Source organism: Actinoplanes sp. ATCC 53533, from assembly GCF_003947245.1.
Window position 1 is genome coordinate 1 of record NZ_QHHV01000061.1, and the last position, 55,579, is coordinate 55,579.

Here is a 55,579-nt window from a genome sequence, read left to right on the forward strand (position 1 = left end):
CGGGTGATTGACGTCGCCCGCGATTACGCCCGAGGCCGTCGTGTCGGTATGCCCTGGTCCCGATGATCTGCGCCTCGATCGCGGCGGCTGCCGCGGAGCTCGGGTTCAGGTGGGCGCTGATGGCCACGAACTGGCACGGCAGGTCGATTCCGGTCAGGTCGAAGCTGGCGAGGCAGTAGCCGTGCCAGGTCTTGTGTTGGGTGTCGGTGTGGCTGTCGCGCAGGGTCAGCCGGTCGGAATCCCAGGCGATCGCGGTCGGCATGTGGCGCGACTTGGCGACGAGCAGCCGCATGCCCAGATCCCATTCGGCCGCACGGATCGCGGAGGGGTTGGTGAGCCAGTCGACCTCCTGCAACATCACCAACTGTGGCTGCAGGTCGTTGATCGCGGCGGCCAGCGCCGCCCATCGGTTCTGGGCGGCTGCGCCCGCCTCGACGTTCTGGGTGACGATCCTGAGCTTCATTCCAAACTCCCTGGTCGTGACGGTCAGCGAGCGGCCGTAATGACCGTCGGCAGTGGTGGTGAGGGGCGAGAGGGCCCCGACGGGTGAACCCGTTCGGGGCGGCCTGCTCGGTGCGCGGGGCTGGCAGGGTGGGCAGGCGTGGCGGCGGAGCCGCGCTGGCGGGCGCGGCGCCGCCGCGACGGTCTACCCGGCGGGTGTCGTCACCCAGCCGTCGCGGGTGGTTCCGGGTTTGGCGGTGCGGGCCTGCGGGGTCATGACGATGCGGGACATCGAGTACGGCACCTGCACGGCGAGGTTGCGGCCGATGACCGGATCGGTGAGCACATACTCCGCGGCGTGGACCTGGCCGGTGGCTTCGTCGAGCAGCAGCACGTACCGGGTGGTGTGCTGCCGGGCGGCGACGCTGACCGCGATGCCGGCCTGCCCGGCCAGGTTGATCCGGCCGTGGTAGGTCAGGCCGGGCACGTCGGCCAGGACCTGCAGGATGGCCCGTCGAGCCGGGCGGGGCGTCTGGTGCCAGGCGGCCAGCGCGCCGATGGCGTCGACCCGGCTGGCGGTGCCGTCCGCCGCCTGCTGGTACCCGGTGCGGGCGAGGACGGCGCGGACCCGGGCGGCGAGTTCGTCGCCGTCGGGCGGGTACGCCTGGTCCAGGGCGGCGGCCAGCCGGGTGGGATCTGCCGGGACCCGGCCGGGTAGCACCCCGGGCAGTTCACCGGGCCCGTACCAGGCGGTCGATGGTGCGGGTGCCGGTTCGGGGTCGCTGTACCAGCCGACGCCGGTGATGGTGCCGCTGTCGGCGAGTTCGTCGCGCCACCGCGTTTCGGTGGCATGCCTGGTGACGGTGGTGACGCAGTCGCCGATGCTGCTGTCGGCCGCTGTCATGGTCACCCCGATGCGGGTGTACCGGCCGCGCTGGGTGTCGGCGGCTTCGGCGGTGAGGTGCGTGGCGAGGCGGCGCAGGGTCGGTGCGGCCGGGGTGGTGCTGGCGGGCAGCGGGATCGGCTGGTGGATGGCCAGCGGTCCACAAGGCGGCGGCACGTCCGCCGTATGGGTTGCGGCGCCGGCTGGGTGGGCGTCGATGCCGCTGACCGCGGCGATCGTCAGGACGATGATGGCCGCGCGGGTGTTGGTGACGGCGCGACGTGCCGTGCCTGCGATCCGGTGCGGTCGGATGGTGGTCGTGGTCAAGGGTGTGCCTTTCCGGTGATGAGGGCCCGCGCGGGCCGGGGGGTTTGCGGCGTTGGTCGTGGAAGGCTCGGGTGGAGGGGCGGCGGCTGGTCAGGTCCAGATCGCGACGAGGGCTCCGTCGATCTGCTCGGGCGGGTTCGGGTGGCAGACAGCGACGCTGGTCGCGATGCGGCGTCCGGTGTAGGCGACGGTGGCGGCGTCGAGCACGCGCATCGCGGTCGCCTGCTCGACGCCGGCGAGGTGCTCCGGCACGGTGATGCCGTGGCTGGCGAGCAGGTGCCGGCGGGCGCTCTGGCCGCCCCGGCAAGCGGGGCTGCATGCCGGCGGGGCGCCGGTCAGGTACGCGTACGTCAGGTCGGCGTGCCTCGCTGAGCAGGCGGTTGTGCCGGCGCCAGACCGCGTTGGCCTCCAGGATTTTGGCGCGGGTACTCCATGCCTTCGCGGTCAGGCTGACCCCGGTCAGCTGCCGGCAGCGTTTCGTCGCTGCGGCTTGGGTGGCCTCGGCCAGGGCAGCGGCGGGTGGGGCGGGCAGTGTCGTGTGTGAGCGGAGACCGAGGAGGTCGGCGGTGGCGGTGTCGGCGGCCCGGCGCTGGTCGACGGGAAGGCCGAGCGGCGCCGCGACGGCGATAGCCGCGACGCCAGAGAGCCGGCTGATGACGTCGAGCAGGGTCCCTGCGTGGACCGCCCGGTGGAAGCGTTGGTCGCGCAGTTCGACGGCGATCCAACCGTGGTGGTCCATGGCGATCCCGGCGACGTGGATCGGTGACCCGCTCCCGCCAGCGCCGTGGCGGCGTTCGGTCACCGCCGGCCACCCGCCACGGGGCGCGGAAACGACTCGGTCATGGGTTCTCCTGGGACTTCGGCGAGGTGTCGGCGCCAACGTGGTGCCGAGGGACGGCGGAGTGCGCCGGCCCGGACCCGCAACGCGAGGCCGTGGGCCGGGCCGGCACACCGGCTAGTTCACGTGGCTCAGGAACGTGGCCGCCGCGCCCGGGGCGACATGGCGGTGCGTGCGCGGCACGTCTTCGGTGAGCGCCTTGGTGATCCAGTCGCTCCAGTAGTCGATGTCGGTGTAGACGGTCGGCCCGTCGCAGTTCGCGCTGGTCTCACGGCTGGCGCTGCCGAGCAGCACCCACGTGCCCCGCAGGTTCTTGCCGAGGGCGGGGCCGCCGGAGTCGCCGAAGCACGGGGCGGCGCCGTTGCGGTCGTCGACGCAGATCTCGCCGGCGGTGATGCCGGCCGTCGCGCAGTGGCGCCGGGCGGTGAGCCGGGTGTCGAGTTGCTGGAGAACGGCGGGTGGTTGCGTGGCGTCAATGCTGGTCTTGCCCCAGCCGAGGACCCGGACTTTGCGGTGGTCGCCGCTCTGGTGGCCGATCCGGATACCGGTCAGCGCCAGACCGGCGGGGTCGACACGCATCACGGCGATGTCCGCGATCCGGTCGGTGCCGGTGGCCCAGTCCCACTCTGGGTTCACGACCGCCTTGGTGACCTCGAGGGTGGTGAGCTGGTCGAGGCGGGTGGAGCCGACCTGCACGTCGATGTCCGCGGCGGGCATCGCCTGGCCCGTTTCGAGGTCGCTGATGCAGTGCGCGTTGATGACCACACCGATCACGCCTCGGACGGTGACCAGGCTGGCGGTGCACCGGGCGGTCAGGCCGAGGTCGGTGTAGTGGGTGAGGGTGCGGGCGGCGAACGGGTAGGACTCGGTGGCGTCGCTGCCACCGATGATGTTCACGCCCACGTCGCCGGCCGCCGAGGCGGGCGCGGGCGTGACGACGGTGAGGGCGGTGGCCAGGGCCAGACTGCTTGAGGCCAAGGCGGCCAGCCAGGTACGTGTTGTCAACGCGATCCTTCGGATTTGAGAGGTGTCCCGACGCGCATCCCCGCGCCGGGTGGCCCGCCGTCGTCGTTGGCGTCGGGAGATCAAAAAGGGGTCAGCGGCAGTGCCGGGCGCTGGACGCCTGCACGACGAGGCCGTTCCCGTCAGCCGGTCGACCGGGGGTGGTGATGCCGGCTGGTGGTGCGGTTGCTGCCGATCAGCCGCCTGCGGGATCCGGTGGCAAGCGGAAGGGGCCGAGGATGACGTCGATGCGCGCGAGGAGCGCCTGACCCGGGCCCGATAGCACCTGCAGCAGCTGCCACATGCTGTAGCCGAGCACCGCCACGAACAGGGCGGACAGGGCCAGGCCGATCAGGGCGGAGAGCACCAGGACCGGTGCCCACCAGCGGGGCGGGGTGTAGTCGAAGGACATCAGTCGTGCTCCGGTCCGCTGGTGGGGTCGTGTCGGCCATGGGGTGGGCCGGGTGGTCCTGTGCTGCGGTGGCCCGGCCCGAGGGTGTCGGGGAACCCGTGTGCCACGGCCGCCAGGTCTCCCGGTCCGCGGTCGGCGTGGGTCAGCCGGTGTCGCAGCATCGCCGTTGCCAGCCGCAGGCCGGTCGGGGTCAGGGCTCCGGTCAGTGCCACCGAGGCGAGCAGACCGGTCGTGAACGCCTCGTCCAGGCCGAAGGTCTCTACGATCTGGTCATCGGCGACGCTCGTGGGGTAGGAGGTCTCCCCGGTGCCGGCCGGGTCGGGCTGCCAGGTCAGCACCTGGTGCACCTGGCGCAGCACCAGGGTCGCGGCGTCGCCCATCCGGCGGCGGGTCGACGCGGACATGATCTGCCGGGTGGTGCCGGCCGGCATCCCGCTCAGCCGAGCCAGCCGGTGGTAGTCGCACAGCACCACGTCGGCCAGCCGCAGCAGCTCGCTTGCCCCGGTCCGGTCCTGCACCCCGCTCAGCCCGGGGTCCAGCACCACGACGCTGTGCGGATTGCGTTGCTTCACCGAGGCGAGCAGTCCGGCCAGGCGGTCGGGGGTGTGCCGGCCGGGTAGCTCCGCGAGGTACACGACGTGTGCGCCGGCGAGGTAGACCACGAGGTCGTCGTGGGCGGCAAGGAGATGATCTCCCACGGTCATGTTGGCCCCGGGGTAGGCCAACACGGCGTACCCGCCCGGGGAGGCCACGTACAGGGTGAAGCCCACCGGGTGACGCGGATGACGCAGGACAAAGTGGTGATCGATGCCTGCTGCCCGCATCCGGGCCACCGTGGCCGCCGCGACGGGACCAACGCCCAGGACGCCGACGAACCCGACGCTCAGGCCGAGCCGCAGCACGGTCAGCGCCTCGGCGATGCGGTACCCGGCACCGCCCGCCAGGATGCGGCTGTGACCGCCGCGCGCGAGCTCCATGAGGCTGGTCGCGGTGCTTCGCGCGAGCAGCCGGTGCGTGCCGGGCCGCATGACCCAGCCCTTCGCGTTGTCGCCGCGCCGCAGCAGGCCCTCCAACACTCGGTCCGCGACACAGTCGGTGCTGATCGTCCCTACGACGATGACCTGCGGCCCTCCGTCGCTGGGTGCCCTGACGTCGGCGGGTGGCCGGCGCGTTCCGGGAGCGCCCGGCGCGTTCATGCGACGCCTGCCGGTTGCGCCCGACCGGCGTCACCGTCCGCGCCCCGTGATGCGCCCGCCATGCTCAAAGCGACGGCGCGCACCATGGCCGGCTCGGCGCCCGCGTCGGGGGCTGCGGGTCGCCGACGGTGCTCGGCGTGGCCGACGCCGAAATGGCATCGGGATTGGCCATCGAAGTACTCCATCACCTGGGCGTAACCGCAGCGGGCACCGTCGAGCAGCAGGCCCACTTCCCGGGTCAGACGGCCGACCCGGTGCGGGCGGGGCGTCACCCGCAGCACCCGGGTGCCCCGGTGGACGGCGTCGGTGTAGGCGCCGAGATGGGCCGCGTCCACCGCCCACTGCTGGCGGGCCGCGAGGAACCGGTCGCCGAGCCCGGCCGCCCAGTGGTTGAGTACGGGCCGCGCCAGCCGCTCACCGACGGACGGGCCTTCGGTGGCGTCCGCGCGTGAACAGACCGACAGCAGGTGCGTGGCCTGGAACAGCTCCCCGGCGGTGGCCAGGTTGGGGCACAGGACCCCGCCGTCGAGCCAGCGTCGCCCGTCGATGCGCAGCGGCCGGCCGGCGAGGACGGGCAGCCACGAACTGGCCTTCAGCCACGCGTGGACATCGACATCGCCGCTCAACGCGACTGCGGCCGTGCACTGCTGGTCGACGTCGGTGACGGTGGCGAAGACCGGCACCGGATGCTGGCCGAGCTGTTCGGGTAGCAGCGGGAGGTGCCGGGTGAACAGCTCGTCGAGGAAGTCCATCCGCAGCAGCGGCCCGCGAAGCGCCTCGTGGGCGGGCCGCACCAGGTGCGCGGGAAGCAGGTCGTAGTAGGCGGACAGCGCATCCCACGTGCGGCCGGCGGCGAGGTAAGCGACGTTGATCGCGCCGGCGCTGGTCCCGACGATCGCGTCCGCGACCCGGGTGATGCCGAGGTCGTCGAGCGCGATGAGCATCGCCCCGGAGACCACTCCCCGCAGGCCGCCCCCCTCCACCGCGATGACCAGGAAGGCGTCATCGTCGCGGTTGCCGGCGAGCCGCCGCTCGATGACCGCCCGGGTGGACAACCCGTGCGGCACACCCGGACTGCGTCGCGCATCGGGGCCACCCACGATCTGATCCACTTCGGACATGAAGGGCGGTCGGATGGTGCCGGACGGCTGTCGTCGCGCGAGGCCGGCAGGCAGCGCAGAGGGGTGGTGCCGGGGTCGGCCAGCGTCGGTCATTCGTGGGGCTCCTGCTTTCCTTGCCGTGCAACGGATCAACCAGAACGGGCGCATGGGACCGGACGAGCGAAGGGCGTGGCGCCGCCGTCGCTGGGCGCGACGGCGAAGCGCCGGCCGTTGTGCGGTCCCGTGTTCGTGGCGTGCCCGTCGGGGCGCACCGGCCTGTTCCGGCGATCAGCCAACCGTCATCAGGTCGATGTCGGCCACACCTTGTCGATCGTGTTGACAATTGATTGACATCAGTCGGCGTTGACCACGGCGAACTCGGCCTGGCGCACTGGGCGATGTCGGTCCCCGTTTGTGGGAACCACGGGCAACGGTGGGCCGCAGGACCCACCGACTGCCGAAACTCGGTCGCCGCAACACGCGGCCAGCTCGCCGGGCACCCCGGTCCCGCATGCAGCGAGCGGTCTGCTCTGGCTGCGGTCCGATGACGCCGCGCCACGACCGACGCCGCCGCGGCGTCTGGTGCGGTGCGTCCACGAAGCTTGGTTGCGGAACCTGCCCCGCGAAACTGGGGCGCGGCCCGATCGGTGGCGGGTTCGTCGCACATTCGATTCATCACCGGCAGTCGCTCGGGTGGCAGGATCACGCCATGAGCGATTCCGACTCCGAGCAGGAACCCAGAGGGCTCTTTCCACACCGCGTCGCCCGCACCGATCAGTACCTTGCCACCGCCGCCGAGCGCCTCGACCGGCTCTTGGCTGACTACGCGAAGGCGGTCGCCGAGGACGGCCCTACCACCGCGGCGACGCACCTGAGCCTGGCCATGCGTCTCGGCTTCGACCACGTGGACCTTGCATGGATCGCCCTGGCCGCGATGCAGCGGCTGCACGCCCAGAAGGAGAAGGCCGACGATGAGGAGTCCCGGTAGCGGCATCGACCGGCGCAGCGATGACGCCGACACCACGCCGACAGGTGCGAGCGTCGGGGAGCACGGCGAACGCCGGGGATTGCGGGTCGGTGCCTGTCAGACCCCGGAGATCCTGGGCGACATCGGCTCGGCACTGGGGTGCATCGAGGGTTTCGCCCGGCAGGCCGATGAGTACGGTGTCGACCTGTTGGTGTTCCCCGAGTGCTTCGTACAGGGCTACCTCGTCGACCCGGCGCACATCCGTGACCATGCGTTCGACCTGCGCTCGGCGGCGTTCGCCTCGGTGCTGCGGCGGCTGCAACCCATCGCGCAGGCCCTCGTGATCGGCGTCATCGAGCAGCAGGCCGGCAGGTACTTCAACACCGCGGCCGTCGTCACCCAAGGCCGGCTGGTGGGCGTCTACCGCAAGACGCACCTGGTGCCCGGCGAATCGCTGTTCGCCCCCGGTGACACCTATCCCACGTTTACGGCTCGGGGCGTGAGGTTCGGCGTCAACATCTGCTATGACACCCAGTTCGCCGACGCTGCCGCGTCGGTGGCGGCCCAGGGCGCGCACCTACTGCTCGTCCCGGCGCAGAACATGATGCGCCGTGACACCGCGCACCGGTGGAAGGACGAGCACCACCGGATGCGGGCTGAACGGGCCCGCGAGACCGGCATGTGGCTGGTCTCGGCGGACGTCACCGGCGAACGCGACGATCGCATCGGCTACGGTCCCACCAGTGTCATCAACCCGCGGGGCGAGGTGGTGGCGCAGGTGCCCTTGATGACAACGGGCATCGTGGTCGCCGATATCCCCTGACCGGCACGGCCGGGCGGCGCCCCGTTTGCCGGGTAACCGCCGGCGCGGACGGTAACGAGGTCGGGTGTTGGCCAGCCCCGTGCGGGTCGTCGGGTCATGAACCCGGCTCGCTGGCCAGCGCGTTCTTCACCGGGTGCGGTGGCATGGTCAGGGCGTAGACGCCCCAGTGGTCGGCGTCGCCGGGTTCCAGTGGTGCGAGCAGGCCCTCGGCGACGAACGCCTGCAGCATCCGGCGCAGTGTGGCGGCGGTCCGGCCGAGCGTGAGGCGCATGTCGCGGACGGTGTGACGGTCGAGGTCCACGATCACGGTGCCGGGCCGGCGCGCAGCGGTAGCCAGGTAGTCGGTGAGCCGCCGGTAATGGCCCGAGGGCCACCGCAGGTACGTGCAGCCCTGCCACACCGCCGCGTAGGCGTCATCGCCGACGGGGTAGCCGAGCGGGACGGCGACCGCGCCCGCGATCTCCGTGTCCGCGACGACCACCTGCTCGGCCAGTGACTGCGCCGCACCGTGGGTGACGCGCACACATCGCCAGGTGCGGGCCTGGGCGTCGTGCTCGTACGGCATCACGAGCTGGGCGCGCAGCGGCAGGTAGAGCACCTGACCGGCACAATGGCCCGGACTCGGATCCGATGCCCTGCCGGGCCCGCAGGTGACATCGATGGGCGGTGCAGGCACGGCCGGCTACCTCCCCACCACGTGAACAGCCAGCGGGACGAACCGTGTCGCGCGGTCCGGGCCCGGCCGGGTGCGGGGCGGGTGTGGCGGATCGCGTGGATCGGCGACGGCAGACCGGGACGCGGGGGTGCAGGCCGCGGGAGCCGGGCGTCGCGTAGGTGCGCGCGGGCAGTCGTCGACGCGGCGGCTCGAGGTGGGTTCAGACCGGGGCCGAACTCGTCTCGGAGGACCAGGTCGAGCGGGGAGAGCGGTGTCGACAAGGGCGCCTCGGCCGTGTGTGCGTCGGTATCGGATAGCGGTGACGAGGGCTGAGCTGGTGAGCACGAGGCCGGGGCACCAGGAGCCGACGCGATAGATCCACACCGGGGCTTTCGGGGTGTTCTCGACCGGGTTCGCGATGGTGGCGGGGTCACGGCCTGAGGGGTCGCTGGTCGGGGCCGTCACGATCGCGGTCGCCATGTGAGCTCTATGTTCCCCGGTGACCATCCGGTTGTCGGCGTGATTCCTGTGTCGTGGGGCGGCCTGCCCACTGACGCTCACCTTCGGGCGCTTCGCGGTCACGCGCGGGCGTCGTCTCGCGCGTCGCGCGGTCGAGGTGTCGGCATGTCCGCATCAGTGCTGCACGCCTGTTCGCTGATTCGCTGTGCTTCGGCGCGGCCCTTCTCGCTGAGCTGCCATCGTCGTACCGACCAGCCGTCCCTGCCCACTTCCGCCGAACAGACCAGACCCGCCGCACGTAACGCGAACAGGTCGGGAAGGCGATGTTTGCCGTTGCCCGCCCATGCGAACCCTCGCCTGATTTGGGCGTTGACCGTCACGGTCATCGCGATCAACAGCCGGATCTGCGACTCGGTGAGCGTCAACACGGGCAGCTCGCGTGAGCCGAGCGGGGGCGGCGCCGGCCGGCGCCGAGCGCGAGTTCGCACCGCTCGGGGAATCGGGGGAACGTCCACCGTGACGCGTTCGCGGCCTTGCGGGCGAGCTGGTCCAGGTCGTCGACGGTGTAGCCGTGGCCCACCAACGCGCCGATGCTGTTCATCTGCGCCGTACGGCGGCAGGCGCTTCGCTCGTGGCCTGCGGCGTCGGGTGCGGTGATCGCAGCCCGATGCTGGGCGTCGCCCTGTTCGCTCATCTCGCCGTTCACGGTGTCTCTGACGCCTCTCGTCGGGTCGCGGGCCGTGGCTGGGTGTCGGCGCCCGGTCCGGCAACGCCGAGCAGGGTGTGCAGGCGGTGCCGGTGGCCGGGTTGGGACAACTCCTGAGTGGGGCAGCCCATGGCGACGCGGCCGTGGTGCAGCACGACGATGCGATCGCTGACGGCGGCGGCCAGGGCGAGGTTCTGCTCGGCGACGAGCACGGCGAGGCCGCCGTCGGTCAGGTCGGCGAGGATGGCGCAGAGTTGGTCGATCACCGCGGGTGCGAGTCCTTCGGACGGTTCGTCGAGGACGAGAAGCCGCGGGTTGGTGAGCAGGGCACGGGCCAGGGCGAGCATCTGCTGTTCGCCACCGGACAGCCGGCGGGCCTGGTGACTGGTGCGGGCGGCCAGGGCGGGCAACAGCGCAAGAACCCGCTCGATGGTCCACACGCCGCCCGGCGTGGCACGCGACGCGCTGCGGTCGGGGGCGGGGGCGCAGGTGAGGTGTTCGGCGACGGTGAGCGTGGGAAACAGTCGGCGGCCCTGAGGGACGATCGCAAGGCCGGCGCGGGCGAGGTGGTGGGGTTGCCGGCGGATCTGCGGATGGCCTGCCAGTTCGACCCGGCCACCGCGGGCGGGCAGTAGTCCTGCGATGGTGTTGAGCAGGGTGGTCTTGCCCGCGCCGTTGCGGCCGAGGACGGCGACCGCCTCACCTTGATGGACCTCGAGGTCGACGCCGTCGAGCACCGGTGCGCCGTGGTAGCCGGCGCGCAGCTCGCGTGCCTGGAGCAGGACCGGCCCGATCGCCGTGCCGCGTCGTGCGGCGGCGGGGCGGTCGGTGGTGGAGAGGTAGGCGGCGCGGACCCGGGAGTCGGCGCGGATCTGGTCCGGAGTGCCGGTGGCCAGGTGTTGGCCGTGGTGCAGCACGGTGACGGTGTGCGAGAGGTTCCAGATCAGGTCGAGGTTGTGGTCGACGAGCAGCACGGTCACGTCGTCGGGCAGGGCGGTGATGAGGCTGGTGAGGCGGGTGATCTCGTCGGGGTCCAGGCCGGCGGAGGGTTCGTCGAGCAGCAGCAGCCGGGGCCGGGTGGCTAGGGCCATGGCGAGTTCCAGGTGTCGCTGTAGCCCGTAGGGCAGCTGTCCGGCCGGGGTGGTGGCGCGGTTGGCCAGTCCGGCGTTGTCGACCAGCTCGGCGACCCGGGTGTGCAGGGTGCGGCGGCTGAACAGCATGGCCCGGGCGGCGCGGTCGGTGCGGTGGGTCAGGGCGAGGGCGAGATTGGCGGCTACGGTGAGCCGGCCGCAGATGGCCGGGTGCTGCCAGGTCCGGCCGATCCCGTGCCGCGCCCGTGCCGGGGCGGAAAGTCGGGTGATGTCACGGCCGGCGAGGCAGATGCGGCCCTCGGTGGGCCGCAGCGTCCCGGCGACGAGGTTGAGCAGGGTCGTCTTGCCGGCGCCGTTGGGGCCGATGACGGCGTGCCGGGTGCCGGCGGTGACATCGATGCTGACGGGGTGCAGGGCGGTGAGCCCACCGAATCGGCGGCTGACCCCGTCCAGGTGCAGCAGGGTGGTCATGCGCGCCTCCGGGCGGTCCAGGTGCGCAGCCGGGCCGTGATGGGCCGACGGTAGGCAGTCAGCAAGAATGCGAGTCCGACCAGGGCGAGTGCGTGGCCGCCGGTTTCGGCGCCGATCAGGTCGCGGACGACGACGATGAGGACCGCTCCGGCCACGGCCCCGCGCATGGTGCCGACGCCGATCGCCGCGGCGAGCAGGGCCAGCGCGGACATGTCGAGGTGCATGTCCGCCGGCGAGACGTGGCGGTTGGCCGCGATGAGCAGCGCCCCGGCGCCGCCCGCCACGGCCCCGGCGGCGGTCCACCCGGCGAACAACGATCGGGTGACGTGGTGGCCGAGCGCACCGAGCCGGGGCTCGTGGTCGGCAGCGCCGCGCAGCACCAGGGCCAACCGGGTGCGAAGCAGCACCGCCACGGCGGCGGCGAGGATCAGGAAGCAGCCCAGCAGATACAGGTAGATGTAGCCCTCGGCGCGCAGCGGTGCGGTGCCGGGCCAGATGGTGACCGGTGGGGCGTGCAGGCCGTCGTCCCCGCCGGTCACGGTGGCCCATTTGCTGGCCACGGTGCGGGCAAGCTCACCGACGGCGAAGGTAACCATGAGGAACGCGGTGCCCCGGCTGCGCAGCACGAAGGGGGCGGTCACCGCGGCAGCGGCGGCTCCCACGGCGGCAGCGACGACGAGCTGAGCCGGCCCGCTACTGAGGCCGGCGTTGGCCAGCAGCGCGGCGGTGTAGGCGCCGACGCCAAGATAGGCGGCCTGACCCATGGTCGGCAGACCCGCGAGGCCGGTCACGATCTGCGCGCTCATGGCGAGCGTGGCCAGTACCAGCGCGGTGGAGGCGATGGAGACGGTGTAGGAGTCGACGACGGCCGGCAAGGCGACGGCGGCGACCAGGGCGGCGGCGAGCAGGGCGGCGCCGCGAGCCGTGGACGTGGCCGAGACGCGCTGCGCCGGGGTATCGGTGATCGGCGGATCGGCCACCGTGGTGGGCGTCATGCGTGTGCCGCCGGCTGGGCGCGGTTGCGGATGGTCAGGACGATGAGCAGGACACCGAGCAGCGCGAACGGCGCCGCGGTGGGGGCGGCGATCACCCCGACGGTCTGTACCTGGCCGACGAGCAGGGCGGCGATGAGGGCCCCGGGGATCGAGCCGGCACCGCCGATGATGACGATGATCAGGGACAGCACGAGCACCGTGGTGTCCACACCCGGTGCGGGTCCGAGCAGCGGCGCCCCGAGAACCCCGGCGGTAACGGCGAGGGCTCCGCCCGCGGCCATGGCGAGGGTCTGGACCCTGCGCGTGTTGATGCCGGTGGCGGCGGCCATGGCCGGGTCCGCGACGGTGGCGCGCAGCAGGACCCCGTGGCGACTGCGGGTGATGCTCAGGTGCAGGACGACGGCGAGCAGCGCCGCGACGATGATGAATCCCAGCCGATAGGTCGGGTAGCCGTGCCGGCCGAGGGTCACGGTGCCGGCGAGTAGATCGGGTGGGTTGACATGCAGCGGCGCGCCGCCGAAGCCGCTGGTGTAGGCATCGGCGGCCACGAAGGAGACTCCGAGGGTGGCCAGTGCCTGCTCGAGGTGTCCGTGCCCCACGAGGGGCCGCATGGCCAGGCCAAGGGCTACGCCGCCGCCGGCGCCGAGGATGGCGCCGGCGGCGGTCGCCGCGGCCAGATCGAGCAGTCCGCTGCCGCCGAGCAGGTACCCCACGTAGGCACCGCCGAGGAAGAGGCTGCCGTGGGCGAGGTTGAGGACGTCCATCACGCCGAAGATCAGCATGAGGCCGGCGCCGACGACGAACATCAGCAGGCCGAACGCCACCCCGTCCAACGCAGTCACCGCATAGGTCACACCCATCGGGCACCCCGCCTGCCGCCCGTCGGGTGCGGGATGGGGGTGATGCCGGCGGCATCGGCCCAGGCCGGCGGGGAAGTGATGCCGCCGGCATCACGGCACGGCGCATCCATCGGTGTCGTGGGTGGCTGGCGCTCGTCCGGGTATGGCATGGCCGTCCTCAACCTGTGGGAGCCGTCGGATGCTACTTCTGGGCCCGGCGGCCCACGCTGGTGAACATCCAGTAGCAGTAGGCGAGCGTGTCCGGGTTGTGCATCGCTTCTGCCAGCCGGTCAAGCTGTTCGGTGGTGACGCCACGCGCGAGCAACGCGTCGCGCATCTGATGCGAGTTAGACAGGTGCAGCAGGCATCCGGGCTCGCCGCCTGCCCACAGCCGGCTGTGGACGACGGTTTCGACGTCTTGCAGGCCGGCCGCGACCATCGCGACGGGGGAACGTCGGGCCCAGCCGAGGTCGGCGCCGTGCGCTTCCAACTCGGCGAGCAGTCCGGCCTGGAACGCGTCGAACGCCTCCCCGGCGGCCTCGGTGGGTGCGTGCACCATCCAGTCGCGGCGGGTGCCGTCCCAGTCGGACACGACCAGCAACCCGCCCGGCTTGAGCGCGGCGATCAGGCGGGTGAGGACGAGGTCCCGCTCGGCGATGTGCAGCATCACCAGGCGGGTGTGGATGAGGTCGTAGTGCCCTTCGGGCAGGTCGCAGGTACGCACATCGTCGGCGCGGACGGTGATGTTGTCGGCCGGTACGACGTTGTGCGGGTCAAGGTCGAGGGCGGTGACGTTTCCGGTCGGCCCGACCCGTTCGGCCATCCAGTGGGTGATGGTGCCTTGGCCGGGGCCGAGGTCCAGGCACCGCCAGCCCTGGGCGATGCCGGTGTCGGCGAGCACCTGGGTGGTGTGCCCGTCGAGGATCTCGGCGAGCAGCCGCAGTTGCGATCCCCGCTCGTAGGCGTTGCTGAACGCGTACTGCGACGCCTCGTCGTTCGTGACGGTGGTGCTCATTGGTGTCTCCTTCGCTTGAGGGGCTATTCGCCGGGAGTGGTCAGGGTTTGAATGGGGACGTTGGCGCGTGCCGCGCGGCCGTCGGCGTGGACCTGGCGCAGGTACCACGGCTGGATCGGCGTGTGCTCGGTGCCGAACCGCCAGTCGTCTGGAGGGCTGGGGATCGCGCCGAGCCAGCCGATCGCCGCGATGATCGACGCGGAGGTGGGATGGGGCCCGGCGGCGGCGAACACAAAGGTGGTGTATTCGTCGAGGATCTCGGCGAACAGCCCCATTTGCGATCCCCGCTCGTCGGCCTGCGAGCCCTCCTCATGCGGATCGGTGGTGCTCACGCGTGTCTCCACTGCTGAGGGGCTACTTGCCGAGAGTGGTCAGGGTTTGAATGAGGACGTTGGCTCGGCCGCGGCCGTCGGCGCGGACCTGGCGCAGGTACCACGGCTGGATCGGCGAGTGCTCGGTGCCGAACCGCCAGTCGCCCCGGGGGCTGGGGATCGCGCCGAGCTTGCCGATCGCCGCGTTGATCGACGCGGAGGTGGGATTGGGCCCGGCGGCGGCGATGGCCTGGTCGAGCAGAAGCGCCGCGTCGTACGCGGTGACGTTGTAAAGGTCCGGAACAGTGGTGTACGCCTTCTGGAACTCCGTGGCGAACGCGCGGTTGGCGGGGTTGTCCAGGTCGGGCGCGTAGTTCAAGGACGAGAAGATCCCGTCGGCGGCGGCGCCTTGTCCGGTCAGCACCGCACCTTCGGTGGTGAACCCAGCCGCGTACAGCGGCAGTTTCAGGCCGGACTGGCTGTACTGCGTCACGAAGTCCACAGCGTTCTTCCCGCCGAAGAACGCGAACACTGCTTTGGCGTCGGTGGCCGCGACGGCGTTGAGGTACGGCAGGAAGTTCGTCGTGGTCGGGAACGGTGTGAAGAGGGCCTTGTCGTCCGGGTTGGCGAGCTTGCCGCCGCCGGCCTTGTACGCGTCGACGAACCCGCCGACCTGATCCCAGCCACCTTTGTAGTCGGGTCCGATGGCGTACACCGAGCCTTTCACATTGGTCCGGATGTAGTCGGCGATGGCGCTTCCGGCGTCACGGTTCTGCCAGCTCGTGTGCCAGGTGTAGGTGAGGTCCTTCAAGTCGTCGGGCCGGCCACCGGTGGCCACGTAGGGGATCTTCTTCTCGGTGATCACCGGGTAGATCGCCGCGACCGCGTCGGAGCTGATCGTGCCGACCACGATGTCGACGCGGTCCTGCTCGACCAGCTTCTTGATCCCGGTCCGGGCGGCCTGCTTGCCGTCTGCCTCGTCGACGACCGTGGTCTTGATCTCGTGGCCGCCGAGCTTGCCGCCGTGGGTGTCCAGGTACAGCTGCCATCCGCGCGAGAAGTCGTCGCCGACGGTCTTGTAGACGCCCGACTGCGGCCACACCAGGCCGATGTGGATCGGTCCTCCGGCTGCGGCCTGGTCGTCGTCGGCCAGACTCGATCCGGTGCAGCCGCTCACGGCGAGCAATGCCACCGTCGTGAGCACTGCCATGGGCCGTCGCCATGTTCGTTGTCGGGTCACGGTTCTCCTCGCTTCGTTGCTGGGGATGGGAATGCCGGCGCCGGTCGGCGCTGGTCAAGCACGTGTTCGACCAGGGCGATCAAGGTGTGGCGAACCTGCTGGCGGTCGCGGGCGTCGCAGGTCAGCAGCGGCACGTGCTCGGGTATGCACAGCGCTTGGCGCACCTCGTCCAGGTCGTAGGCCGGGGCGCCGTCGAACGTGTTGAGCGCGACCGCGTAGGGCACGCTCCGGTTGTCGGCGAAGTCGATGGGGCCGAAGGAATCAGCCAATCGGCGGGTGTCGGCGAGGACGACCGCGCCGATGGCGCCGCGGAACAGCTCGTCCCACATGAACCAGAACCGGTCCTGGCCCGGGGTGCCGAACAGGTAGAGGATCAGCGTGGAATCGATGGTGATCCGGCCGAAGTCCATCGCCACGGTGGTGGTGGTCTTGCGTGGAACGAGGTCGGTGTCGTCGACCGCCGCGCTGGGCGCGGTCATGATCTCCTCGGTCCGCAGCGGGGTGATCTCGCTGATCGCGCCGACGAAGGTGGTCTTGCCGACCCCGAACCCTCCGGCCACGATGATCTTCGCGGACGTCACTCGCTGGGTGCCGCCGTTGGTGGTGACGCCGGCGGCATCACCACCAACGGCGGTGTGAGATGGCGTGATCATGCCGGCTGCGGCTGCCGCGGTTCGGGGGTGAGGGCGGCGCCGCTGCGGTCGATGAGGGTGGCCATCTCGTAACTGACCTGACCGAGGTCGCAGTCCTTCGCGGCCAGGACGGTCAGGCTCGATCCGTCGCCGATCGCCATGATGATCAGGAAGCCGCCTGCCATCTCGGTGACGTTCTGTTCCACCATGCCGCCGTTCATGATCTGCGACGCGCCGGTGGTGAGTGAGGCGATCCCCGAGGTGAACGCGGAGAGCTTGTCGGCGTGATCGCGGGGCAGCTGCCGGCTGGATGCGATCAGCAGCCCGTCCGAGGCGACCGCCAACGCGTGGCCGATGCCGGGTACCTGGTGGCAGAGCTGGTCGAGCAGGTAACCCCAGTTGCGTGTGGCTGTCATCGTGCGTTGCCCTTCGATGTCGAGTGGACAGTTCGCCGGCCAGCGAGGCCGAGCCCGTGTTGGAATGCCGTCATCTGCCGGCGAACCTTCTCCGGCGCCCGCTGCATCGGGACCGGTGGCTGTGCCGCCGGTGCGGCCTGGGGGATGACCCGTTGGCCGGGTCGACGTACCGGAAGCCCTGACCGGGTGGTTTCGATCGGTTCGGCTGGGACGACGACGGTCGGGTGCTGGCCGGCAGAGATGGCAACCAGCTCCCGTGTGGCTTCAGCCACCGGGTGGGCGTCGAGCCCGGCCGACGGTTGGAACCAGGATCGGTCACTCCACACCTGCTCGAAGATCAACGGCTCGACGGTGGCGGTCGCCGGTCCGTGGCCGACCGGCAATGAGTGACCGGCTGGCCGTGCGTGACCGACCGGCAGCGGCCAGGGGGGCGGCTGGTTCGCTGCGGGCAGGGCGGGCATCGGCATCGGCATCGGCTCATTCGTCAGTGCTCTGGTCAGCTCCGCTACCGCCGCGTCCAGGTTGTGCAGGAACAGCGATCCGGGCACCGTCAAGTCGACGATGGTTCCCTGCTGCGCGGTGGTACGGAACTCGACCTTGATGCCGTTCCTGTCGGCGATGGCACCGACGACGGGCAGACCCATCTGCTGGGTGGCCCGCTGATCGAGCCGGCGTGGGTTGGCCACACGGTCTCGGGCGGCCTGGAGTTGGGCGTCGGTCATGCCGGTGCCCTCGTCGCGGATCTGGATGTGCAACAGGTCGCCGACGTGGCGTGCGTCCACCAGCACCGGGGTGTCTGGCGGGGAGAACCGGGTGGCGTTGTCGAGCAGCTCGGCGAGAAGGTGGATCAGCTCGTCGGCGACGGCGCCGTTGATGTGGACACGTTCGTCGACGTCGCTGGTGTGGACTCGGGTGTAGTCGTCGATCTCCTGGCCGGCGGCGCGGATCAGATCGACCAGCGGTATCGCGCCGTCGCGGGGGCGTCCGCCCTGTCCGCCTGCGAGGATCTGCAGGTTGGCGATGAGCCGGCGGATCAGGGTGGCGATGTGGTCCAAATCGAATAGCTTCTTGAGTCGTTTCGGGTCCTGTTCGTCCCGCTCCAGTCCATCGAGGCTGACCATCATTGCGTCCGCGCGCTGTTGCAGCCGCCAGGACAGAGACACCAGGATCTTGCCGACTGCGGCCCGCAGCGCTGCCTGTTCTCCGGCGATCCGGACGGCGGAGGCGGTGATGGTGTTGAACGCTTCGGCGACCTGGCCCACCTCGTCGTCGCCATCGACGGGGATCGGTTCGGCCGCCGCCGCGACCAGCCGTTCGATGGTGGCGGGATCGGCGTTGTCCACGTCCAGGTCCCGGACCATGCTCGGCAGCCGGTTCGTGGCCACGTCCAGCGCACCGGCCTGGAGCCGGGACAGCGACCCGGCGAGCGACCTGGCCACCCACCAGCCGACCACCAGCACGATCAGCAGCAGCACGGCGAGGATGCTCGATGATGTGACGATGGAGCGCCGCTCGGCATCGCGTTCGGCGGTGACCTGGGCCAGGAGGGTGCTGTCGAGGTCGGCCTCGACGGCGTGCATGAGGCTGATGCGGGCGCCTACGGCGGTCGCCCAGCCTCGGGCGTCGGTGCCGAGATCCAGGGTCGTACCGGGCTGGGTTCGGGTGACCAGGCTTTGCAGGCGCTCGGCCGCGAGGATCTGCTTGCCGCCGCCGATCCGGCTGTTCAGAAGACCGCGCCAGGTCGGAGCGCCGAGGTCGGTGAAGGTCTGCAACGCCTCGGTCAACCCGGCGTTGGCGGCGACGATCTCCTGTTGTCCGGCGGGTGTCAGCCGGCCGCCGTCCATCGCCCGCACCGCAGCGACCTGGAGTTGGCTCAGCGACTCGATGCCCTGCGAGAGGGCGGCCACTGATCGCAGACCGCTGGCGCTGGTGGAGGAGACGCCGATCTGGCCGAGGGCCTGCCGGTAGGTGATCAGGTCGGCGACGATCGAGCGGTATCTGAAGGCGATCACGCTGAGTACCGCGTCTGGAGCCGTGGTCACCTTCTGCCGTAGCGCCGGCAGCCCGGTCAGTTCGTCGGCGATGCGTTGGACCATCGGGGCCAAGTTGCGCGGCAACCGGGTCCGTGACCGTTCGGCCCCAAACGTCTCGGCTGCCGCGTCCGTGGCGGCGGCCGTGCGCTGGTAGTCGGTCAGGGCGTTGGCGGTGCTCGCCTCGGCGAACACCAGCGCGGCTGCGGCGCGTTCGCCTTGCAGGGCTACGACCAGTCGGGCGCTGGTTCCGCCGAGGGCGACCAGTTCGCGTGCCTGCCCGGTGTCTGCTGCACGTCCGGCGGCCGACATGACGTTCAGGCCGGTCAGCGCCATGATGGCGAGCACCGGCAACGCCAGGATGATGGCCAGCTTGGTGCGAATGCGTCGGCGGCGAAGCCACCGGCGGCGCGTCGAGGCGGGCTGGGTGTGGGCGTTCATGGGCGTCCCGCTCGGGTTGAGGCGGGCACATAGCCGGCTGGCTGGTGGCCGCGATTGCCGGTCGGGTTTGACACACCGATGCGGCCGACGCCGGTGTTCATCCACCCCGTGTCGAAGCCGGGATCCGACGACTGGTCGGGCCGCCACGTCGCTGGGGATATTCGGCCGGGATCGACGAGACCGAACCCGTCGACGATGCGCTCGGCGGGCTCGGCATGGCGTGGAACCATCGCGGTGGCGACGTGGAGTCGGTCGGTCGGGGATGCGCCCCACGTTTCGTCAGTCACCGGTGGCCTCCGTCCAAGCGGTTCTGCGATGAGGTGTCGCCCCGGGTGTGACGCCGCCGGCACCACGGAGCAATGGAGCGACAAAGCTGAGAGCGTCGATCCGTGCCGTCCAGCGGTGCGACCAGCCGGCCGCACTAGCGGTGATGAGCCGGTCGGCGATTCGACGGGGATGGCACGGATAGCCGCGCTGCGGCATGCAGTGCTGGTTACGGCACCTGGTGGAGTCGCTGGGATCGGCCTGGTGTAACTCCGCGAGGCCCTGGCCCCAGAGCAGAAGCTCATGGTCCTTTGTGGACACTCTGGACACTGTCGCGGGCCCTGGGGCGGCGAGGATCACGGCAGCTTGCCCGTTCCAGCCCCGCCGGACACGAGGGCCTGCAGCTGCGGCCACCGGCGGAGCCGGGTGGCGTGCCGCAAGAACTTCCCGTCGTCGAACGGCCTGGCCACCTCTGCGGCGGCACTCAGGATCAACGGTGCGGCTGCTTGCTCGAACACGGCGGGCAGCTCGGTGGGTCGGACGGGACTGCTCGTGGCCGGCGTTGTGGCACGGGAGAGCGTGAGGCAGTCGATCGGGTACGCAGCCAGCACCGTCTCCGCCTCGCCCGGCCAGCGGGGCGCTGCACCGCTGTTGACGTCGCAGCACACCAAGCGCGCCTTGCGGATATCTCTGGAGGCGTAGCCGCCCAAGGCACGGGAACGTCGCTCACCCGCCTGAGCCGGTAGATCGGCGCCGCTGCGGGTCGCCGCGATACCGATCAGCGGCACCGCCGGCCGGCCGCCCGGTGGGGTGCCGATGCGAGGGCCGAACGGAGGCGAGGCCGCCGATTGGCGTCTCACGCCACCGAGGGGAGCAGCACGCTCAACCTGGATCACTACACCTCCTCTAGGACGGTTGACGCCTCGGCAACGTCGTGGCTGTTGGCTGTCTCACCCGGGAAACACCGAACGGTGAACAGAGGTCGACGCGCCGACTGAACGTCTTACACTCAAATCGACCAGGGGTGATGTCGGCCATAGGGAACGCGACGCTCCGACAATTCATTGACATCACTGTGGGTTACGCAGTTCGGCGAGCTGGCCTCGCGCAATCGGAGGCGCGGCGCAATTGGCTGCAGCCTGCTGGAAAGGGCCGAGGGGGTGCCGTCACGCACGGTAGTGAGAGCTCAATTCGCGGGCGGGAGGGTCCTTGCGGTTCCGGCGTCAGAGGGCTGACCCGTGCGCCCTCGATACGGTGTCGCTGAGCAAGACCGGCCTACCGTGCTGAGGCCGCGCGCTCGTCAGGCCGCTGCGGCGCCTGACCGTGTCGCTTCGTGCTGCGAGAGCCAGGTGTCGGCCGCCAATGCCGGCGGGCACGGCCACGACAGCCCACACCCAGCGGCGAGGCAATGAGGTCGGGCGATGGTCAGCGGAGGCCACTGAATTCCGCACTCGACCCAGGCGCGATCGGGTTGATGATCGTTCCAGTTCTGTACTGCCTCGTGGTAGGTCAGCCTGCGCTCGTCGCGCGGCGCCGAACTCGCATCAGTCATTGCGTACTCCGTGAAGGTTCCGTGCCGCGGCTGGCGCTCTGTTTGCGGTGGGCTGCCCCGTCCGTGTGTGCGCCACGTTTCCCAAGGGGAACCCGCGTCGCGCGGTGTCGGCGAGGGGTCGACAACACCGTTGACAAATCTCCGACAGACCGAGCCCGGCGCCAGGCGCCGCGTGGGCGGGGCGACGGCCGGACAGGTGCTCGCTGGGCGACTCGGCCGGGTCACGGCGTGGATCGGCCCGGCGCTGGTACCGCTCAGAAGGTCGAGGCCAAGTGTCAGGTCGACCACACCCGCAGCCTGTCGACGGGCTCTCGGCGCGCGGCGTCGTCCTGCGGGTTCCGGGTTCACCAGGACGGGTCAGGCGTACTCCGGTCGGCTGGACTTCAGGGGCGCCGACGGTCGATACGCCTCTCGATGAGATCGAGCACGCGGGCGTCTTCCTCGAAGTCGAGCAACACGTCGGGATCGAGGATCCAGCCCCGCAGCAGGGCCTGTCCTCAGGGGTTGGTCAGGTCGCTCGGCGGGCCGGCGCGGTGCGTCGCACGAGCCTTCGAGTCACTCGTTCGGGCTGCCCTCGACCGCGCTCGGCAGCCCGGTGGAGTGCGGCAAGCGCCCGTTGCGCCGGGTTCTGTGCGGTTCGATGGTCGGTGACTGCCCGGTACACTGCCGTTTGCGCGTTTACCGGAAAGACCATTCGGGACGGCGGCTTACATGATCACCCCTGAGGACCTCGCTGACGCCAGGCTCGCCCTCGGTCAACGGCTTGCGGCGTTGCGCCATGCTGCGGGACTGAACCAGGTGGACCTTGCGCGGCAGGTTGTAACCTCGCGCAGCACGGTCGCCAACGTGGAACGGGGCCGCCAGTCCGGCACCCGGGACTTCTGGACGCGGTGCGAGGGCATCGTGCGTGCGGACGGCGTGCTGCTCGACGGGTACGAGCGAGTCCGGATCCTGCAGCGGCGCCATGACCGGGAGTCCGGCTACCTGCAGCCCGACGGTGGTGCCGCCAGCTCGGGGCCGGAATCTGTGCAGGCCGGGCCGGACCTCGTCGCCGCGACGTCGGCGAGCGGTGGGATACCGGGTGCCGGATCGGCGAGGCCCGGTGCGGGCGTGCGATCCAGCGGTCCGGTCACCATCGGGGACGCGGTTCGTCGGCAGATCCCGGCGCTGCGGTGTGTGCTGGATGCCCACGACGTGCCGCAGGACGGCCCGGTCCGCGCGATTCCGGTGTTGCGCGAGGACGTCGCGGCGCTCGTGCGGATGCGGCTGCAGTCGCGCTACGGGCGGCTCGCCGTCCGGCTTGCGGACCTGCTGCCGGAGTTGCACCGGGCGCTGGACTCGACCGTCGGGCAGCGTAGGACCATGGTGGCCGATCTGCTCGTGCAGGCGTACCGGGCCGCGGACGCGGTGGCGGACAAGTTCGGCTACTACGACCTGTCGGCGCGCATCATCGGCCTGATGCTGGACGCAGCGACCGAGTCCGGCGACGAGCTGGCCATCGCCGCTGCCGCCTACGTGCGGGCGGAGACGTTTTTCGCCAACGGGCAGCACGAGGTCGGACGCCGCATGCTGGAACGGGCCTCGCTGCGGGTCATGCCCGAAGCCGGGGCCGGCGCGGCGGCGGCGTACGGCGCCTTGCACATGCGCGCCGCGGTCCTCGCCGCGCGGGCCGGCACGCTCGCGAAAGCCAACGATCATCTGCTGGAGGCCGGCTGCTGGGCGCATGGCCTGCCCGACGGCGTTTATGCCGGCACGGTGTTCGGCCCGGCGTCGGTACGCATCCACGAGGTCGCCCTGGCCGTCGACGGCGGCAATCCCGACGCCGCGCTCACCGTCGCGGCGCGGTGGCAACCACCCACCGACCTGCCCGCTGAACGCCGGTCGCACTTCTACATCGACCTCTCCCGAGCATGCGCGATGGTCGAGTCGCCGGAGCGGGCCCGGGACGCGCTGTGGACCGCGCGGGCGATCGCCCCCGAGCACGTGCATGATCACCCGCAGGTGCGCGAAACCCTCGACGGGCTGACCCGCGGCCGGCTCGGCCAGGACCCGCGGGTGCGGCAGTTGCGGCAGTGGATCGGCGCGGGCGCCGGCGTCAACTCACCGGTGCCGGCCGCAGCAGGTCGGGCAGTTCCGTCAACGAGCTGATCACGCCGAACGCGTTCGCGGTCGTGACCGGGTCGTCGGCCCAGAGGTGACCCCAGGGGCCGCGTCGGATCAGCACCGGCTGCAGGCCGGCGGCCCGTGCGGCCACGATGTCGTAGTCGCGGTGGTCGCCGACATAGGCAATCTCCTGCGCGTGGCCGGGCGCCCAGGCGGTGACCCGTTCGAAGAACAGCCGGTCGGGTTTGGCCACCTGCCACTCGCCCGACGTGGCGATCTCGTGGACCGGCAGGTCGAGCTGCCGCAGCAGCGACGCCGCGCGGACGGTCTGGTTGCCGGCCAGGCCGACCCACAGACCGCGTGTCCGCAGCTCGGCCAGGGCAGGCCGCACATCCGGATAGAGATCGTCCTGGCTGATCTGTTCCCCGACGCCGGACGCCTCCCGGCGCCCGCGTTCGGTCTCCATGTCGAAACCGGGCCGGAAGTACTGAAACGTCTCCGCGTTGTTGCGGCCTTGGGCCACCACGATGCCGAGCAGCGCCGAGAAAGTGTGCCTTGGCACCCCGATCCAGTCGGCCCACGCCGCGAACTCGCGCGTGTCGTCGAGAATCGTCTCACCGATATCGAACACCACAGACCGGAACATCGCCGCCTCGTCCCACTGAGCCCGTCACCTGCTCGCAAGACGGTAACGGGATTTGTCGTCCGACGGCGAGGCGGGCAGACCGGACCGGCGCCCAACCGGACGCGGGCGGGGGCAGCCGAGTTCGTAGCCGCCGCATCCACCTCGAGCCATTGCCCGCCGCGCAACCGCGCCGGGGCGCGTCGGCCGGGCAGGAAGGATCGGCGCAGGCCGGCGATCTGTTCGGTCCGAGGATCACACCCGCAGGCAGTCGAGGATCGCGGTGACGATGTGGTCCGGGTCCTTGCCGCAGCAGTCGATCACGTACTGCGGCCAGTCCTCGGTGGTCAGGAACTCGCGTGCCTCGCGGTACAGCTTCAATTCCCGGTGCGGGCCACCGAGAACCTCCAACCGGTTGCGTGACGTGCGCTGCTGGAGTCTGCCGGCCATCACCTCCGGATCGTCCTCGAGGTAGATGCTTGTGGCGGGCAGGACGTACTGGTTGTAGGCCCAGACCTCGTCCAGGTCGATCCCGTCCAGGCGCTGCAGGACCAGCGACGACTGGACATATCGGTCGGTGACCACATGGTGGCCCTTGTCCAGCTCGGCGATGATCTCCGTCTCCACGTGAGCGGCGCGGTCCGCGGCCACAGCGAGCGCGAGCGGTCGGCCCTGCAGCACGGCATCAGACGCGCGCAGCAGCCGTCCGAGCGGACCGTGGGTGGGTTCGCTGGTCAGGTGAACGTGCCGTCCGGTGCGCTTGCCCAGGCGAGTGGCCAGCAGGCCCGCGACCGTGGTCTTACCGACCCCGTGCGGCCCTTCGACCGCGATGAACAGACTAGTCATGATCGAGCTGCGGCGACGTTCAGCAGCCACGCAGGCACCTGCCGCGCGCCGCGGACGGCGGCCACCGGCCGCAGCCGGGTGCCGGCCCTCGCGAACCGGTCACCGCTGCAGCTGTCGACGATCATCGGCTGGGACACCAGGTACTCCTTGCCGGCCCATAGCGGGTCGTGTTGGCGATGGCGAGATCGCAATGCCATCTCGGCGGATACGACGGCCGAGATGGCGAAATCGCGCCGACCAGGACCCTCAGACGCCGAGGTTCTCGAACGGGAACACCACCGAGTTAAGGTCACCGGCCCGGATGTCGGATAGCCACCACGTGCAGGACTGACAATTCCCTGACAACACCGCTGGCCGCCCCGAGGCGCCTGAGGTCCACAGGGTTCGGCCGCATCGCACTCCCCTTGGAATCTCCTGGGCAACGCGTCCGGGCGCGGAGCCGGCGGAGGTCGGCGTCGTGCCCGTCGGCGACGTGCGGTCCGGCCGACCGTGAGCATCCACGCACCGGCCAGGGCGATGCGCCGGGAACGGCCGGCGAGCCGCCACCGGCGTGCCCGAGCGCGCAACACCTCGCTGGACGACGCCGGCGCCTATCTGGCTCAGGCGATGCCGATCCGTGAGGCGAGATCGCGTAGGCCGGGCAGGCTGGTGCTGCTGGACAGCAGGTGCTGGGTGAGCTGTTGTGCCCACGGCCGGTGCTGGACTTCCTCGGGTACGTCCCGCTCGGCGGCGCGCAGCGCATCGAAGGCGCCAGCGGGCCGGCCGCGGCCGTGCAGGGCGAGGGCGGTGTCTTCCCAATATCGGGCGCGTCGTTCCGGGGCAATGATGCGGCGTGGATCGACCTTGCGGGCGTAGTCGACGGCGGTGCCGTAGTCGCCGAGCACGCGGGCGACGCTGATCCGGTAGACCGCGACTTCGGTGCTGTTGAAACGGTCACCCAGGCCGGCGGCACGGGCCGGCGTTTCGGCCTCGCCGAGCAGGGTCCATGCGGCGTCTCGGTCATTGCGGATCGCCGCCGTATAAGAGGCCACCGCGAGCAGTTGCCCATACAGGGCGTGGTGGTCCGGGTCGGGCAGCGCCGTGGTGATGCGCAGCTGTTCGGCGGCATCGAGTACGAGCCGCTGAGCGGCGTCGCCATGATCGGTGCGTCGCAGCGCGGTGGCGGCGAGCCGGTGGCTCTCCGCCAGGACGAGAGGGTCGGTGCCGGCGGTGGCGGCCTGCACTGCACGGTTGGCGGTCGCGCGCGCCGTTCCGTTGTCGTGCATTTTGATCGATAGCTGGCTGGCGACGCCGTACGCCTGAGCGAGCCGGCTTGCCGCGGCGGCCTGGTCGTCGGCACCGGCGACGGCCCGGCTGGCGACGGCGTGGGCGAGCAGGTTCGGCAGTCGGCGGGCGAGCCGGGTATAGCGGGCGGCCCGGTAGTCGGCGCGGGCAGCGGTGATCTGCGCAGCCAGCTGGCTCGCCGGCAGAGGCTCGGCGGTGGTCGTGCCGAACAGCACATCCTCGATCGTGTCGCCGCGCACTGCGGCGGCCGGCCGGGGCAGCATCGCCGACATGCCGACCGCGGCCGAACCTGCGATGAAGTTACGTCGGCGCACGGTTTTGGCCCTCCGTCGATTGCCGCCAGGGTAAACCCGTCGCCGAGCTCATGCGGGGATGCCAGGCCGAGCACGTGTTCCGGTTCGTCATACAGCCGGGCGAGGCGACGCAGCGTGATCACGTCCCATACCGGATGGCAACCGCTTCCAATCGGGACAAGGACGATGTGTAGGAGGCGACGCCGCCGAGCCGGCAAGCCAGCCGCCAGCGTGAACAGCGTAGGCGAGCGCAGAATCGGACGGAGGTTCCATCCTCAGCGCGGCAACGGTGCGGTCCGCGTTCCGACACTGCAGCAGACGGCGCACCGTGACAACGATGAGCTGCCACGAGAGCGTGTCGGGAAAGCCGCGCGCCGGACCGGCGGCGGCTCGGGTAGCCTTGTGGCGGCGGGCTGCTAGCTCAATGGCAGAGCTGTGGACTTTTAATCCATAGGTTCGGGGTTCGAATCCCCGGCGGCCCACAAAAAATGCCCCCTGACCTGCAAATATAGGGGTGCATCTAATTGGCGAGTGTCGATGGGCGTAGCTGTTCACGGTGCTCCGGCGGCGAAAGACCTTCCACCGGGCGGGTCTCGCCGGGACGGTCTGCGGTGAAGCCCGCCCGCGACCGTTCGAGCGGCGACCTCGTCCCGCGCCGCAACCTGGATCGGCACGTCGTCGCCCAGTCGACGCTGGCGGTGGACCAGGCCGAGACTGCCACGGTCGCTCGGCCGCCCGTGCCACGCGGTCCGGGCCGACGCCGGGCGGTAGGCTCCGGTGTCGTGAGCGATGAGGGCGCCCTGGACGCGGTGCTGGCGCCGTTGACCGTCGCCGCACGCCTGGCGTCGCAGCAGGCACCGCCGTCAGCCGCGACGTGGCGGTACCGATCGTTCGCGGAACTCGTCCTGGCCGAGGGCGTCGTGGGCACCGCCCCGACCACCGACGTCGTCGGCCATCATCGGCGTGGACCCTCGGGACGCTGTTTCTCCAACGCCAGCTCTTGGTCACGCGACGATGGCCTGATCTACGCGGAGGGATACGCCGCTACCGCCCGGGTGCCGTTCGGGGTCGAGCACGCGTGGTGCCTGACCGGTACCGCTATCGTCCTCGACCCGACCTGGCCGCCCGGTCTCGGCGCCGTCTACGTCGGCATCGCGGTCACTTCCGCCTACCGGTCCAGCGTCGCGGAATCCTCGCTGCTGCACCCGCACCCGGCGGGCCTGGCGCTCCTACGTGACGGGCTACCCGATCACGCCCGTGTCCCCGCTTTCGACGGCTGGCGCCTGTCGCCGCGGCGATCGGGCGCCGCCTCATACTGATCAGCACGTGGCTTGCCACGGCGGGAACGATCGCCGACAGTTCAGCAGCGCCGGCCATCCGGGCACCGAGCATCTTCCGTTGGCTGAACGCGGGCCGCGCGGCCGGCGGGTGGTGTGGTTCAGCTCCTGGTGAACGCGGCGGTGACCGCGTCGCGGTGGGTGGTCCACCAGGCCAGCAGGGCCGACGCCGAGGTGAACAGGTGGTCGCAGGACGTGTCGGCCCGGTCGTAGTGCAGCCGTAGCTGCCACAGGTCGTTGCTGACGCGTTCCCACCACAGCCGGTGGACCGCGTCGGCCAGGCCGGTGTCGGCGACGGGGCGGCGTTGGCGATAGCCGGTGCTGAACGCGGCGATGCGGTCGAGGTCCAGTCCGCGCTCGTCGCCGTGACCGAACAGCAGTGTCGCGGAGCGGGCGATCTCCAGCCCCAGGGGCCGGACGTCGAGGCGATCCCAGTCGAGCACGGCCGACACGGATCCCCGGTTCCACAAGAGATTGAGGTATTGGAAGTCGCCGTGGGTGTATCCGCAGGGCTCGACCGGTATCACTGCGGCGGGGCGGAGATCCGCCGTCTGCTCGAGCAGGCGGCGGCGGTGGTGCAGTTGCGTCTCGGCGTAGCGGTCGAAGTCGTCGCGATCGGGCCGCTCGGTGATCAGATTCAGGTATCGGTCGATCTTCGCGTGGGCTGTCGCCACGTCGGTCACCGAGACCATGAGGTGGTGCGGGGCCAGGGGCATGATCTCGGCGAGGGCGGTGTGCAGGCGGGCCAGCAACTCGCCCAGCGCGGCGGCTTCGTCCATGGTCAGGGTCAGACCGTGGCGGTGAACGCCGTTGGCCCAGGGCAGGACCGCGTAGACCGCGCCGTCGACGATGACCACGCTGTCGTCGTCGGCGATGACCGGGACTGGTACGGGCAGGCCGAGGCGGGCCAGCGCTGCGGTGGCGCGGTGCTGGCGGCGGGCGGCGGCGGCATCGACGTCGAGGACCTGCTTGATCGCCCACTCGCCGAGCGTCGTGGTGACTCGCCAGTTGCGGTTCATGAGGCCCTCGGTGACCTCGTCGGCGCTGACGACCAGGCCGAGCCCGAAGGCGTCGGCCACCTGCTGCAAAGTGCTCTGGTTCGGCGTCGGCGCGCCGGCCGGGTGGGCGGAATGGGACCGCATCACCAACCCATACCAGCCGCGCTGGCCCGCGACCGCGAGCCACACCGCGATCCCTACGGTCGTGGGGGGCGACCGGTCGAGGGTCTGGCTACAGGTGGGTGGTGTCGGCACTTCCGGGGTCGACGAGCCGAGCGGTGTCGGCGTACCGGTGAATGTGCCCAGGTAGGTACGCGTGAACGTGCCCAGATGTTGATCTTGAATCGTGGGTGAGGGTGGTGGGTGTCAGTCGCCGTTGGCAGGGATGCCCTGGTCCAGGTCGTTGAGGTGGGGGTGTTGTAGGCGGTAGCGGGCGAAGGCGAGCATGTCGATGAGCCAGCCCGGTCCGCCGTGGATGCCGTGGGCCTGCAGGAGGGTGTCGACCTGGTGGCGGGTTGCCGGGCCGGCGTGACCGAAGAATTGTTCGCAGATTTCGAGGAGTTGCTCGAGGTCTTGCTCGTGCTGGGCGCGGCGGGCGGGCATGGGTTGTCTCGCTTGCCGGTCGGGTTAGGCGACGTTCTCGAGGGCGGCGAGGCGGTTCTTGAGGCGGTAGCTGGGTCCGTTGATCGCGACGACGTCGCAGTGGTGCAGCAGTCGGTCGAGGATGGCGGTAGCCAGGACCTCGTCGCCGAAGACCTGGCCCCATTCGCCGAAGCTTTTGTTCGAGGTGAGCAAGGTCGAGCCCTTCTCGTACCGCTTCGAGATGACCTGGAAGACCAGGTTTGCCTCGGCGCGTTCCAGCGGCTGGTAGCCCACTTCGTCGATCACCAGGACGTTCGGGCGTAGGTAGGTCTGCAGCTTGCGGGCCAGGCGTCCGATCGCGTCGGCGGCTTTGAGGTGGCGGACCATGTCGTCGAGGGTGGTGAAGTAGACGGTGAACCCGGCCCGGCAGGCCGCGACGGCCAGGGCGACGGCGACGTGGGTCTTGCCGACGCCGGGCGGCCCCAGCAGGGCGACGTTCGCGTGGGCCTGGACGAACGCGAGCGTGGCCAGGTCGCGGATCTTGCGGGGGTCCAGCTCGGGTTGGAAGCTGAAGTCGTAGTCCTCGAGGGTCTTGTGGTGCGGCAGCTTCGACAGGCGCAGCCCGGCGCGGAAGCGCCGGTCGTCGCGGACGGCGAGTTCTTCCTGCAGGACCAGATCGAGGAAGTCGAGATAGCTCATCGCGTCGGCGTCAGCGCGTTTGGCCAGCTCGTGCAAGGTGCCGGACAGGTGCGGCAGGCCGAGCTTGGTGGCGCTGGCCTGGATGCGGCTGGTGACCAGCTCAGTCACTTCGAAACGTCCTTCAAATGGTTGGTGCGGGCAGGTGTGAACGGACTCGTGCCGGCGATCTGGTCATAGACCGACAGCGGGCGGGCGGCGACAGTGACCTGCGCGGCGGCGGCCCGGGTGAGCAGAGCCTGCAGCGGGCTGCCGCCGGGCCGGTCCCGCAGGCGTGGTTGCGGCAGCGTGTCGCCGGTGGTGACCGCACGGGTGTGCCCGTCAGGCAGCCCGTCCCAGTGCGTTTCGTCGACGACGCGGGCGCCGCGGCCGACCGCGCGCGGATGGCTGGCCAGCAGCGTGTCCTCGCCGGCTGCGGGCGTGGTGGCGTGGATGGTGATCGTGGCGGCGCTCGCGCGGATCTCGACCAGTTGCCGGTGCCGGACCCGACGGGCCGGCACCGAATACAGGTTCCCGGCGTAGGCGACCAGGCAGTCCTTACCGACGTGCCGCAGGTGCCGGTCGGTGACCACGTACGGCCGGTTCGGTATCGGCCGCAGCGCGGCGTGGTCACGGGCCGCCCGCACCCCGATGACCTCACCGTGGGTGCGGTGCGTGCGCGAGCGCCGGTCCGGCACCCACGCGAGGAACGCGGCGTCCATCTGTTCGATCGAGGCGAACCCGCGGCCGGCCAGGACGTGATCACGCACGATGGTGACCTGCCGTTCCACCCGGCCTTTCCCGGTCGGCCGGTAGGCGGCCAGCACGTCGATGTCGAAGTCGTAGTGCCCGGCGAAGCCGACCGCCTCCGGATGCAGCGGCACCGCCAGACCCGGGGCGACGTGCCGGCGGACCACGGTCTTGGTCCGGTCGTAGACGATCGAGCCGGGCACCCCGCCGAAATGCGCGAACGCCCGCCGATGGCAGCCCCAGAACGCGGCCAGGTCCTGGCTGGTGGTGAAACAGCAGAACGGATCCCGCGAGTACGACAGCACCATGTGAAACGAGTAGACCTTCGCGACCCCGACATGGGCCAGGATGCCGCCCTCGTCGCCCCAGTCGACTTGGGCCTGCGCGCCCGGGACGACCTCGAACCGGCGATGCAGCCCGGCCAGCTGGTCCGGGGCGATCCCGAGCTCGGCGGCGATCCGCGGCCGGGCTTCCTGCAGATACAGCTTCACCCGCTGATAGTTCCCGGCGAATCCGTACTGCTCGACCAGGCGTTCGTGGATCACGGTGCCTTTAAGCAGCAGCTCCGCCCGCAGCCACGCGTCGATCACGTGCGCGAACGCGTCCACCGCCAGCGGCCGCCGCGGTCGCGCCGCCCGCTGCGGCGTCTGCCCCAGCTCGGCATTCAGGTACTTGCGCACGGTCCGCCGGTGCAGCCCGGTCTCCCGGGCGATCTCGGAGATGCTCAGCCCCGCGTCACGCAGCGCCCGGAACCGGCGCAGCTCCAGCCACCGCTCCGCGTCCAGCACCACACCGCAACCCTCCGCCCCTAAACCATCTCAAACAGGACGAAGTTTCATCCAACCCGCACCCCTTGAACCCCCGGACCTGGGCACGTTCATCCGTACGTGGCTGGGCACATTCACGCGTACCCCGACAAGCGGCCTACGGCTCGCCGGACGTTGACATCCCGCCGGTCAGGCCGCCCGAGGCCGTCGGCGGCGGGGAACCAGGGCCGCGGCGGCCTCGGCCTTGGCGCGCTCGCTTTCGAGTTCGACGATGACGCTGGTGTAGGTGTTACTGGTGACGGTGATGGTGGAGTGCCCGAGGAGTTCCTTGACGTCGGTGAGGTCGGCGCCGGATGCCTTCAGGAACGTGGCGGCGCAGTGGCGCAGGTCGTGGAGCCGGATCGGGGGGAGCCCGGCGTCGCGCACGAGACGGTCGAAGGCCTTCGTGACGGCGTCCGGGTGCCACTTCTCGCCGTTGGGCTGGACGAAGAAGAACCCGGTGTCCGGCCACTTGCTGCCGCAGACCAGCTGCCAGCGGGCACGGCGGGCGAGGTAGGAGCGCCATGCGGCGACGGTGAAGCTGTCCAGCGCGAAGGTCCTGTTCCCGGACTCAGATTTGACCTTTTTGTCGACCGGGTCGTATCCGTCGGTGGTGCGCTGCAGGTCGACTGTCGCGAGGGCGTCGTCGAGGTCGACGGTGGTGTCGCGCAGCCCGAGCGCTTCGCCGCGGCGCATCCCGCGGTGCATGATGCCCACGAACACGGGATAGAGGGCGATGTCGTGGTCCTGGGCGAAGTCGAGGAACTCTCCGGCCTGCTCGGGGGTCCACACCATGACCGGGCTGGGCTTCTCCCCGGTCTCGCGCCACCGAGCGACGGCCCTGGCGGTCCATACCCGAGGCTTGTGCTGCGTGGCGGACGGCAATTCGACGTGCGCGGCCGGGTTGAAGTCGATCAACCGGTTGTTGTTGCGGCTGATCGCGTCGTTGAGGGCTTTGCGCAGGGTGGCGCGGATGCGTTGCATGGTCGTGGGGCCGGTGGTCCGAACCGCTCTGACGGTGGCGCGAATCACCGGGTCCTCACTTTGCCGGGCGATCTCGACGGCGATGTTGAAATCGGCGATCGCGGTGAACATCGCCGCGATGTGCTCGACCCGCAGCTTCACCAGCGGGATCCCACCGAGGTGCGGAACGAGGTGCACGCGGATGTGGCAGCCGTAGGCCCGTTTGGTGCCCGGCTCGATGCTGCGCCGAGACTCCAGCCACTGCGGTAGGTACTCCGCCACGGTCATGTCGACGGTGGCCGGCAGGCCGGCGTTGACCCGCTTGGCGATGGCGTCACGGTCGGGCAGCGGCGCTCCGGCCTTGACCTGCTTGAGCAGGTCCGCGATCTCGGTCGCGAGGGCGGTGTCGTCGCCGGCGAGCGCCAGCAGAGCGATGGCCTGGTTGCGGTCGTTGGCGGCGTCGTCACGGCCGTCGAAGGTGTAGCGGCGCAGCGGTGACCGACGGGAGCCGTCGAGCCTCTTCGGTAGTTCGAGTTGGTATCCCCACTTTCCGTGGTGGGAGTTCCAGGTACCTCCGGCCCGGCGCAGCTGGGGGCAGTTCTGGCCCAGCTTCCTGCCGGCGGCGTCGCGGCAGGTGCAGATTTTTTGGATGGATCCTTCCGCCATGGTGGTGTGGCTCCTCAAGGGGTTATGGGGCAGCCCGTGGCTGCGGATTTCACATGGGTGATCGACGCGTGCCTTCGCGAACAGATCAAGTCGCCGGCGGGGCAGGGTCGGGCGGTTGTACGTCATCGGCGGCGGGCAGGTGCAGGGCTTGGAGGATCGCCGCGACCGGGACGCGGTAGCGGCTGCCGAACTTCAGCACGGCGACCGGGAACTGCTCCCGTTTGGCGAGGTCGTAGGCGGCGGCGCGGGACAGCCCGAAGATCCGCGCTGCGGTGGCGATGTCGGTGACCAGTCCGAGGGCACGGATCCGGTCGAGGGTCCAGGTCGTGTCGTCGGCGGGCTGATCGCTGGTGTGCGGGTGCAGGTCGTGGCCGGGCATGGTCATGGCAAAGCGGTCCTTCCAGGACGTGGGAGGTGATAAGGGGAAAGCTGGGAAGCCGCCGGCCCTGCGAGGCGACGCCGCCCGCCGGGAAGACGGCGCGCTGCCGCGCAGATGCGGTGCCGCAGTCCTGTGCGGGACCAGGACCCGCCTGCGGGGCAGGGCACCACCGGGCTAGTTGGCCCGGTCGAGCCAGGACAGCAGCTCGGGCAGCTTGCGGCGAAGGTCGAACACCAGGTGGGGTGCCGTCGGCCGAGTGGCAGCCGATCGCGGCGGCGCGCCGCAGCCGCCGCAGCGAGGTGACGCGGCTTCGGTGGGGCGGGAGTCGTGTCCGACGCTGCGTCGGGTGGCGGATGCGCCGCCGCCGATCCGTGTGGACCGGCAGCAGGGGTCTGGGCACAGCGGGTGTCGCGGGCACTTGCCCTGTGCGGCGAGGTGAGGGTTCATGTGTCCGCGTCGGAAACGGTTCGGCACCGGCCACGCGGCAAACGCCGCCCGTCGATCGACGACAAGGAGGACCCTGTGACGGACTGCGCGTCACCGCCGCCCCGTACCGACCCGACCGACACCGGACCGGATCTGGACCCGGCGTCGGACACGGTCGGTATCGACCCGGAGGACACCGAGGTCGTGCCGGCCGCGTTGATGGGCCTGGTTACCGCGGCGCGGACGACCTACCGCGCCATGCAGGCCAACGGCTGTTATCCGGCGATCATGGCGGTCGGAGCGGTGGAGGACACCGTCGCCACGCTCGCTCGGATCAGTTCTGACCTGAAGCTATACGTGGGCGATTACTCCGGCGAAGGTCGTAAGGCCGTCGAGCGGGCAGGTGATCTGCTCGGCCAGGCCCGGAGCGCGCTGAGCGACGCCCGGCACCATCTGGCGCTCGACGACATGGCCGAGCCCGAACTGACGCAGCCGGAGGTAGCGGCGCTGATCAGGTAACGGCCCGCCCATCGACATGGGCGAGGTTTTGCCCCGAGGTCGCAATCGCCGGGCAAGCACGTGTTGAGCCGCAGCCGTAGGCTGCGGCTCAACACGTGCACGGTGCTCGGGTATCCAACCTTGGTGGAAGTTCTGCCTTGCCCTGCTACAGACGGCGAAACAGGAACGTCAACCGGCCGGCAGCCCGCCGACCGCAGGTGGCCGCTGCGCTCGCTGGGCAGCTTCGTCGTTGGCAGCGATCCGCTCGTCGACGTCCTTGGGATACGCGGCGTAGTAATCCAGAACGGCAGACACCTGGACGACCGTCAGCCCAGTGACGATGCAAAGCTCGCTACGCAGGCGCTCCCCCTGCCGGGCAGGATCTTCGTCGTGGACGGCATGCATGGCCACGATGACTTCCCAGACGTCTGGACCGTCGCACAGTGCCGCGCGCGGGCCGGTGGGTCCCTGCCGAATGACAATTCCGGGATGCTCCCCGCAATCGCCTGCGTCGGCGGCTGCGGGAGCGGCTGCCGGGCCGATCGATGCCAGTGATTCCACGGTGGGCCTGTCGGCCTCAGCGCGCACCGGTCCTGACATGCCTGGGTTGCCGCGTCCGCCGTTGGTGTCAGCCATGACCCAATCCATGTCCATCACTGGGTTGAGTGCAAGTCATCTGGCGCGATGGTTTCCCGCGTGAGGGTCTGGAGCCAGCCCAGTAACTCGGGTAGCTTGCGGCGAGGTCCGTAGGTCAGGTGCGTACCGTCCACCGAGTGGCAGCCGATGGAGGCGGCGTAACGCATCCGACTGAGCGAATTCACCCGGCCCATGTGGACGAAAAGGCCCCGCGCGCGGGCTTCGGCCGCCAAGGCGGCAGCAGCCGAACTGAGCTTCCAGGCGGTGGTCCCGCCCAGAAACAACGCGTCGGTCAAATCCCAAGGCACCGGTTGGTGTTCAAGGCCGTCCTGCGCGACGAGGGCGGCGCGGTAGCCGGCGGCGCGGACGCGGGGCAGCATCGGCACCGAACGGGCCAGCGTGGCGGCAGCGTCGCCAACGACGTCCGGGGCCGTCGCGAACGCGCACCGCGCCGCGTGAGCGGCGTGCCGGGCCAGCCAGGCCAGATACTTCTCGTCACCCGGGTAGCGGCCCGGAGTAAAGCAGGAGTTGTCGGCGCACCAGTCCACGCCGTCGGGCACCGTGTTCCCGGCGGCCGGGGTGGCGATCATGCCGAGCTGGCCGGCGCGCATCGCGTCACGGACGAGCGGGCCGGAGGCGGTGGCGTAATAGCGCACGGGCGGCCAGCACGGCGGCGACGGGTATCAGGGTGGCCCAGGCTTTGACCCACAGCTGGCCGGGCAGCGCCGACCAGACCGGGAAACCGGCCAGGGCGAGGAACACGATGGTGTCCAGCGGGGCGCCGACCATATTGGAGGCCAGCACCGCGCGCAGGAACCCGCGGCGGCGCAGCGGCTGGTACACCAGCAGGTCGGCCAGTTCCGACAGCGTGAACGCTGCCGCGGAGGCGACCGCGAGTGCGGGTCCGGCCAGCACAGCGCTGAGGAACGCGCCGACGGCGATACAGGCCAGGACCGCGCGGCGTCCGACGACGTCGTGGACCCAGTCCCGGGCAAACAAGGTCAAGCCGGCGACGACGGTGCCGGCGGTGGCGGTCAGGCCGAAGCCGACCGGGACGAGCCCGAAGCGCGCGGTGAGCCCATTCGCGGCGACGACGCCGCCGGCGAAGGCCAGCATCGCCACCGCCGCCGTGCCGGTGTGCCGGTGGCGGCGCAGCCAGGACGGCCGGCGGTGACGGGCGCGGCGGGCCGGCTCCCGCCGGAGCCGGGTCGATCGAGCCTGGGTCGGGTCGCCGTGCGGGTGGAGGTGGGCCGGCTCAGTGGATGCTGTCAGTGGTGTGGTGGGGCCGGTCATGGAGATGCCTCGTCTCGTGAAAAGGGGACGGACCCGCCGCTGCTGCGGGGGTCCGTGTTGGTGATCTGGGGGTAGCGCGCGGCGGCGGGAGGTTCAGCGGCCGTGCCGGGTGGCGGGGATCGGTTCGGGTCCGAGGTTGCGGACCGAGCTCTTGGTCAGCGCGTCAGCGTGCAGGTGTACGTCCGACGGCGGCAGGGTGCGCAGTGCGGCGCTGAGCTGCCGGTGGGCGTCGATCCGGGCGCTGTCGCGGTCGGCGGCGGTGAGGGTGACACTGAGCAGGACCGTGGCGGCGATGGTGTGCAACGGCTGGGTCGGTAACCACGGGTTGCGGGCGATGTGGATGACCCGGCTCGCGGTTACCGATTCGGCGGCGGGACGCCGAGCCGGGACTTGCCGTGCAGAGCGGGTGCGCAGGTATCCGACGCGCACGGGCCGTACCGCGGCCACGATGAGTCCGGCTGCGGTGAGCTGGGCACGGGCCGGGGTGTGGGCGGCGACGGTGACGGTGACCGGCAGCCGCATGCCGACGATGAACCGGTCGCGTAGGGGCGTGATCCCCAGCGCGGCGAGAGCGTCGTTGGCGACCGCGCCGGTGACGACGCGGCGGTTCACGAGTTGGCGTACGGCGACGCGGATCCCGGCTGCGACCGCGATGTCGTCCGCGCCGCTCGAGGCGGCTGGTATCACGGTGGTGTTGTGGTCAGTGAGGGTCGGGATCATTGGTGGCCTCCTGCTCGGGCTCGGGTGTGTATGTGTGGATCGGGGCGGGGCGGGGCGGATCAGGCTCGGTGGGCGGCGTGCGGCGGCCGGGTGGCGTGAGCTGGCGCGGTGGTGAGGGCGAGCACGGTGGTGACCATGTGCGTCCACTCGACGGTGTCGACGCCGTAGACCGGGTCGAAGCTGTCGGTGAGGTAGTCGACGCCGAATTCGTCGTACCAGTCGGGGTCGTCGGGGCGGTCGAGGAACACCCAGCTCATCGGCGGTTGCCAGCCGTAGGTGCGGATCCGGGCGGCGTGCAGGACGAGGCTCCACCGGTCGGCGTGCAGCACCACCGCGACTGGCCGGCGGTGGTCGTCGGTGCCGACCTGCACGGCGCCGGGTGGTGGTGCGGCGGCGACGTGGGGCGCGTCGTGGATGATCTGCCTGCCGGTCACCGGCCATGGCAGAAGGCAGTTCGCCGCGTTGAAATCCGGGTGCCGGACCCGCCTGCGCCTCCGCGGGGTGGTGTCGGTGAGTTCGGCGGCCAGTCTGCTGGCGGCGCGGCGCCGGTCGCGCTGCACCGCGGTCAGCGGTGGGAGCGGTGTGGTGGCCGGACGCACGATCGTGACCGGGAACGACCAGGGCGTGTCGTCCTTGTCACCGTGGTGCGCGGCGGTCGCATCCGTTGTCGGCGCCGGGATGCGGTTGGCGTCGGTGGTGGGCATGGCATTCCTCCTTGATCTGAGGGTTGGGCGGACAGGCGACGGGGCCGACCGGCCGGCGGCGTCGTCGCGGGTCGGTGCGGGCCGCGACGACGCCGCCGGGCCCGGCTCCCGAGGGATGGCTGGTGGGGCGTCAGGTAGGGGCGTGCCACCGCTGTCGGGCGATGCCGGCGGTGCCGTGGGCTTCCCGGGGTCGGCTGGGCCGGCTCCAGCCGGGCGCGGGTGGCCGCGCGGCGACGATGCGCCACCCGGCCGCACGCAGGCTCGCGCCGCTCTCGCCGTCCTGGGTGTAGGTGATCAGTCGGCGGTAGCCGAGGGCTTTGGCGGCCTGCCATGCTGCCGCGTACAGCAGGGAGCAGGCGTTGCGGTGCCCGTCAGTGGTGACCCGGGTGACTTCAAGGGTCTGGCCGTCGTCGAGAAGGCGGGCGACCGGCCGGCCGACGATGGCCACCCCGACGAGAACCTCGCCGTCGGCGACGCCGATGGAGAACTTGTGCCCGCGCGGTGGCCGGTGGTGGCGGTGCCAGTCGGCCACGAACTGGCAGGCCTCGGCGAAGGTCACCGGCACGGTCCGCAGGCTCACCCGGCCGCCTGCCCGAGGTCGGGCAGGTGCGGGGTGAGCCGGGTCAGCGTCTCGTCGAGAAAAGCGGCGCTGACGTCGATGCCGGCGAACCGGCGCCCGAGTTGCAGCGCCGCCAAACCGGTGGTGCCGGCACCGCAGAACGGGTCCACGACCAGGCCACCCTCGGGACAGCCCGCGGCGATCGCCCGCAGCGGCAGGTCGAGCGGGAACGGGGCGACGTGCGAGCCCCGGTACGGGCGAGTGGCGATACGCCACACATCGCCGGGGTTGCGCCCGGCCGAGTGGGCCGCGGTGTGGGCGTGCCCGACCGGGCGCAGGTTGCCCGACCCGGCCCCCGCCGCCAGTTCCCCGGCGTGTTTTCCCGGAGCGCCGTATCTGCTGGCGCCTCGACGGCGTCGGGTGGCGTCGACCCCACCGGTGCGTCCCTTGTGGCTGCCGCCGATGATCCGGGTGCCGTCGACGGCCTCCGGCCGGGCGAGCGGGATGCGGATGGGGTCGAGATCGAAGAAGTACTTCGGCGACTTGGTGAACAGGAACAGCAGTTCGTAGGTCGCCGACATCCGGTCACGCACCGACTCCGGCATCGGGTTCGACTTCGCCCACACCACCGCGTTCCGCAAGATCCATCCAGAGCTCTGGATGGCGAACGCGGCCCGCCACGGCACCCCGATCAGGTTCTTCGCGGGCAGCAGGGCGGGTCTTCGGCCGGCCGGCAGCCGGCGGTCACCGGCGATTCCTCCGGTGGTGTCGTAGGCGAGCCGGGTGCCGGCGCTGTAGCTGTCGCCGAGGTTCACCCAGCACGTTCCGGTCGGGGCGAGGGCCCGGCGGGCCTGGTCGAACACCGCGACCAGGTGGTCGAGGTAGTCGTCCAGGCCGGCTTCGAGGCCGTACTGGGGGTCGATCCAGCGGGCCTGGCAGGCCGGGCAGGTGACCCCGTCGGCGCGGCGGATGGCGCCGAGCCGGTGTGGGCAGCCGGGGTCGCCGCCGTGCCAGGCACCGGTGCCGTAGTCCCGAAGACCCCAGAACGGGGGCGAGGTGACCAGGCAGTCGACGCTGTCGTCGGGCATGGCGGCCAGTACCTGGGCGGCGTCGCCCAGGTACAGCTCGACCGGCCCGCGCCGCCGGTGGCGGTAGCCGTCCAGGCTGGACGGCGGAGGCAGTGGCTTACCGGTCATCGGCCACCGCCCACCGGTGGGGGCAGAGCAGCAGCCGCAACGCGGCTGCCGCCTGCTGGTGGACGACGCCGTTGCCGAGCACCCGCAACGCGAGGGTGCGGGGCAGTCCCAGGTCGGTGACCCAGCCCTGTTCCAGGCCCATGAGCCACTCGACGAACGGTGGGGCCAGCACGGGCCGGCCGTGCTTGCCGGGCTGGGTCGGTTCCGGGACCGGCCGGCCGAGTAGCGCCTCCCAGCGGGCGACCGCGGCGGCGTAGTCGCCCCACCGTCCCTCATCGACGGTGCCCAGGTCGGCCATCGCGGTGGTGAGGTCGGCGCCGCCGTCGCCGTGGCGGCACAGTCCGTGTCCGTCCGAGGCGCGTGGTGTCGGCAACGTGCGTACCCGCACGGCGGCGGACGGCAGGGTCAGGTCGCCGTGGGAGCCGCGCTGTCCGGGGCAGCCCTTGGCGCCGTCGGTGGCGCGTGGGGTGGGCAGCAGCACCTGCGATAGCGGGGGCCGGAACCCTTTCCCGGCGCGCCGGCCGGGAGTGCCGGTGTCGCTGGCCCGGGGGGTGGGCAGCAGACGGGTGGCGTCGGTCAGGGTGTGACCGAGGTGCCCGATCATGGGTTTGGTCCGCCCGGCGGTGGCATTCGCCGAGGACCGCGAGTCCGCGACTGTCGGCGTCGGCAGCAGTGCGGTCGGTTGGTCGGGCTTGCCGCCCCGGGTGGGCTCGTACCCCCGCACGGCGGATTCGAGGGTGGGCCGCCACGTATCGCGGTTGGCTCCGCTCATATAGCCGGTGCCGCCGCCGGCGGTCGGAGTCGGCAACAGGCTGGCACCGGTGAGCTGTTCCCGGACCAGCTGGGGCAGGCTCGGCCTGCGGGTCGCCCCCGGCGACGGCGACCGGTTGGAGCCGGCGCTGGCCGCGGTGGGGGTCGGCAGCAGGACGTGTCGGCTGCCGCCGGGTTCGATGAGGTCCGGCAGGCTGCGGGGCATGCCGGGGCCTTTGCCGTCACGGGCGCACGGCGTCGGCAGCGTGGGCATCGGCGGTGAGCAGGTCGGCCCGGACGGCCAGCAGGAACAGCCGGTCGCGTCGGTGGGCGGCTCCGATGTCGGATGCGCGTAGGCATAGCCAGCTCGTGTCGTACCCGATCGCGGCCAGGTCGGCGTGGACGACGTCGAGGCCGCGCCGCCGGAGCGCGGCCACGTTTTCCAGATAGACGAGCGGCGGTCGAAGCGCGCGAACGGCGGCGGCGACGGCGGTCCACAGTCCGCTGTGGGCGCCGGTGATGCCGGCGCGTTTCCCGGCGTTGGAGATGTCCTGGCACGGGAAACCTGCGGTGACGATGTCGACCGGTGCGACGGTGCTCCAGTCGACGGTGCGGATGTCGCCGAGGTTGGTGACCTCAGGCCAGTGGTGGGTGAGCACGGTGTTGGCGTGCGGGTCGGTCTCGGCGTACCAGGCGAGCCGGCCGCCGAGCACCAGGTCGACGGCAAGGTCGAGCCCGCCGAAACCGGTGCACAGCGACCCGACGCGCACTCCGTCGCCGGATCGGTCGGCGTCGAGATCGGCTTGGTCGGCACTACTCACGCCACCTCCCGCCCGGCCGTCGCGCCCGCGTCGGCGGTAGCCGGCGGATCCGGGTCGACCGGCTCGCCGGGGTGCGGGCAGGTGAACGGCCCGCACCCCGGTGTGTCGTCGGGCGAGCCCCGGCGACGGGGACGCAAGACCACCTGGTCGAGGGGCACCCGCTGCGCGTGCAGGAAGTACTCGCCTCGCAGCGGTTGCCCATCGGCGTTGGCACGCGCCGACCCATGCCGGATCGCCGTGTCGAAGGCGACGGCGTCCGCCCACTCGGTCGGGCTGCCGGCTTTGAGGTCGGCCCAGAACCCGTCGTCGTGGAACGGGCACCCGACACAGCTCGACTTGGGGGTGTCGCCCAGCCCGTGTTCGGTGAGGTAGGCGACGCAGTCCTCGCGCCGCCACTTCAGGTCAAGCAGCGGGAAGACGTGCCGCATGTACCGCACGTCGGAGTCCCGCGCCCGACCGACTTCATCGAGGGAGATGCCGATCGCGACCTCGGCGTGCACCCCGTCCGGAACGCGGATCGGGTGCGGGTAGCCGAGCCGGCGGCGGACCTCCCGCTTGATCGGTGTGATCTTATACTCGTTGGTGCATTGCCGTCGGGCCATGCCCCGCTCGCCGTTCGGCCCCAAAGTGAACAGGGGCATACTGGCGAATCGGTGGGCCGGGTCGAGGGCGTCGGCGCGGATGTCGCCGTTGGCGACCCGCACCACCGGAATGCCGGCACGGTGCGCGATGTCGGTCAGCCGGTCGAGATGCCGGTAAACTGACTGCGGCTCCCAACCGGTGTCCGAGAAGACGGCCGCGTCGAACTTGGGGATCTTCCCGTTGGCGGCCAGCAGCAAAGCGGTGGAGCTTTGTACCCCGGCACCCAGCGACAGAAGTCGAATCGTCGGTTCGGTCACCCGGCATCCCCCTCCCCCGGGGGCTGGGGGAGCGGTCGGGCCAGGACGATCACGTCCTCGTGGGCGATCAGGTGCATCGGCACCCCCGCCTGGCGGGCCTTGCGGACGGCGGAGAGCTGGAAGAAGCTCGGCCGCGCGATCAGACGCCCGCCGCGGACCGCGGCGAGCAGCGCCACGCACCGCTCGACCGGGACCAGCCCGGCAGCGATCCCGGCACCGATCACGGCGGACGGCAGGTCGACCAGTTCGCCGCGCTTGCGCCACGGCCGGGCGGTCACCACGACCACCCCGCCGGGTTTGAGCAGGGTGGCGCAGCCGGCGAGGATCTCGGCGAAGCCGTCGGCCAAACCGGGCAGGTCCCGGTAGGCGAGGTTGCCCTTGTCGGTACCGTCGTTGTAGGTGTTGTCGGACTTGTGCACCCCGGTGCCGGCCTCGGGCCGGACCAGGCCGTGCACGGTCGGCCCGTACGGCGGCGAGGTCACCACCAGCGACGCGCGGCCGGCCAGGGCGCCCGGGAGCAGGCTGGTGATGCGGGTGGCGTCGCCGCGCACTACCGACGCCCGCCCGGAGGCGCCCCGCCGTTGGGCATGGGCGACGTTGGCGTCCGCGATGTCGGACCACCGGGACTCGTACTCGACGCCGATGGCGTCGCGTCCGAGGTGGACGGCCTCGACCAGGGTGGTGCCGATGCCGCACATCGGGTCGAGGACCAGATCGCCGGGCTCGGTGTAGGCGCTGATGGCGTGCGCGGCGATCGCCGGCAGCATCCGGGCCGGGTGCTTGACCGAGTCCGGCACGTACCGGCCGCGGCGCTGCACCGGACCGGTGGACTGGGCGGTCGCCCAGACCGACAGCTGGCCCGGCTCGGCGGCGACGTCGCGGCGTGCGCCGCGGCCGGTGCCGCCCGTCGCGGTGTGCGGGGTGCGGTCGTTGTCGTCCGGGTCGGGTGCCGCGAGCAGCGTGGTGGGCCTAGGCATCGGCGTCACCACCCCGACGCCGGCGCGGTGCCGGCTTAGTGGTCGGCTTGGTGGTCTGGCTGAACACGAAGCAGTCGGCGTGCACGCGCACGTGCGCGACCGCCCACCGCTGGCCGTCTTCGCCGGCGGCGAGGGCGAGGAGCTCCTCGTCGGTGGCGAAGTAGGTGAACTGGTCGCCGTCGGTGTCGGCCGCGACCGCCACGATGTGCTGCAGGTAGCCGAGCCCGGCGGCGGAGGCCGCCGCGACCAGGGGACGGAAGTCCTCCGGAGTGGCGGGCCTGCCGACCGGGGTGCCGACCACGATGACGAGGCAGCCGCCCGGGCGCAGCAGCCGCTTGCAGGCGGTGAGCAGCCAGGCGAGCCGGACCCGGTTGGCCGCGTCCCCCGACGCGTCGAGGGGCCAGCAGGCGACCACCAGGCTGGTGACGCCGGCGACGCTGGCGTCCGGGGCCAGGGCGGCCACCGGCGGGCCGGCCGGCGGAAGAGCGGGGTCGGTGAGGTCGTCGCCGAACCAGGCCGCCAGGTCGGGCGGCTCCGGCCCGTCCGGGTCGTCGAGGTCGGTGTCGATCTCGTCGTCGGGGTCGGTGCCCGGCGGCGAGGTGGCCGGGCCGATGATCAGCGAGGCGGCGTCGGTGAACCACGCCGGGTGGTGCGAGCGTCCGCCGCGCTGGCAGGCGGCGGTCAGGGCGTGGCCGTCGGTGAGGTCGACGACCGCTTCGCCGGGCCGGCTGTACGCGGCGACCAGGCGGTAGGCCAGACGGGTAGGGACGGTGGTGGTGGGCGCGTCGCCGGTACGGGCGGTGCGCCACACGGTGATCGGTACCGGCGGGTCGCCGGCGACCAGATCAACCAGGAGGGTCGGGTCGGCGCCGGGCAGGGCCGGGTCGCCGTCGGGCTGGGGGGTGTGCGGTGTGGATCGACTCATGCGGTGTCGGCTCCGCGCCGCGCCGTGATGCGCTGACACCCACCAACCGGGGTTTGTCAGGCCTGGCGAACACCCCTCGGATCTGACAAGCACGATTCGTGTCTGACAGTGCGCCTGAAAGGCCATGACAGCCCGGGTATGGACCGATATCTCTTCAGGCGAGCGGCGGGCACGGGCCCGCAGTCCGGCTCGGCCAGTGAACGGTCGAGCGCGCTGCCGGACCAGCCGGTCACGTTCGGGGCATCGCGTGTCGGTCACACTGCGTGCTCGGCGCGGCGTGCGCCGGGTGTGCCGGCCGTACGGCGAATCCGGCCCGGATCCCGTCGGCGCCGTCCCGGCGCCTGCGACGGCGAGGTGTCGCGGCGCTGCGGCAGTTCGGCGCCGGCGGCACCCGCGGCAGTTCGGCACTCGGCACTTCGCGGTTTGCGACACTCGGCACTCGGGCGCCCCGCGCAGCGGTCCGGCAGTTCGGCGTTTCGGCGCTTCACGGTCCGGCAGGTCGACACCGTCGGCAGTGGCCGCCGCGGCACTTCGGCAGTGCCGCGGCGGTTCGGGATCGGCCCGGCGGTTTCGGCAGGTGCCCGGCGGTTCGGCAGAGCCGTGGCAGTCGGCAGGCTTGGCGGGCCCTGCAGCGCCCGCCGCACCGACCGCGCCGGCCGCCAACGGCCTGGGCCCTACGCCACGGGCACAGTGCCCAGGCGGGCTGGGCCGAACCGCGCGGCGCCGCTGCCGTCCGCCGCTGGGGCCCGACGCATCGGAAGGTGCCCGGTGCTCGCGGTCTGACTCGGCGGGTTGTCAGAGCTTTGCCAGATCGAGCGGTGGGCGGGTTGGCGTATTCCGTCGCTCTGCTTGATCCGCTGTTTCGTGTGTTCGCGGCGCCGGCGTCCGCTCGCGCCGTCGGTCATGTGAGCTGGCGCTGGATGTCTGACAGTGCAGCTCAGGGCCGCTTCTCCACGACGAACACATTCCTGACAGTCGATGCCCTGTCAGATATCTATTCCTGACAGTCGATGTCTTGTCAGATTTCACGCCGGGCCCGTCGAGGTGGCCGGAACCGTCGTTGACCTGCTCTGTCATGCCGTTGTCAGAGGGCTGTGGCGCACTGAACGCCGACCGCCGCGCCTGCGGCACCATCCACTGCCTTGGTTTGGAGCACTCTCCATGAGCGAGTCCGACACCCGCGACGACTGGCCGGCATCCGCGCTGCAGGCCGCCGACAAGACGTTCGCCGCACTGACGACAGGACCGGATCCCCTCGCCCTCGACTGCGCCGCACTGACCGCCGCCGACATCGCCGCGTCCGGCAGTGCCGATGGCGGCACGGCCGCCGGCAACCCCGGCACCGGCGTCGCCGACGGCGGCGGCGGCAGAACCGCCGGCAGCCCCGGCACTGGCGTCGCCGACGGCGGCGGCACAACCGCCGACGCACTCGGCACTCCCGTTGCCGAGCACGGCGGGACGACCGCCGAAAGTGCCGGCACCGCGGCGCCGACCGGCATCGATCTTGACATTCCGGTGGGCGAGGTGCCGTTGCCGGCCTTGCGGGACTGGCTGATGGCACATCCCAGCGCCTACGCGGTACGTGACGCTGTGTGGCGGGAGCTGATCCGCCGCGCCCGGCAGGGCAAGCCGGAGTGGGTGATCGCGGCCGTCGGCATGGCGATGCCCGCCTTGGTCGCGATGGCCGGCACGTTCACCTCCGGCTACCGCGGCGACCCGGCCGACATCGACTCCGAACTGCTCACCGGCTTCCTGCACGGCCTGCGCCACAGCGTGGACCCGGCCAAGGACGCCCCGCACGCGAGCCTGTGCTTCGCCGCCTGGCGCGCCGGCCGGGACCTGCGCCTGGCCCAGCAGGAGTACGTCCTGGTCGCCGACATCGAGCACGCCGCCGCCGAGTCCCGCCTGCCGCTGCAGCCGTACGGGCATGTCGACCTGCTGATCTACCGGGCCGAGTCCCTCGGTCTCATCGACACCGGGGACGTCGAGGCGTACATCGAGATCCGGCTCGGCCGTCGCACCCCGGGCCTGGTCGCCGAGGCGCGGGGCGTCGACGTGGACGTGCTGCGGATGCGCCTCAACCGCGCCGACACCCGCATCGCGTGGGCGTTGTCCGCCGGCATTCTCACCGGCACGCCCTCCCCGGAGGTCCGGGCAGAACTGGCCAAACGGCATCACCTGTCAACCACAGCGCGGGCAGGCAAGGCCGCCGCCGGCCGCTCGGCACCTCGACGCAACTCCCGCCCTGCCGCCGCGGCGGCCTGAGCGACCGCCTCTGCTACGCCTCGATTCCCGGGCCCGGCGCGATCATCGCGCCGGGCCCGCTGCCGTCTCGTCCCCGACCCGGCCGGCCGCATCCACGCCTTGCCGCGACTGCACGACGGCGACCAGGGCAGGCAGCCCCACCAACTGCAAGCGCCGGCTCGCCGTGAGCCTCTCGTCGTCGCGCCGAATCTGACAAGAACTCTGACAACGGATCCGACAACGGCGATGGTCACCGGTGCAGCCTTCCCCTGGCCGTGGCGGGCCGCCGATCCGTTCCCTCTCGGCATGCTGGTTGACCTGCGTTGTCAGACTCCCGGCGGCGTTGTCAGATCGCAGGGGTGTTCGCCACGGCTGACAAAGCCCGGTTGGTGGGTGCAGCGGTTCCCGGCCGGCGCCACCGACGGCCCGGCATTGCGGGGACGCTGCCCGCCGTCGGGCTAGTTGGAGGCACGCGCGTCTCGTGTGCCCCGGGTGCCGCGCTCCTTTGATGCGCTGACACCACATCGAAACCGCCAACCCGTAAAGGGAGGACGAGCTCCTCCCGGGGATCTCCACGCGGTTCGCCCGTTCACCTCCAGCCATGCCCGGCGGCGGTTCCTTGCCCGTCTTCCGGCATTCGCCCCAGCGCCGGCCCTGTTCTTGGGCTGCGGCGCGGGGCGGGAGGTGAACCCCCATGTTCCGCACGCGACTTCCGCGCGCCCACACCATCGTTCGCGCCGCCCTGCGGCGCCTGACACTGCGCCGGGCCGGCACCATCGCCGCGCACCTGGCCACCATCGTTCTGTTGATCTCCGTGCCCACCGCCGCGTTCGCGGACCCGGGCGCGCCGGTCTATCTCGCGGCGAACTCGCTGCCCACCGTGATCGCCAACCTCCAGAAGTGGATCATGGGGATATTGGCGGCGGTCGCCACCCTGTTCCTGGTCCTGGCCGGCGTGTACTACGCCACCGCGGGCGGTGACCCCGCCCAGGTCGACAAAGCCAAGGCGGCGTTGAAGAACGCCCTCGTGGGCTACGGCCTGGCGGTGCTGGCGCCGATCCTGCTCGAGGTCGTCAAAGGCATCGTCGGGGGCTGACCATGGACTGGTTGGGCTGGGTGTTCCCGGTCGCTGAGATCCTCGACCTGTTCATGGAGTGGGTCGCCAAGGCGATCCTCGCCTGCTTCAGTGCGATGTTCGGCGCGATCGCGAAGTTCCTGTTGATCACACCGGACGTGACGGGCCTGCCGCAGGTGCAGGCCCTCACGGGCCGGGCCACCTGGGTCGTGGACACCGTCTTCGTCCTGGCATTCGTGGCCGCCGGGATTCTGGTCATGGTCGCCGGCGGCGACGAGAAGTCCCGCTACACGGTCAAGGACCTCGCACCGCGGCTGATCGTCGGGTTCATCAGCGCGCACTTCTCGCAACTGCTGTGCGGCCTGGCGATCAGCGTGGCGAACGGCCTGACCGGGGCGCTGTCCGACCCGGCCCAGAGCGACGACGGCGCGTTCACCGCGATCAACACGCATGTTCAGGCCGCCGCCAGGGACGACTCGGGCCTGCCAGCGCTGCTGTTCGTGATCATCGCGGTGATCATCACGGTGCTGTTCGCGATGACCGGGTTCAGCCTGATCGTGCGGTTCTCCACACTGCTGGTGCTCACCGCCGCGGCGCCGCTCGCCCTGGCCTGTCACGCGTTGCCGCAGACCGATGGCCTGGCCAGGTTGTGGTGGCGCGGCTACGGCGGTTGTCTGGCCACGCCGGTGCTGCAGGCGCTGATGCTGCAGGCCGGCCAATGGATGCTGCTGGACCCACGGCACATGCTGCCCGCGCTGGGATTGCCCATTGACCCCGGGCCGGTGCTGAACCTGTTCGTGGTCATGGTGCTGCTCTGGTACACGGTCAAGATCCCCGGCCTGGTCGGCCGGTTCGTGTCGCAGTCCGGCCGCAGCACCAGCTTCATCGGCGCGGTCGTACGGGTCGTGGTCGTCCAGCAGCTGGCCAAGGCGATCCCCGGCATCGGGCGGGCGGCCCGATGACCGGCACCCGCGACGACGACGCGGTCCGCGCCCGCATGCCCGCAGACGTGGACGCACCCGACAAAGTCCTTTATGGACTGACCTTCCGGCAGCTGGCAATTCTCGCCGTCGCCGCGGTGATCTTCTACGGCGGCTGGCGGTCGCTGCACACCCTACTGCCGGTGCCGGTCCTGCTCGGTGCCTGCGTGGTGCTCGGCGGCCTGGTGTTCGGCCTGGCCGTCGGGCGCCGCGACGGACTTCCGATGGACCAGTGGCTGCTCGCCTCGATCCGCCACAGCCGGGCACCCAAGGCGCTGTCCACGACCGACACCCGCAGCCGCACTCCCGGCTGGGTGGACGGTTCCGCCGGGCGGATGCCGCTGCCGGCCCCGCTGAAACTACCCGCGACCGCGATCGCCGACGACGGCGAGATCGCCCTGCCCGGCGCGCCGGCGGCGATCGTCGCCGCCACCACCGTCAACCTCGCCCTACGCACCCCGGGCGAGCAGCAGGCACTGGTCGACACCTTCGGTCGCTGGCTCAACTCCCTGTCCACGCCGACGCAGGTGGTGGTCTCCGCCCAGCCGGTCGACCTGGCCAGCCACGCCACCGGCCTGGACGCGACCGCCCACCGGCTGCCGCACCCGGCGCTGGAGGCAGCCTGCGCCGACCACGCCCGCTTCCTCGACGACCTGGCACAGCGGCGCGATCCGCTGCGCCGGCAGGTCCTGATCGTCACCCGCGCTCCGGCCGGCGGACGGGGCGGGCACGCCGCCCGCCGCCGCGCCGACGACACCGTCCGGTCGCTGTCCGGCCTCGGGGTGACCACCCGCGCACTGGACGGCGACGCCGCGACCGCGGCGATCGCGGCCTGCGCCGACCCGTACCGGCCGGCCCGCACGGGTGGGCTGGCCGCCCCCGACGCGGTCATCACCGGTGCTACCCCGGTCCGCCCCCGTAGAAAGAAGGCAACGTCATGAACGGACTCCTACGCCGTCGAACCGCCCGCGACCGTGATGGTCCGGCCACCTCCACCAGCGGGGTGGCCGGGGTGGTCGCACCCGCGTCGGTGGAGGTCACCCCCCGCTTCCTGCGGGTCGGGGACGGGTACGCGGCCACCCTGGTGGTGACCGGGTATCCCGCCGAGGTCGGGCCCGGCTGGTTGGAGCCGCTGCTGGCCTGGCCGGGCCGCCTCGACCTGGCCCTGCACATCGACCCGCTGCCCGCCCCCGTCGCCGCGTCACGGCTGCGCACCCAGCGCGCCCGACTCGAATCCTCCCGACGGGCCGACGGGGAGAAGGGCAAGCTGGCCGACCCGTACGTCGAGGCGGCGGCCGAGGACGCCGCTGACCTGGCCCAGCGGCTCGCCCGCGGCGCGGCGAAGCTCTTCAGGGTCGGCCTGTACCTCACGGTGCACGCCCGTACCGAGCCTGAGCTGCTCGAGGCGTGCACCCAGGTGAAGGCAGCCGCCGCGTCCACCCTGATCGAGGTACAGCCGGCGACCTGGCGACACCTGGCCGGCTGGACCACCACCCTGCCCCTGGCCACCGACTCGCTGCAGATGCTGCGCACGATGGACACCCAGGCATTGGCCGCCGCGTTCCCACTAGCCAGCCCGGACCTGCCGGCGCCGTTGCCGGGGGATCCTCCGGTGACCGGCGGGGTGCTCTACGGCGTCAACCCCGCCTCCAACGGCATCGTGTGGTGGGACCGGTGGACCTGCGAGAACTACAACTCCGTCGTCCTGGCCAGAAGCGGCGCCGGCAAGAGCTACTTCGTGAAATTGGAAGTGCTCCGCAACCTGTACCAGCGCGTCCAGGTTTCCATCGTGGACCCCGAGGACGAGTACCTGCGGCTCGCCGACGCCGTCGGCGGCACCGTCGTACGGCTCGGCCTGCCCGGAGTAAAGATCAACCCCCTCGACTTGCCGGTCGGGGACCACCGGCCGGACACCCTGACCCGCCGCGGGCTGTTCCTGCACACCGTCATCTCCGTGCTGATCGGACAGCCGCCACCACCGGCCGAACGGGCCGCCCTGGACCGAGCGATCCTGGCCGTCTACCGCCACGCCGGGATCACCGCCGACCCGCACACCCACAAACGACCGGCGCCGCTACTCAAAGACCTGGTCGGCTGCCTGGAAACCGACCAGGAACCGGCCGCGGCGCAACTCGCCGCCCGGCTGGCCCCCTGGGTGCACGGCTCGTTCGCCGACCTGTTCAACGGGCCCACCACCCACGCCCCGGTCGGGCATCTCGTGGTGTGGAGCCTGCGGCACCTGCCCGACGAGCTGCGCACCATCGGCACCCTGCTCGCCCTCGACCACATCTGGCGCCAAGTCGACCTGCCCCGCCAATACCGGGCGACATCGACGGCGCCGGTGCGGCGTCTCGTCGTGGTCGACGAGGCGTGGCTGCTGATGCGCGACGGCGAAGGCGCCAAGTTCCTGTTCCGGATGAGCAAGGCGGGCCGCAAACGGTTCGCGGGGCTGACCGTGGTCACCCAGGACGTCGCGGACGTGCTGGGCACCGATCTCGGCCAGGCGGTGGTGTCCAACGCCGCCACGCAAGTGCTGCTCAAACAGGCCCCGCAGGCGATCGACGCGGTCGGCGACGCCTTCGGTCTGACTGCCGGGGAACGCCGGCTGCTGCTGGGCGCCAGGCAGGGCCAGGGGCTGCTCATCTCGGGCATCGCCCGCACCGGCTTCGAGTCGATCAGCTCGGAGCAGGAGCACGCCCTATGTACGACAAACCCCGCCGACCTGATCGGCGACGACGAGGATGAGGACGACCTGTGACACCCCCACCCCAGATACCTCTGTATACCGCGACCGTGTCGGCGCCCGCCCCGCAAGGGACGGGCGCCGAACTGCTTTCCGCCGCCCATCCGGACCTGTCGCCGCCGGCCAGCTGGGTCTGGACCGCCGGAGTGTGGGCCATCGACCGGCCGTGGCTCGCCGCGGTCGCCGCCGCCGGCCTCGTCGGGTGGATCGCCGGCCGCAACCTGCTCGCCTCCTGGCGGCACCGCAGGCACGCCGCCGGGGCCCGCCTGGTCACCATCGCCCCGCCGCCCGAGGTGGACCCGCACAGCTCGGCCGCGTTCCTCGCCAACCTCGCCGGCACGCTGACCCCCTCGCGGCGGCGACGCCTGCTCTACGGCACCCCGCATGTGGCGTGGCAGTACACCTGGGCCGGGCGGCAGCTGCTCATCTCGATCTGGGTGCCCGGCAGCGTCCCCCAGGGGGCCGTCGAGGCCGCCGTGCGCGGCGCGTGGCCCGGCGCCGCCTGCACCACCGACGATGCGGCAGATCCGATCCCCGCCGACGCGGTGGCGGCCACCGGCGGGCACCTGTCCCCGACGGCGGCCGAGTGGCTGCCGTTCAACACCGACCACGAAGCCGACCCGCTGCGCGCGCTGATGGCCGCCGGCGCCCAGCTCCGCGACGGCGAGTACGCCTGCGTGCAGATCCTGGCCCGCCCGGCGTCACCACGCCGCGCGGCACGGGCCCGGCGGGCCGCCGGACGGCTGCGCGACGGCAAGACCGCCATCCCGACGATCAACCCCGCCGCACCGCTGCTCTGGCTGATCGAGGCGTTCCTGCCCGGCAAGATCAGCACCCGCACGACCGCGGCGACCCAGCAACGCCGCGACCCGATGGTCGAGCGGGACGTGCGGGCCATCCTCGACAAGACCTCCCACGTGCTGTGGGAGACCGGCATCCGCTACGCGGTCGCCGCCACCGGCCACCGCTCGGGTGCAAGACCGGACAACCGGCTGCGCGGGATCGCCGACGCGGTCGCCTCCGCCTTCGCCGTGCACGCGGGCCGTAACCGCCTCTCCCATCGCACCCGCATGCGCCACCCGGTCGCGGTGCTCGCCGCCCGCCGGCTCGGCCCCGGATTCCTCACCGCCGCCCCGGAACTGGCCGCCCTCGCCGCGCTGCCGCAGGACCTGGCCGTGCCCGGCCTGGACCGTGCGCGGGCCAAGTCCATGCCCGCCCCGGTCGCCGTGCCCACGGGCGGACGCGGGGTCACCGTGCTCGGCGACGCCGAGATCGGCGGCCACCCGGTCGCTCTGGCCGTGCCCGACGCCCGGTACCACATGCACATGGTCGGCTCCACCGGCTCCGGCAAGACCACGCTGCTCGCGAACATGATCGTCGACGGGATCCTCGCCGGGCGGGGCACCGTGGTCATCGACCCGCACGGCGACCTCGTCACCGACATCCTCGACCGGCTGCCCGCCTCGGTCGCCGACCGGGTGGTGCTGTTCGACCCAGACCAGCCCAACCCGCCGACCCTCAACCCCCTCGAAGGCCTGGACCACGACCTGATCACCGACAACCTCGTGAGCATCTTCGGCTCCATCTTCGTCAAGGCGTGGGGGCCGCGCATGGACGACGTCATGCGCGTGTCGTGTCTGACGCTGCTCAAGCACGCCAACGTCACCCTGCAGCACATCCCACCCCTGTTGACCTCCGCGCAGTTCCGCTCCGAGATGACCGTCGACCTCGACGACCCGGAAGGTTTGGACGGGTTCTGGGGCTGGTACGACGAGATGACCCCCGCCCTGCGCTCGCAGGTCATCGGCCCGGTCCTCGCCCGGCTGCGCTCGTTCCTGCTGCGCGACTTCGTGAAACGCTCGATGCGGTTCCCGAAGTCCAGCTTCGACATGGGCCAGGTCCTCGACGGCGGGGTGCTGCTGGTCCGCATCCCCAAGGGCATGCTCGGCGAGGACACCAGCCGGCTGCTCGGCTCGCTGATCCTGGCCAAGGTGTGGCAGGCCGCCACCGCCCGCGCCGCCATCCCGGTCGACCAGCGCCGCGACTGCCAGGTCGTGCTCGACGAGTGCCAGAACTTCCTCACCCTCGCCAGCAGCCTCGACACGATGCTGGCTGAAGCCCGCAAATATCGGCTATCCATGGTGTTGGCGCACCAGGACCTGGCCCAGTTCCCCAAGGAACTGCTCGCCGCAGTGTCCGCCAATGCCCGCAACAAGGTGTACTTCACCTGCAGCCCGGAGGACGCGCGGATCCTGGCCCGGCACACCATGCCCGAGCTCGACGAGCACGACCTCAGCCACATGGACGCCTACACCGCCGTCACCCGCCTCGTGGTGGCGGGCCGACAGACACCGGCGTTCACCATGCGCACCCGCCCGCCCCGCCCCGTGGTCGGCGAGGCGACCGCGATCCGCACGGCCGCCGCCGCCGCGGTGCCCGACCAGGACACCAGCGCCGTCGACGAGTTGGTCAAGCGGCTGACGAAGCGGGAGAAGGACCGGGCCCGTCGCCGCAAGACCACCGCGTCGGGCACTGCCGAGGGCACGTCCGATGCGGACGGGTCGCGGTCCGGGTCGGGTCAACCGTCGCGTGACCGGTCGCGTCGCAAGCCGACATCTGGGCCTGACAGATCGTCCTGACCTGGTCTGTCAGTGCCGCACGTGCCCCCTTTCCGCCTTCTCCGGCGTCTCCTGCTGCCTCAGACACCCTCCGATAGGAGGGCACCGTCTTCGCCCTAGGAGTACTTCTGATGTATCGCCGTGTCCCGCTTCCATCTACCACACCCGATCCTCTGTCTGTCTATCGTCGTCTCACTCCCCGTGATCGTCTTCTGCTGTCCTGGCTGGCCGAGCACTACCTGCTGTCCACCGACCAGATCCACCGGGCCCTGTTCACCGCGCGGCGCACCGCGCAGATGCGGCTGACGATCCTGCACCGGCTGCAGGTCGTGCACCGGTTCGCGTTCGCCGCCGCCGACGGTGGCCCGGAAACCTCCTACCTGTACACCCTCGGCCCCGTCGGGCTGCGCCGACACCCGCAGGCGTTCAGCGACCCCGACAACCTCAAGCTCAAGGCGCCCCGGTCCAGCACGGAACGGGCCGAGCGGATCGTGAACAGCCGGCGCCTTCACCACCTGCTCGGCGTCAACCAGTTCTTCGTCGACCTGCACGCGCGGACCCGCACGAACGACGGCTCGGTCCTGCTGCGCTGGTGGTCCGAGCAGCACGCCACCGCCGTGCACAACCGAGCCAAGATCTTCCCCGACGGGCACGGCATCTGGCACGCCGACGGCACGACGGTCGGGTTCTTCCTCGAACACGACCGCGACACCGAGGACCTCGCCCGCGTGGTGCGCAAACTACGTGGATACGAGCGCCTCGCCCGCTACGGGCCCCGCCTGCCGGTCCTGCTCTGGGTGCCCAACGAGCGCCGGGAGACCAGCCTGCTGCGGATCCTGCACGGGGTGCCCACCCTGATGCCGGTGGCCACCGCCGTGCACAGCGACGACCCCGCCGGGCCGGTCTGGGCGCTGACCTCCGACCCGTTCCGCCGCCGGCACCTGCACGAGCTGCCCAACGACCCCGGCCCTGACGGCTACCCCGACCCGTCCGGCGTCGAGCCGGACGACGACCTCGGCGACGACTTCGACGACGAGTCCTTCGACGAAGACGAGCTCGCCGACACCTGACAGACACCGCCGGTATCTGTCATCGCATCGCACGCCCGCGTTGACAGATTTCCCGATCTGACAACGCAACGACTGTTTTCGATGAATGTCTGACAGTGCAGGTCAGCGCCCTGCGCGGTGCAATGCGTAGACGCTGGGCTGACAGATCAGACCGCTACCGTTTCGGCAACACACCCCCCATATATATCTCCACCCCGGTTCGGTCCCACCTGACCCCACCGCCGCACCAGCGGCGCGTCACGCCCACCCGCCTTCGGGCCGGTCGGCACTCGCGCCACGCGGCGACCGCCAGGTCGCACCCGACCACCAGCACCACCCCCATTCCAACAGCCGACCCACGCACCCAGTGGGCCGGTCATTGCTGCGTGCCTTGCACGCCGCACCGAAGATCCGAGGAGGACCTGTCATGGCCGCTATCCCCAACCCCAACAGCACCGGCAAGACCGGAAAGGCCCCTGCGGTCGTCGCGACCATCCGCACGATGGTGGTCTGCGTGCCCGACGAGCTGCCCCGCGAGTCGCTTGCGACCCGCCAGCTCGACCAGCACTTCCGTGTCTCCGGAAGCCTGTACGCCCGGTTCTGGGCCAAGCCGACCATCCACATCTGGGAGCGCAAGCACCTGTTCGACCTTCGCAAGGCCGAGAAGAACCAGCCGGCCTACTGCGCGGGCGGACCTGCGCGGCTGCTCAACCTGGCCGGCATGCACGTCGCCGCCGGCATGGGCGCGGGTATGCGTCACCAGACGTGGCAGCAGGCTGTACACGGCACCAGGCCGGCCACTCCGTGGGCGGACTTCGAGGCCAGGAACCTGGAGAACCCTGCCAAGTTCCCGCTCGACGACATGGCTGCCGCGTTCTACAGCCAGCCCCGGGTCAACGCGATGCGGATGCACAACGCCGCCTACACCGGCGTGCCGCTGGCCCTGGAGGAGCTGGAGATCTTCCAGGCGGGTCCCACCGCCTACCAGCACTACAGCGCCTGTACCGCGGTCGTCGGTGACGCCCTGCTCAGGCTCGACGGCACCCAGCTGGCCCC

General features: G+C 71.3%; 55 protein-coding genes and 1 tRNA gene. 14 read left to right on the top strand and 42 right to left on the bottom strand.

What is annotated here, in order from left to right; genetic code table 11:
* From DMB66_RS21090 to DMB66_RS21120, 7 genes are all read right to left on the bottom strand, one after another.
* Positions 1-463, bottom strand: a 463-nt coding sequence (locus tag DMB66_RS21090) for a hypothetical protein (protein WP_148112755.1), incomplete at its 3' end; no start/stop codon positions are given.
* Between the two features lie 183 nt (positions 464-646).
* On the bottom strand, positions 647-1,651 hold the full coding sequence (locus DMB66_RS21095; protein WP_125805832.1) for a hypothetical protein: 1,005 nt from the start codon (positions 1,649-1,651) through the stop codon (positions 647-649).
* Between the two features lie 90 nt (positions 1,652-1,741).
* Positions 1,742-2,005, bottom strand: a complete 264-nt coding sequence (locus DMB66_RS21100) for a DUF429 domain-containing protein (protein WP_125805833.1) — start codon at positions 2,003-2,005, stop codon at positions 1,742-1,744.
* Positions 2,006-2,606: 601 nt separating this feature from the next.
* Positions 2,607-3,494 carry a trypsin-like serine protease gene (locus DMB66_RS21105; protein ID WP_158647308.1) on the bottom strand — a complete coding sequence of 296 codons (888 nt, stop codon included), beginning with the start codon at positions 3,492-3,494 and terminating at the stop codon, positions 2,607-2,609.
* A 193-nt stretch (positions 3,495-3,687) separates the two neighbouring features.
* Positions 3,688-3,903, bottom strand: coding sequence for a hypothetical protein (locus DMB66_RS21110; protein ID WP_125805835.1), 216 nt, complete (start codon positions 3,901-3,903; stop codon positions 3,688-3,690).
* The gene (locus tag DMB66_RS21115; protein WP_125805836.1) at positions 3,903-5,099 is read right to left on the bottom strand and encodes a carbohydrate kinase family protein; all 1,197 of its coding nucleotides are present in this window, start codon (positions 5,097-5,099) and stop codon (positions 3,903-3,905) included. Before DMB66_RS21115 ends, DMB66_RS21110 begins: the two co-directional genes overlap by 1 nt.
* A complete protein-coding gene (locus DMB66_RS21120) occupies positions 5,096-6,220 on the bottom strand; it encodes a patatin-like phospholipase family protein (protein ID WP_158647309.1) in 1,125 nt (374 codons plus the stop codon). Before DMB66_RS21120 ends, DMB66_RS21115 begins: the two co-directional genes overlap by 4 nt.
* Positions 6,221-6,908: 688 nt before the next feature.
* Here DMB66_RS21120 and DMB66_RS21125 point away from each other — a divergent pair.
* Both DMB66_RS21125 and DMB66_RS21130 read left to right on the top strand, forming a co-directional pair.
* Positions 6,909-7,187: a hypothetical protein gene (locus DMB66_RS21125; RefSeq protein ID WP_125805838.1), complete on the top strand. Its 279-nt coding sequence runs from the start codon at positions 6,909-6,911 to the stop codon at positions 7,185-7,187.
* A complete protein-coding gene (locus DMB66_RS21130) occupies positions 7,171-7,989 on the top strand; it encodes a carbon-nitrogen hydrolase family protein (RefSeq protein ID WP_125805839.1) in 819 nt (272 codons plus the stop codon). The genes DMB66_RS21125 and DMB66_RS21130 overlap by 17 nt, the downstream gene beginning before the upstream one ends.
* Before the next feature lie 94 nt (positions 7,990-8,083).
* On the opposite strand, the gene DMB66_RS21135 is transcribed toward DMB66_RS21130, so the two are convergent.
* The 13 genes from DMB66_RS21135 to DMB66_RS21195 all read right to left on the bottom strand — a co-directional run bounded on the left by DMB66_RS21135 (position 8,084) and on the right by DMB66_RS21195 (position 20,414).
* Positions 8,084-8,587, bottom strand: a complete 504-nt coding sequence (locus tag DMB66_RS21135) for a hypothetical protein (protein WP_125805840.1) — start codon at positions 8,585-8,587, stop codon at positions 8,084-8,086.
* A 635-nt stretch (positions 8,588-9,222) separates the two neighbouring features.
* Positions 9,223-9,528, bottom strand: a complete 306-nt coding sequence (locus DMB66_RS21140) for a hypothetical protein (protein ID WP_125805841.1) — start codon at positions 9,526-9,528, stop codon at positions 9,223-9,225.
* Positions 9,525-9,797, bottom strand: coding sequence for a hypothetical protein (locus DMB66_RS21145; RefSeq protein ID WP_125805842.1), 273 nt, complete (start codon positions 9,795-9,797; stop codon positions 9,525-9,527). The genes DMB66_RS21140 and DMB66_RS21145 overlap by 4 nt, the downstream gene beginning before the upstream one ends.
* A gap of 8 nt (positions 9,798-9,805) precedes the next feature.
* The gene (locus DMB66_RS21150) at positions 9,806-11,371 is read right to left on the bottom strand and encodes an ATP-binding cassette domain-containing protein (protein ID WP_125805843.1); all 1,566 of its coding nucleotides are present in this window, start codon (positions 11,369-11,371) and stop codon (positions 9,806-9,808) included.
* Positions 11,368-12,366: a branched-chain amino acid ABC transporter permease gene (locus tag DMB66_RS21155; protein WP_125805844.1), complete on the bottom strand. Its 999-nt coding sequence runs from the start codon at positions 12,364-12,366 to the stop codon at positions 11,368-11,370. The genes DMB66_RS21150 and DMB66_RS21155 overlap by 4 nt, the downstream gene beginning before the upstream one ends.
* Entirely contained in the window at positions 12,363-13,226 is an 864-nt protein-coding gene (locus tag DMB66_RS21160) for a branched-chain amino acid ABC transporter permease (protein ID WP_125805845.1), read from the bottom strand. The genes DMB66_RS21155 and DMB66_RS21160 overlap by 4 nt, the downstream gene beginning before the upstream one ends.
* Positions 13,227-13,407: 181 nt before the next feature.
* Positions 13,408-14,220: a class I SAM-dependent methyltransferase gene (locus DMB66_RS21165; protein ID WP_125805846.1), complete on the bottom strand. Its 813-nt coding sequence runs from the start codon at positions 14,218-14,220 to the stop codon at positions 13,408-13,410.
* A gap of 23 nt (positions 14,221-14,243) precedes the next feature.
* Positions 14,244-14,552, bottom strand: a complete 309-nt coding sequence (locus tag DMB66_RS21170) for a hypothetical protein (protein WP_125805847.1) — start codon at positions 14,550-14,552, stop codon at positions 14,244-14,246.
* 22 nt (positions 14,553-14,574) lie between these two features.
* Positions 14,575-15,741 (bottom strand): ABC transporter substrate-binding protein, encoded by a 1,167-nt coding sequence (locus DMB66_RS21175; RefSeq protein ID WP_125805848.1) that lies wholly within the window; start codon positions 15,739-15,741, stop codon positions 14,575-14,577.
* Between the two features lie 26 nt (positions 15,742-15,767).
* The gene (locus DMB66_RS21180; protein WP_125805849.1) at positions 15,768-16,424 is read right to left on the bottom strand and encodes an ATP/GTP-binding protein; all 657 of its coding nucleotides are present in this window, start codon (positions 16,422-16,424) and stop codon (positions 15,768-15,770) included.
* Complete coding sequence (locus DMB66_RS21185; protein WP_125805850.1) at positions 16,421-16,819, bottom strand: roadblock/LC7 domain-containing protein; 399 nt, start codon at positions 16,817-16,819, stop codon at positions 16,421-16,423. The genes DMB66_RS21180 and DMB66_RS21185 overlap by 4 nt, the downstream gene beginning before the upstream one ends.
* Entirely contained in the window at positions 16,816-19,290 is a 2,475-nt protein-coding gene (locus tag DMB66_RS21190; protein WP_125805851.1) for a nitrate- and nitrite sensing domain-containing protein, read from the bottom strand. The genes DMB66_RS21185 and DMB66_RS21190 overlap by 4 nt, the downstream gene beginning before the upstream one ends.
* Before the next feature lie 620 nt (positions 19,291-19,910).
* Positions 19,911-20,414, bottom strand: a complete 504-nt coding sequence (locus DMB66_RS21195) for a hypothetical protein (protein ID WP_125805852.1) — start codon at positions 20,412-20,414, stop codon at positions 19,911-19,913.
* A gap of 1,403 nt (positions 20,415-21,817) precedes the next feature.
* Here DMB66_RS21195 and DMB66_RS21200 point away from each other — a divergent pair.
* Positions 21,818-23,254 carry a helix-turn-helix transcriptional regulator gene (locus tag DMB66_RS21200; RefSeq protein ID WP_125805853.1) on the top strand — a complete coding sequence of 479 codons (1,437 nt, stop codon included), beginning with the start codon at positions 21,818-21,820 and terminating at the stop codon, positions 23,252-23,254.
* Here the strand turns inward: DMB66_RS21200 and DMB66_RS21205 are convergent.
* The 4 genes from DMB66_RS21205 to DMB66_RS21215 all read right to left on the bottom strand — a co-directional run bounded on the left by DMB66_RS21205 (position 23,202) and on the right by DMB66_RS21215 (position 26,275).
* Positions 23,202-23,855 carry an HAD family hydrolase gene (locus DMB66_RS21205; RefSeq protein WP_125805854.1) on the bottom strand — a complete coding sequence of 218 codons (654 nt, stop codon included), beginning with the start codon at positions 23,853-23,855 and terminating at the stop codon, positions 23,202-23,204. The two genes, DMB66_RS21200 and DMB66_RS21205, sit on opposite strands and share 53 nt — an antisense overlap.
* A gap of 231 nt (positions 23,856-24,086) precedes the next feature.
* Positions 24,087-24,677, bottom strand: a complete 591-nt coding sequence (gene tmk / locus DMB66_RS21210; RefSeq protein ID WP_125805855.1) for a dTMP kinase — start codon at positions 24,675-24,677, stop codon at positions 24,087-24,089.
* Entirely contained in the window at positions 24,674-24,814 is a 141-nt protein-coding gene (locus DMB66_RS61280; protein ID WP_158647310.1) for a hypothetical protein, read from the bottom strand. Before DMB66_RS61280 ends, tmk begins: the two co-directional genes overlap by 4 nt.
* Positions 24,815-25,276: 462 nt before the next feature.
* The gene (locus tag DMB66_RS21215) at positions 25,277-26,275 is read right to left on the bottom strand and encodes a hypothetical protein (protein ID WP_125805856.1); all 999 of its coding nucleotides are present in this window, start codon (positions 26,273-26,275) and stop codon (positions 25,277-25,279) included.
* 389 nt (positions 26,276-26,664) lie between these two features.
* Here DMB66_RS21215 and DMB66_RS21220 point away from each other — a divergent pair.
* Positions 26,665-26,736 (top strand) — tRNA-Lys (locus tag DMB66_RS21220).
* Positions 26,737-27,036: 300 nt separating this feature from the next.
* The gene (locus DMB66_RS21225) at positions 27,037-27,573 is read left to right on the top strand and encodes a hypothetical protein (protein WP_125805857.1); all 537 of its coding nucleotides are present in this window, start codon (positions 27,037-27,039) and stop codon (positions 27,571-27,573) included.
* 119 nt (positions 27,574-27,692) lie between these two features.
* On the opposite strand, the gene DMB66_RS21230 is transcribed toward DMB66_RS21225, so the two are convergent.
* The 6 genes from DMB66_RS21230 to DMB66_RS21255 form a co-directional block, all read right to left on the bottom strand.
* On the bottom strand, positions 27,693-28,733 hold the full coding sequence (locus tag DMB66_RS21230; protein WP_125805858.1) for a phosphotransferase: 1,041 nt from the start codon (positions 28,731-28,733) through the stop codon (positions 27,693-27,695).
* A gap of 222 nt (positions 28,734-28,955) precedes the next feature.
* Complete coding sequence (locus DMB66_RS21235) at positions 28,956-29,192, bottom strand: hypothetical protein (RefSeq protein ID WP_125805859.1); 237 nt, start codon at positions 29,190-29,192, stop codon at positions 28,956-28,958.
* A gap of 24 nt (positions 29,193-29,216) precedes the next feature.
* Positions 29,217-29,978: an IS21-like element helper ATPase IstB gene (gene istB / locus DMB66_RS21240; RefSeq protein ID WP_125805860.1), complete on the bottom strand. Its 762-nt coding sequence runs from the start codon at positions 29,976-29,978 to the stop codon at positions 29,217-29,219.
* Complete coding sequence (istA, locus tag DMB66_RS21245; protein ID WP_125805861.1) at positions 29,975-31,387, bottom strand: IS21 family transposase; 1,413 nt, start codon at positions 31,385-31,387, stop codon at positions 29,975-29,977. Before istA ends, istB begins: the two co-directional genes overlap by 4 nt.
* Before the next feature lie 165 nt (positions 31,388-31,552).
* The gene (gene xerC / locus DMB66_RS21250) at positions 31,553-33,031 is read right to left on the bottom strand and encodes a tyrosine recombinase XerC (RefSeq protein ID WP_125805862.1); all 1,479 of its coding nucleotides are present in this window, start codon (positions 33,029-33,031) and stop codon (positions 31,553-31,555) included.
* 85 nt (positions 33,032-33,116) lie between these two features.
* On the bottom strand, positions 33,117-33,416 hold the full coding sequence (locus tag DMB66_RS21255) for a helix-turn-helix domain-containing protein (protein WP_233624740.1): 300 nt from the start codon (positions 33,414-33,416) through the stop codon (positions 33,117-33,119).
* A gap of 516 nt (positions 33,417-33,932) precedes the next feature.
* On the opposite strand from DMB66_RS21255, the gene DMB66_RS21260 reads away from it, so the two are divergent.
* A complete protein-coding gene (locus tag DMB66_RS21260) occupies positions 33,933-34,355 on the top strand; it encodes a hypothetical protein (protein ID WP_125805863.1) in 423 nt (140 codons plus the stop codon).
* 168 nt (positions 34,356-34,523) lie between these two features.
* Here the strand turns inward: DMB66_RS21260 and DMB66_RS21265 are convergent, their stop codons facing one another.
* From DMB66_RS21265 to DMB66_RS21320, 12 genes are all read right to left on the bottom strand, one after another.
* Positions 34,524-34,970, bottom strand: coding sequence for a hypothetical protein (locus DMB66_RS21265; RefSeq protein ID WP_125805864.1), 447 nt, complete (start codon positions 34,968-34,970; stop codon positions 34,524-34,526).
* A 17-nt stretch (positions 34,971-34,987) separates the two neighbouring features.
* Positions 34,988-35,626 carry a hypothetical protein gene (locus DMB66_RS21270; protein WP_199752546.1) on the bottom strand — a complete coding sequence of 213 codons (639 nt, stop codon included), beginning with the start codon at positions 35,624-35,626 and terminating at the stop codon, positions 34,988-34,990.
* A complete protein-coding gene (locus tag DMB66_RS21275) occupies positions 35,586-36,263 on the bottom strand; it encodes a VUT family protein (RefSeq protein WP_199752547.1) in 678 nt (225 codons plus the stop codon). The genes DMB66_RS21270 and DMB66_RS21275 overlap by 41 nt, the downstream gene beginning before the upstream one ends.
* 93 nt (positions 36,264-36,356) lie before the next feature.
* Complete coding sequence (locus DMB66_RS21280; RefSeq protein ID WP_125805865.1) at positions 36,357-36,983, bottom strand: hypothetical protein; 627 nt, start codon at positions 36,981-36,983, stop codon at positions 36,357-36,359.
* Between the two features lie 59 nt (positions 36,984-37,042).
* Positions 37,043-37,687: a hypothetical protein gene (locus tag DMB66_RS21285; protein WP_125805866.1), complete on the bottom strand. Its 645-nt coding sequence runs from the start codon at positions 37,685-37,687 to the stop codon at positions 37,043-37,045.
* Between the two features lie 130 nt (positions 37,688-37,817).
* Entirely contained in the window at positions 37,818-38,267 is a 450-nt protein-coding gene (locus DMB66_RS21290; RefSeq protein WP_125805867.1) for an XF1762 family protein, read from the bottom strand.
* On the bottom strand, positions 38,264-39,442 hold the full coding sequence (locus DMB66_RS21295) for a site-specific DNA-methyltransferase (RefSeq protein ID WP_125805868.1): 1,179 nt from the start codon (positions 39,440-39,442) through the stop codon (positions 38,264-38,266). Before DMB66_RS21295 ends, DMB66_RS21290 begins: the two co-directional genes overlap by 4 nt.
* The gene (locus DMB66_RS63875) at positions 39,432-40,418 is read right to left on the bottom strand and encodes a hypothetical protein (RefSeq protein WP_233624741.1); all 987 of its coding nucleotides are present in this window, start codon (positions 40,416-40,418) and stop codon (positions 39,432-39,434) included. Before DMB66_RS63875 ends, DMB66_RS21295 begins: the two co-directional genes overlap by 11 nt.
* A 16-nt stretch (positions 40,419-40,434) precedes the next feature.
* Positions 40,435-41,013: a DNA cytosine methyltransferase gene (locus DMB66_RS21305; protein WP_233624742.1), complete on the bottom strand. Its 579-nt coding sequence runs from the start codon at positions 41,011-41,013 to the stop codon at positions 40,435-40,437.
* Positions 41,010-41,912, bottom strand: a complete 903-nt coding sequence (locus tag DMB66_RS21310) for a hypothetical protein (RefSeq protein WP_125805869.1) — start codon at positions 41,910-41,912, stop codon at positions 41,010-41,012. The genes DMB66_RS21305 and DMB66_RS21310 overlap by 4 nt, the downstream gene beginning before the upstream one ends.
* Positions 41,909-42,889 carry a TRM11 family methyltransferase gene (locus DMB66_RS21315; protein ID WP_125805870.1) on the bottom strand — a complete coding sequence of 327 codons (981 nt, stop codon included), beginning with the start codon at positions 42,887-42,889 and terminating at the stop codon, positions 41,909-41,911. The genes DMB66_RS21310 and DMB66_RS21315 overlap by 4 nt, the downstream gene beginning before the upstream one ends.
* Entirely contained in the window at positions 42,882-43,814 is a 933-nt protein-coding gene (locus tag DMB66_RS21320; RefSeq protein WP_125805871.1) for a hypothetical protein, read from the bottom strand. Before DMB66_RS21320 ends, DMB66_RS21315 begins: the two co-directional genes overlap by 8 nt.
* Before the next feature lie 1,161 nt (positions 43,815-44,975).
* Between DMB66_RS21320 and DMB66_RS21325 the strand changes: the two genes are divergently transcribed.
* The 8 genes from DMB66_RS21325 to DMB66_RS21360 all read left to right on the top strand — a co-directional run.
* Positions 44,976-46,079: a hypothetical protein gene (locus DMB66_RS21325; RefSeq protein WP_233624743.1), complete on the top strand. Its 1,104-nt coding sequence runs from the start codon at positions 44,976-44,978 to the stop codon at positions 46,077-46,079.
* 673 nt (positions 46,080-46,752) lie between these two features.
* Entirely contained in the window at positions 46,753-47,154 is a 402-nt protein-coding gene (locus tag DMB66_RS21330; RefSeq protein ID WP_199752548.1) for a pilin, read from the top strand.
* 11 nt (positions 47,155-47,165) lie between these two features.
* Positions 47,166-48,095 (top strand): conjugal transfer protein TrbL family protein, encoded by a 930-nt coding sequence (locus tag DMB66_RS21335; protein WP_370318893.1) that lies wholly within the window; start codon positions 47,166-47,168, stop codon positions 48,093-48,095.
* Positions 48,092-49,054: a PrgI family protein gene (locus DMB66_RS21340; RefSeq protein ID WP_370318888.1), complete on the top strand. Its 963-nt coding sequence runs from the start codon at positions 48,092-48,094 to the stop codon at positions 49,052-49,054. The genes DMB66_RS21335 and DMB66_RS21340 overlap by 4 nt, the downstream gene beginning before the upstream one ends.
* Positions 49,051-50,871: a VirB4 family type IV secretion system protein gene (locus DMB66_RS21345; RefSeq protein ID WP_125805873.1), complete on the top strand. Its 1,821-nt coding sequence runs from the start codon at positions 49,051-49,053 to the stop codon at positions 50,869-50,871. Before DMB66_RS21340 ends, DMB66_RS21345 begins: the two co-directional genes overlap by 4 nt.
* A 35-nt stretch (positions 50,872-50,906) precedes the next feature.
* Positions 50,907-53,495: a type IV secretory system conjugative DNA transfer family protein gene (locus tag DMB66_RS21350; protein ID WP_370318890.1), complete on the top strand. Its 2,589-nt coding sequence runs from the start codon at positions 50,907-50,909 to the stop codon at positions 53,493-53,495.
* A 110-nt stretch (positions 53,496-53,605) separates the two neighbouring features.
* The gene (locus tag DMB66_RS21355; RefSeq protein WP_125805875.1) at positions 53,606-54,544 is read left to right on the top strand and encodes a replication-relaxation family protein; all 939 of its coding nucleotides are present in this window, start codon (positions 53,606-53,608) and stop codon (positions 54,542-54,544) included.
* A 406-nt stretch (positions 54,545-54,950) separates the two neighbouring features.
* Positions 54,951-55,579 (top strand): hypothetical protein (locus tag DMB66_RS21360; RefSeq protein WP_125805876.1); only part of this gene is annotated, 629 nt, incomplete at its 3' end.

Coding starts and splice junctions, on each gene's coding strand:
- DMB66_RS21345 (WP_125805873.1), top strand. CDS start 49,051: ATGAACGGACTCCTACGCCGTCGAACCGCCCGCGACCGTGATGGTCCG.
- DMB66_RS21200 (WP_125805853.1), top strand. CDS start 21,818: ATGATCACCCCTGAGGACCTCGCTGACGCCAGGCTCGCCCTCGGTCAA.
- DMB66_RS21145 (WP_125805842.1), bottom strand. CDS start 9,797: ATGAGCGAACAGGGCGACGCCCAGCATCGGGCTGCGATCACCGCACCC.
- DMB66_RS21150 (WP_125805843.1), bottom strand. CDS start 11,371: ATGACCACCCTGCTGCACCTGGACGGGGTCAGCCGCCGATTCGGTGGG.
- DMB66_RS21255 (WP_233624740.1), bottom strand. CDS start 33,416: ATGACCATGCCCGGCCACGACCTGCACCCGCACACCAGCGATCAGCCC.
- DMB66_RS63875 (WP_233624741.1), bottom strand. CDS start 40,418: ATGCCCCGCAGCCTGCCGGACCTCATCGAACCCGGCGGCAGCCGACAC.
- DMB66_RS21180 (WP_125805849.1), bottom strand. CDS start 16,424: ATGATCACGCCATCTCACACCGCCGTTGGTGGTGATGCCGCCGGCGTC.
- DMB66_RS21265 (WP_125805864.1), bottom strand. CDS start 34,970: ATGGCTGACACCAACGGCGGACGCGGCAACCCAGGCATGTCAGGACCG.
- DMB66_RS21285 (WP_125805866.1), bottom strand. CDS start 37,687: ATGCCCACCACCGACGCCAACCGCATCCCGGCGCCGACAACGGATGCG.
- DMB66_RS21185 (WP_125805850.1), bottom strand. CDS start 16,819: ATGACAGCCACACGCAACTGGGGTTACCTGCTCGACCAGCTCTGCCAC.
- DMB66_RS21120 (WP_158647309.1), bottom strand. CDS start 6,220: ATGTCCGAAGTGGATCAGATCGTGGGTGGCCCCGATGCGCGACGCAGT.
- DMB66_RS21155 (WP_125805844.1), bottom strand. CDS start 12,366: ATGACGCCCACCACGGTGGCCGATCCGCCGATCACCGATACCCCGGCG.
- DMB66_RS21175 (WP_125805848.1), bottom strand. CDS start 15,741: ATGGCAGTGCTCACGACGGTGGCATTGCTCGCCGTGAGCGGCTGCACC.
- DMB66_RS21275 (WP_199752547.1), bottom strand. CDS start 36,263: ATGACCGGCCCCACCACACCACTGACAGCATCCACTGAGCCGGCCCAC.
- DMB66_RS21235 (WP_125805859.1), bottom strand. CDS start 29,192: ATGCCCGCCCGCCGCGCCCAGCACGAGCAAGACCTCGAGCAACTCCTC.
- DMB66_RS21110 (WP_125805835.1), bottom strand. CDS start 3,903: ATGTCCTTCGACTACACCCCGCCCCGCTGGTGGGCACCGGTCCTGGTG.
- DMB66_RS21130 (WP_125805839.1), top strand. CDS start 7,171: ATGAGGAGTCCCGGTAGCGGCATCGACCGGCGCAGCGATGACGCCGAC.
- tmk (WP_125805855.1), bottom strand. CDS start 24,677: ATGACTAGTCTGTTCATCGCGGTCGAAGGGCCGCACGGGGTCGGTAAG.
- DMB66_RS21205 (WP_125805854.1), bottom strand. CDS start 23,855: ATGTTCCGGTCTGTGGTGTTCGATATCGGTGAGACGATTCTCGACGAC.
- DMB66_RS21320 (WP_125805871.1), bottom strand. CDS start 43,814: ATGAGTCGATCCACACCGCACACCCCCCAGCCCGACGGCGACCCGGCC.
- DMB66_RS21190 (WP_125805851.1), bottom strand. CDS start 19,290: ATGAACGCCCACACCCAGCCCGCCTCGACGCGCCGCCGGTGGCTTCGC.
- DMB66_RS21115 (WP_125805836.1), bottom strand. CDS start 5,099: ATGAACGCGCCGGGCGCTCCCGGAACGCGCCGGCCACCCGCCGACGTC.
- DMB66_RS21315 (WP_125805870.1), bottom strand. CDS start 42,889: ATGCCTAGGCCCACCACGCTGCTCGCGGCACCCGACCCGGACGACAAC.
- DMB66_RS21355 (WP_125805875.1), top strand. CDS start 53,606: ATGTATCGCCGTGTCCCGCTTCCATCTACCACACCCGATCCTCTGTCT.
- DMB66_RS21125 (WP_125805838.1), top strand. CDS start 6,909: ATGAGCGATTCCGACTCCGAGCAGGAACCCAGAGGGCTCTTTCCACAC.
- DMB66_RS21165 (WP_125805846.1), bottom strand. CDS start 14,220: ATGAGCACCACCGTCACGAACGACGAGGCGTCGCAGTACGCGTTCAGC.
- DMB66_RS21280 (WP_125805865.1), bottom strand. CDS start 36,983: ATGATCCCGACCCTCACTGACCACAACACCACCGTGATACCAGCCGCC.
- DMB66_RS21340 (WP_370318888.1), top strand. CDS start 48,092: ATGACCGGCACCCGCGACGACGACGCGGTCCGCGCCCGCATGCCCGCA.
- DMB66_RS21230 (WP_125805858.1), bottom strand. CDS start 28,733: ATGCGGTCCCATTCCGCCCACCCGGCCGGCGCGCCGACGCCGAACCAG.
- DMB66_RS21325 (WP_233624743.1), top strand. CDS start 44,976: ATGAGCGAGTCCGACACCCGCGACGACTGGCCGGCATCCGCGCTGCAG.
- DMB66_RS21295 (WP_125805868.1), bottom strand. CDS start 39,442: ATGACCGGTAAGCCACTGCCTCCGCCGTCCAGCCTGGACGGCTACCGC.
- xerC (WP_125805862.1), bottom strand. CDS start 33,031: ATGGCGGAAGGATCCATCCAAAAAATCTGCACCTGCCGCGACGCCGCC.
- DMB66_RS21330 (WP_199752548.1), top strand. CDS start 46,753: ATGTTCCGCACGCGACTTCCGCGCGCCCACACCATCGTTCGCGCCGCC.
- DMB66_RS21160 (WP_125805845.1), bottom strand. CDS start 13,226: ATGGGTGTGACCTATGCGGTGACTGCGTTGGACGGGGTGGCGTTCGGC.